Origin of the sequence: Mycobacterium alsense, assembly GCF_002086635.1 — a bacterium.
Classification (GTDB): Bacteria; Actinomycetota; Actinomycetes; order Mycobacteriales; family Mycobacteriaceae; genus Mycobacterium; species Mycobacterium alsense.
Genome location: NZ_MVHD01000040.1, coordinates 1 through 54037, shown reverse-complemented (window position 1 = coordinate 54037; position 54037 = coordinate 1). Strand labels below are relative to the sequence as shown.

General features: G+C 69.1%; 52 protein-coding genes, 1 pseudogene and 1 riboswitch. Of the genes and pseudogenes, 24 read left to right on the top strand and 29 right to left on the bottom strand.

What is annotated here, in order from left to right:
• Positions 1-206: 206 nt before the first annotated feature.
• From BST11_RS19675 to BST11_RS19665, 3 genes are all read right to left on the bottom strand, one after another.
• A complete protein-coding gene (locus BST11_RS19675; protein ID WP_082958167.1) occupies positions 207-494 on the bottom strand; it encodes a hypothetical protein in 288 nt (95 codons plus the stop codon).
• A gap of 95 nt (positions 495-589) precedes the next feature.
• Positions 590-2092, bottom strand: a complete 1503-nt coding sequence (locus BST11_RS19670) for a glycoside hydrolase family 183 protein (RefSeq protein WP_083139582.1) — start codon at positions 2090-2092, stop codon at positions 590-592.
• 184 nt (positions 2093-2276) lie between these two features.
• Complete coding sequence (locus BST11_RS19665; protein WP_244897714.1) at positions 2277-3119, bottom strand: class I SAM-dependent methyltransferase; 843 nt, start codon at positions 3117-3119, stop codon at positions 2277-2279.
• Between the two features lie 226 nt (positions 3120-3345).
• Here BST11_RS19665 and BST11_RS19660 point away from each other — a divergent pair, with 226 nt between their 5' ends.
• On the top strand, positions 3346-4659 hold the full coding sequence (locus tag BST11_RS19660) for a cytochrome P450 (protein WP_372509606.1): 1314 nt from the start codon (positions 3346-3348) through the stop codon (positions 4657-4659).
• The gene (locus BST11_RS19655; protein WP_083139572.1) at positions 4659-6815 is read left to right on the top strand and encodes an Rv1355c family protein; all 2157 of its coding nucleotides are present in this window, start codon (positions 4659-4661) and stop codon (positions 6813-6815) included. The genes BST11_RS19660 and BST11_RS19655 overlap by 1 nt, the downstream gene beginning before the upstream one ends.
• On the opposite strand, the gene BST11_RS19650 is transcribed toward BST11_RS19655, so the two are convergent.
• Positions 6781-7407, bottom strand: coding sequence for a TetR/AcrR family transcriptional regulator (locus BST11_RS19650; protein WP_142276449.1), 627 nt, complete (start codon positions 7405-7407; stop codon positions 6781-6783). The genes BST11_RS19655 and BST11_RS19650 overlap by 35 nt on opposite strands.
• 134 nt (positions 7408-7541) lie before the next feature.
• On the opposite strand from BST11_RS19650, the gene BST11_RS19645 reads away from it, so the two are divergent.
• From BST11_RS19645 to BST11_RS19630, 4 genes are all read left to right on the top strand, one after another.
• Positions 7542-8246, top strand: a complete 705-nt coding sequence (locus tag BST11_RS19645) for a dienelactone hydrolase family protein (RefSeq protein ID WP_244897713.1) — start codon at positions 7542-7544, stop codon at positions 8244-8246.
• Positions 8247-8568: 322 nt separating this feature from the next.
• Positions 8569-9819: an acetyl-CoA acetyltransferase gene (locus tag BST11_RS19640; protein ID WP_083139568.1), complete on the top strand. Its 1251-nt coding sequence runs from the start codon at positions 8569-8571 to the stop codon at positions 9817-9819.
• Positions 9809-11323, top strand: coding sequence for a carotenoid oxygenase family protein (locus BST11_RS19635; protein ID WP_083139567.1), 1515 nt, complete (start codon positions 9809-9811; stop codon positions 11321-11323). Before BST11_RS19640 ends, BST11_RS19635 begins: the two co-directional genes overlap by 11 nt.
• Positions 11324-11325: 2 nt before the next feature.
• A complete protein-coding gene (locus BST11_RS19630; RefSeq protein WP_083139565.1) occupies positions 11326-11808 on the top strand; it encodes a VOC family protein in 483 nt (160 codons plus the stop codon).
• Positions 11809-11812: 4 nt separating this feature from the next.
• On the opposite strand, the gene BST11_RS19625 is transcribed toward BST11_RS19630, so the two are convergent.
• The 8 genes from BST11_RS19625 to BST11_RS19590 form a co-directional block, all read right to left on the bottom strand.
• The gene (locus BST11_RS19625) at positions 11813-12247 is read right to left on the bottom strand and encodes a hypothetical protein (RefSeq protein ID WP_083139564.1); all 435 of its coding nucleotides are present in this window, start codon (positions 12245-12247) and stop codon (positions 11813-11815) included.
• Between the two features lie 47 nt (positions 12248-12294).
• Complete coding sequence (locus BST11_RS19620) at positions 12295-13065, bottom strand: VOC family protein (protein ID WP_083139562.1); 771 nt, start codon at positions 13063-13065, stop codon at positions 12295-12297.
• Positions 13066-13159: 94 nt separating this feature from the next.
• Entirely contained in the window at positions 13160-13633 is a 474-nt protein-coding gene (locus BST11_RS19615; RefSeq protein WP_083139561.1) for a type II toxin-antitoxin system Rv0910 family toxin, read from the bottom strand.
• Positions 13634-13637: 4 nt separating this feature from the next.
• Positions 13638-13844, bottom strand: coding sequence for an antitoxin (locus tag BST11_RS19610; protein ID WP_083139559.1), 207 nt, complete (start codon positions 13842-13844; stop codon positions 13638-13640).
• 33 nt (positions 13845-13877) lie between these two features.
• The gene (locus tag BST11_RS19605; RefSeq protein ID WP_083139558.1) at positions 13878-16268 is read right to left on the bottom strand and encodes a cation-translocating P-type ATPase; all 2391 of its coding nucleotides are present in this window, start codon (positions 16266-16268) and stop codon (positions 13878-13880) included.
• Entirely contained in the window at positions 16265-17845 is a 1581-nt protein-coding gene (locus BST11_RS19600; protein ID WP_083139556.1) for a serine hydrolase, read from the bottom strand. Before BST11_RS19600 ends, BST11_RS19605 begins: the two co-directional genes overlap by 4 nt.
• Before the next feature lie 39 nt (positions 17846-17884).
• On the bottom strand, positions 17885-19003 hold the full coding sequence (locus tag BST11_RS19595) for an MBL fold metallo-hydrolase (RefSeq protein WP_083139554.1): 1119 nt from the start codon (positions 19001-19003) through the stop codon (positions 17885-17887).
• A 5-nt stretch (positions 19004-19008) separates the two neighbouring features.
• Positions 19009-19740: an enoyl-CoA hydratase gene (locus BST11_RS19590; RefSeq protein ID WP_083139553.1), complete on the bottom strand. Its 732-nt coding sequence runs from the start codon at positions 19738-19740 to the stop codon at positions 19009-19011.
• Positions 19741-19777: 37 nt separating this feature from the next.
• On the opposite strand from BST11_RS19590, the gene BST11_RS19585 reads away from it, so the two are divergent.
• Positions 19778-21259 carry a carboxyl transferase domain-containing protein gene (locus BST11_RS19585; protein WP_083139579.1) on the top strand — a complete coding sequence of 494 codons (1482 nt, stop codon included), beginning with the start codon at positions 19778-19780 and terminating at the stop codon, positions 21257-21259.
• A gap of 8 nt (positions 21260-21267) precedes the next feature.
• Here BST11_RS19585 and BST11_RS19580 read toward each other — a convergent pair whose 3' ends face one another.
• Together BST11_RS19580 and BST11_RS19575 are read right to left on the bottom strand one after the other, a co-directional pair.
• Positions 21268-23394, bottom strand: a complete 2127-nt coding sequence (locus tag BST11_RS19580) for an amylo-alpha-1,6-glucosidase (RefSeq protein ID WP_083139551.1) — start codon at positions 23392-23394, stop codon at positions 21268-21270.
• The gene (locus tag BST11_RS19575; RefSeq protein WP_083139550.1) at positions 23391-24575 is read right to left on the bottom strand and encodes a glycosyltransferase family 4 protein; all 1185 of its coding nucleotides are present in this window, start codon (positions 24573-24575) and stop codon (positions 23391-23393) included. The genes BST11_RS19580 and BST11_RS19575 overlap by 4 nt, the downstream gene beginning before the upstream one ends.
• A 162-nt stretch (positions 24576-24737) precedes the next feature.
• On the opposite strand from BST11_RS19575, the gene BST11_RS19570 reads away from it, so the two are divergent.
• From BST11_RS19570 to BST11_RS19560, 3 genes are all read left to right on the top strand, one after another.
• Positions 24738-25994, top strand: coding sequence for an MFS transporter (locus BST11_RS19570; protein ID WP_083139548.1), 1257 nt, complete (start codon positions 24738-24740; stop codon positions 25992-25994).
• Positions 25995-26075: 81 nt separating this feature from the next.
• Complete coding sequence (gene prrA, locus BST11_RS19565; protein WP_142276448.1) at positions 26076-26786, top strand: two-component system response regulator PrrA; 711 nt, start codon at positions 26076-26078, stop codon at positions 26784-26786.
• 10 nt (positions 26787-26796) lie between these two features.
• A complete protein-coding gene (locus BST11_RS19560) occupies positions 26797-28137 on the top strand; it encodes a sensor histidine kinase (RefSeq protein ID WP_083139547.1) in 1341 nt (446 codons plus the stop codon).
• Positions 28138-28178: 41 nt separating this feature from the next.
• On the opposite strand, the gene arfC (BST11_RS29415) is transcribed toward BST11_RS19560, so the two are convergent.
• From arfC (BST11_RS29415) to arfA, 4 genes and pseudogenes are all read right to left on the bottom strand, one after another.
• Positions 28179-29123: a channel accessory protein ArfC, sunset domain variant gene (arfC, locus tag BST11_RS29415; protein WP_443677622.1), complete on the bottom strand. Its 945-nt coding sequence runs from the start codon at positions 29121-29123 to the stop codon at positions 28179-28181.
• 324 nt (positions 29124-29447) lie between these two features.
• Positions 29448-29537, bottom strand: a pseudogene (arfC, locus tag BST11_RS29410) (channel accessory protein ArfC); the annotation flags it as partial.
• Positions 29534-29686 carry a channel accessory protein ArfB gene (gene arfB / locus BST11_RS27980; RefSeq protein ID WP_169834935.1) on the bottom strand — a complete coding sequence of 51 codons (153 nt, stop codon included), beginning with the start codon at positions 29684-29686 and terminating at the stop codon, positions 29534-29536. The pseudogene arfC (BST11_RS29410) and the gene arfB, both read right to left, overlap by 4 nt.
• Before the next feature lie 11 nt (positions 29687-29697).
• Positions 29698-30702, bottom strand: coding sequence for a channel-forming protein ArfA/OmpATb (gene arfA / locus BST11_RS19550; protein ID WP_083139544.1), 1005 nt, complete (start codon positions 30700-30702; stop codon positions 29698-29700).
• A gap of 72 nt (positions 30703-30774) precedes the next feature.
• On the opposite strand from arfA, the gene BST11_RS19545 reads away from it, so the two are divergent.
• Complete coding sequence (locus BST11_RS19545) at positions 30775-31038, top strand: DUF2630 family protein (protein WP_083139542.1); 264 nt, start codon at positions 30775-30777, stop codon at positions 31036-31038.
• Complete coding sequence (locus BST11_RS19540; RefSeq protein ID WP_083139541.1) at positions 31035-32627, top strand: phytoene desaturase family protein; 1593 nt, start codon at positions 31035-31037, stop codon at positions 32625-32627. Before BST11_RS19545 ends, BST11_RS19540 begins: the two co-directional genes overlap by 4 nt.
• Here BST11_RS19540 and BST11_RS19535 read toward each other — a convergent pair.
• Positions 32614-33909 (bottom strand): citrate synthase, encoded by a 1296-nt coding sequence (locus BST11_RS19535; protein WP_083139539.1) that lies wholly within the window; start codon positions 33907-33909, stop codon positions 32614-32616. The genes BST11_RS19540 and BST11_RS19535 overlap by 14 nt on opposite strands.
• A 648-nt stretch (positions 33910-34557) precedes the next feature.
• Positions 34558-35184 (bottom strand): pyridoxamine 5'-phosphate oxidase, encoded by a 627-nt coding sequence (gene pdxH / locus BST11_RS19530; protein WP_083139577.1) that lies wholly within the window; start codon positions 35182-35184, stop codon positions 34558-34560.
• 115 nt (positions 35185-35299) lie between these two features.
• Between pdxH and BST11_RS19525 the strand changes: the two genes are divergently transcribed.
• Together BST11_RS19525 and BST11_RS19520 are read left to right on the top strand one after the other, a co-directional pair.
• Positions 35300-36421 carry a citrate synthase 2 gene (locus BST11_RS19525; RefSeq protein WP_068206314.1) on the top strand — a complete coding sequence of 374 codons (1122 nt, stop codon included), beginning with the start codon at positions 35300-35302 and terminating at the stop codon, positions 36419-36421.
• Positions 36422-36567: 146 nt separating this feature from the next.
• On the top strand, positions 36568-37026 hold the full coding sequence (locus tag BST11_RS19520; RefSeq protein ID WP_083139538.1) for a VOC family protein: 459 nt from the start codon (positions 36568-36570) through the stop codon (positions 37024-37026).
• On the opposite strand, the gene BST11_RS19515 is transcribed toward BST11_RS19520, so the two are convergent.
• Complete coding sequence (locus tag BST11_RS19515) at positions 37023-38711, bottom strand: FAD-dependent oxidoreductase (RefSeq protein WP_083139537.1); 1689 nt, start codon at positions 38709-38711, stop codon at positions 37023-37025. The two genes, BST11_RS19520 and BST11_RS19515, sit on opposite strands and share 4 nt — an antisense overlap.
• 18 nt (positions 38712-38729) lie before the next feature.
• Positions 38730-39755, bottom strand: a complete 1026-nt coding sequence (locus BST11_RS19510) for an AurF N-oxygenase family protein (RefSeq protein WP_083139535.1) — start codon at positions 39753-39755, stop codon at positions 38730-38732.
• Positions 39756-39944: 189 nt separating this feature from the next.
• Between BST11_RS19510 and serC the strand changes: the two genes are divergently transcribed.
• Entirely contained in the window at positions 39945-41063 is a 1119-nt protein-coding gene (serC, locus tag BST11_RS19505; RefSeq protein WP_083139534.1) for a phosphoserine transaminase, read from the top strand.
• Positions 41064-41174: 111 nt separating this feature from the next.
• On the top strand, positions 41175-41957 hold the full coding sequence (gene sepH / locus BST11_RS19500) for a septation protein SepH (protein ID WP_083139532.1): 783 nt from the start codon (positions 41175-41177) through the stop codon (positions 41955-41957).
• Here sepH and BST11_RS19495 read toward each other — a convergent pair.
• Genes BST11_RS19495 through BST11_RS19485 form a run of 3 tightly spaced genes read right to left on the bottom strand, consistent with a single transcriptional unit; the run spans position 41954 to position 43496 of the window.
• Positions 41954-42238, bottom strand: a complete 285-nt coding sequence (locus BST11_RS19495) for a DUF2537 domain-containing protein (protein WP_083139530.1) — start codon at positions 42236-42238, stop codon at positions 41954-41956. The genes sepH and BST11_RS19495 overlap by 4 nt on opposite strands.
• The gene (locus BST11_RS19490) at positions 42235-43068 is read right to left on the bottom strand and encodes a TrmH family RNA methyltransferase (protein WP_244897711.1); all 834 of its coding nucleotides are present in this window, start codon (positions 43066-43068) and stop codon (positions 42235-42237) included. The genes BST11_RS19495 and BST11_RS19490 overlap by 4 nt, the downstream gene beginning before the upstream one ends.
• Positions 43065-43496, bottom strand: a complete 432-nt coding sequence (locus BST11_RS19485; protein ID WP_067316877.1) for an Rv0880 family HTH-type transcriptional regulator — start codon at positions 43494-43496, stop codon at positions 43065-43067. The genes BST11_RS19490 and BST11_RS19485 overlap by 4 nt, the downstream gene beginning before the upstream one ends.
• 122 nt (positions 43497-43618) lie before the next feature.
• Between BST11_RS19485 and BST11_RS19480 the strand changes: the two genes are divergently transcribed.
• On the top strand, positions 43619-43906 hold the full coding sequence (locus BST11_RS19480; RefSeq protein WP_083139576.1) for a DUF2530 domain-containing protein: 288 nt from the start codon (positions 43619-43621) through the stop codon (positions 43904-43906).
• Between the two features lie 35 nt (positions 43907-43941).
• Positions 43942-44397 (top strand): SRPBCC family protein, encoded by a 456-nt coding sequence (locus BST11_RS19475; protein ID WP_083139527.1) that lies wholly within the window; start codon positions 43942-43944, stop codon positions 44395-44397.
• On the opposite strand, the gene BST11_RS19470 is transcribed toward BST11_RS19475, so the two are convergent.
• Positions 44394-45251: a DUF3027 domain-containing protein gene (locus tag BST11_RS19470; RefSeq protein WP_169834934.1), complete on the bottom strand. Its 858-nt coding sequence runs from the start codon at positions 45249-45251 to the stop codon at positions 44394-44396. The genes BST11_RS19475 and BST11_RS19470 overlap by 4 nt on opposite strands.
• 231 nt (positions 45252-45482) lie before the next feature.
• Between BST11_RS19470 and BST11_RS19465 the strand changes: the two genes are divergently transcribed.
• The gene (locus tag BST11_RS19465) at positions 45483-47171 is read left to right on the top strand and encodes an MFS transporter (RefSeq protein ID WP_142276450.1); all 1689 of its coding nucleotides are present in this window, start codon (positions 45483-45485) and stop codon (positions 47169-47171) included.
• Positions 47168-47671: a DUF2771 domain-containing protein gene (locus tag BST11_RS19460; protein ID WP_083139523.1), complete on the top strand. Its 504-nt coding sequence runs from the start codon at positions 47168-47170 to the stop codon at positions 47669-47671. The genes BST11_RS19465 and BST11_RS19460 overlap by 4 nt, the downstream gene beginning before the upstream one ends.
• Positions 47672-47687: 16 nt before the next feature.
• On the opposite strand, the gene BST11_RS19455 is transcribed toward BST11_RS19460, so the two are convergent.
• The 3 genes from BST11_RS19455 to BST11_RS19445 all read right to left on the bottom strand — a co-directional run bounded on the left by BST11_RS19455 (position 47688) and on the right by BST11_RS19445 (position 51188).
• Entirely contained in the window at positions 47688-48692 is a 1005-nt protein-coding gene (locus tag BST11_RS19455) for a glutathione S-transferase family protein (protein ID WP_083139522.1), read from the bottom strand.
• A 46-nt stretch (positions 48693-48738) separates the two neighbouring features.
• Positions 48739-50667: an acyl-CoA dehydrogenase family protein gene (locus tag BST11_RS19450; protein WP_083139520.1), complete on the bottom strand. Its 1929-nt coding sequence runs from the start codon at positions 50665-50667 to the stop codon at positions 48739-48741.
• A 113-nt stretch (positions 50668-50780) separates the two neighbouring features.
• Complete coding sequence (locus BST11_RS19445) at positions 50781-51188, bottom strand: cold-shock protein (protein ID WP_083139519.1); 408 nt, start codon at positions 51186-51188, stop codon at positions 50781-50783.
• 161 nt (positions 51189-51349) lie between these two features.
• On the opposite strand from BST11_RS19445, the gene BST11_RS19440 reads away from it, so the two are divergent.
• The 4 genes from BST11_RS19440 to BST11_RS19425 form a co-directional block, all read left to right on the top strand.
• Positions 51350-51751: a YccF domain-containing protein gene (locus BST11_RS19440; protein ID WP_083139517.1), complete on the top strand. Its 402-nt coding sequence runs from the start codon at positions 51350-51352 to the stop codon at positions 51749-51751.
• Positions 51748-52836 carry a GTP 3',8-cyclase MoaA gene (gene moaA / locus BST11_RS19435; RefSeq protein WP_083139516.1) on the top strand — a complete coding sequence of 363 codons (1089 nt, stop codon included), beginning with the start codon at positions 51748-51750 and terminating at the stop codon, positions 52834-52836. Before BST11_RS19440 ends, moaA begins: the two co-directional genes overlap by 4 nt.
• A gap of 4 nt (positions 52837-52840) precedes the next feature.
• Entirely contained in the window at positions 52841-53119 is a 279-nt protein-coding gene (locus BST11_RS19430; protein WP_083139515.1) for a MoaD/ThiS family protein, read from the top strand.
• A gap of 206 nt (positions 53120-53325) precedes the next feature.
• Positions 53326-53539: riboswitch (cyclic di-AMP (ydaO/yuaA leader) on the top strand.
• Positions 53540-53552: 13 nt separating this feature from the next.
• A partial coding sequence (locus BST11_RS19425; protein WP_142276446.1) for a transglycosylase family protein occupies positions 53553-54037 on the top strand: 485 nt, incomplete at its 3' end.

Genomic DNA, 54037 nt, shown 5'->3' with positions numbered 1-54037 from the left:
GCGGTGATGACCAGCTGCGCCTTCGACATGGCTGACCTCCCTGACTTGCAGAGGTGTCAACTATGTCGCGAGACAGCCGTCAACTATGTCGTGGAATCACACACTGCCGGGGGCACCATGCCGGGGGCACCATTTGAGGTGTATTACGTCGGCTGATGGTTGACAGTTACTTCGGCTGATCCTTGACCAACGCATTCACCGCCCAGTCACGCCTCGGCCGAGTCGGCCGCCGCCATGAGCGCCATCGCCAGCCTCCGCGCGTCGGCCGGCCGGATGATCGGGGTGTCGGGGCAGTCAATGATGATCTCGCGCAACGCGTGTCCGTCCGCGTATTGCAGGCCGATCACCGATATCACGATGTCGGCGCGCCGCCCGTGGCCGGTGGTGTGCTCGATCCTCCACTCCGGGCCATCGAACGCCCTCAAGCCACCTCCGATGTTGTCCCATTCGCCGACGCAGGTCGCCTGTGCGGGTGGCGCAAGGTTCAGGTTCATGGATTCATCGTTTCCGCGAACACGCGCGGGGGCACGCGTAGTCCACTACTTCACTTGTCACGCCCGTGGTACCCGCGCGACAGGACTGACGAGGTCTACGGCAGCACCGTGTGCATCAGCATCACGTCGTATGCCGACCACAGCGACAGGTTGAAGTACAGGTCCCTGCCCGACGACCACGGATGGATCATCGGCGCGTAGATGCCGCCGGGCATCTGGAACGACGAGACGAGCGGTTGCTCCCCGCTCCACGGGCCGGTCGGGGTCGGCGCGGTACGCGCCACCACGTCGTTGCTGCCGCCGTTGGTGTACAGCACCAGGTACTGCTTGAGGTAGCTGTTGTACTGGGCCGACATCTCGCCCACCGGGCCGGGCCAAAGCGGGGTCGCCGCACCGGGATTGGCCGCGACCCAGTGCCCGCCGTTGTCGCCGTTCCAGTACTGGTACTTGCTCAGATCGGGTAGGTAGTTCGGCGGAACCCGGGACAGGAATGCCGCACCGCCGCGGCCCGACGGGGTCCCGAACTGATACAGGTAACCGTCGTTGCCCTTCATGAACGCGCCCATTTGGAAGTTCTCGTTGCCCGGGGTGAACCGGACCCCCGGGATCGCATCCGGGGAGGCCGTGCGAATGGTGCTCGGGAAGATTCCCCAGTTCTGGCCGTTGTCAACGGATCTCGCGATCGCCGAGTAGTTCGTCTGCCACTCGCCGTCGCGGCCCCACTGCCTGATGGACATGTAGCTCATGTACTGGGTCCGTCCCAGCGAGATGCCCGCCGTCGGGATGATGCCCGTCTCGTGCGGCGCTTTGTGGATGGTGTTGACGACCTGCTTGGAAAGGCCGGTCGTCCAGACTGGTGAGCCGGAGTACCGGTCGTTGGGCACGCCTTCGGCGATGTGGATCCCGTGCGACAGATCCCGGTCCGAGCTGCGGAACAGCACGTTGTAGCGCCATTGCTGGCCCTTGACCTTGCAGTAGCCGAAGGTGTCACCGAAGGCCATCAGGACCTGGCGGTTGGCGGGATCGCCGTTGTCCCAAGCGATCCCGAGGTCGGTCCCGGAGATGCCGAAACGCTGGAGGGTCTTGTTCGGGCCGTCCGGCCCGGTCACCCAGTCGACGAGTGACGTCGGCGCGCCCGCGATCGTGGCGGGCGGTGGCGGCGCCGGCTGGGGGGCCGGCTGGGGCGCCGGCTGCGGGGGAACCGCGGCGTTCGGCTGCAACTGGGCCGCGTTCGGCGGTTGCTGGGGAACGCCCGGCGCCGGCGGAGTGGGCCCGGGCGGAACGACCCCCGCCTGAGGTTGTACCGGCGCCGCGTACCGCGGGCCGGCGGCCCCCGGCTTGAGGAATGACGAGATCAGCGGGCCCAGCTTCGGCAACGGTGCGTGGTCATTGGTATGCGAGGGCCTGCGCCCGGTCGGTGGCTGGACCACCGGCTGCGGGGCGGGCATCGCCGGGGGCGCCGCCGGAGGATCCACGTTTGCTTCGGGGGCGCTGCAAGGCGTGGCGTTCGCCGATGGCGCGGGGCCCATCGCAACGAGAAAACCGACGGCGGTCACCGACACCACCGGTAGCGACAGGACTCGAAAAATCGCCGTCAAGGTCACACCTTTCCAGGGACGGGCCGTCGCGTTGACGTCCGCAGTTGGCCAATGTGACGATAGTGATTCACGTGGCCTGTGTGACCACTGATCTGCGGATAGGTATGCATCCGTGACCGTGTCGCAACGCAATCGGTTTCCCGCCGATTTGGGGCATTCGCCCTGATCACGGGGCGGTCGGAAGTCAGAACGGCTTGGCCGTGAACCCCCAGCGCAGCAAAGCGGCCTCGCGCACGGCTCGGCCCCGCAGCGTCGCCGGACGCGGCCCGGTCCACGGGGTTGGCTTGCCCCGCGTGCCGAACATCCAATACGCCTGCAGATACGGGAGCGGCCTGGAATGTCCCGACCGCATCCCCTGCAGCCCGCTCGCCGCGAGTTCGCGACGAAGCTCCGCGATGGTGAATGCCGCCGCTTCGCTCGCGATCGCATCCTGGCGCAGGATCGGCGGCGAATCGGGGTCAACGCAGACCAACATGGTGGGGCACGCCGCCGGGTCCCGCAGGCGCTGGAAATCCGAGAGCCAGACCGCCGCACCACTGCGCCGCCGCACGGCGGCGATCTGGCCCAACGCGCGGCGCAGGACGTCGAAATCCGGGAGTTGATGCAGCGTCCACATGCACGAGATCGCGTCCCACGCTCCGTCGGCCAGTTGCTCGGGCAGCGCGGTGAGGTCGGCCTGCACCAGTTCGACCCGCTCGCCCAGTCCTTCGGCGTCGAACAACTCCCGCGCGGTGCGCAGCATGTTGGGCGCCAGATCGACGGCGGTTGCGCGAACGTCGGGACGCCGGCGCAGGATGGCGCTCAGCGCGCGGCCCGAACCCACGCCGAGGTCCAGCAGGCGCCCGTCGGCCGGCAGCAGCGCGTCGAGGCCGCGTGCGCACAGGTCGTACACGGCCTGCATGCCCGGGTTGGCCGCGCCGCCGGTGTGGAAGTGCGCAACCGACTCCGGATCGTCCATCACCATGGGTTCCGGGGTTCGCTGGCGCCCCGCCCGGTGCAACCGCTCCCGCACAACGATTCCGGGCACTCGCCACATCGGCCGAATTCTCACCCCGCACCTCTCTTGAAGCGTCAGCGTTTCGTCCATGATCATGTCAGCGCGAGAACTTTTGCCGCGCACGACGGTCGGTAAGCTTCCACCCGCGCGCCCTTGCTCGGTGGCGACGCGCCGCGCAAATCCGGAGGAGGCAGACGTGGTTCAGGCGCCAGTCGGGGGTGGGCTCAGTTCACTGCCCCCGCCGCCGCTGAACCCCATGCCCTTTCGCCAGCGGGTGCGGGCGGTGAGGGAATTCAGCTCGGGAATGGAGCGACTGCGTGACGCCGGTGGCCCGGTCACCTACTTCACCCTGGGGCCGCGCTGGCTGATGCCGCCGATGGTGTTGGCCACGTCGCCGCGCGCCATCCGCGACATCTTGAGCACCAAAGACGCATCGGTGGACAAGACGACGCCCGTGTTCGATCAGATGCGCCGCATCATCGGCGCCAACCTGGCCGTCCTCCCCTACGAGCCCTGGAAGTCACGGCGACGCACCCTGCAGCCGGTGTTCACCAAGCAGCGCGTCAGCGAGTTCGGCGGCCACATGGCGCAGGCGGCACAGGCGGTGCGCGAGGGATGGTCCGACGACGCCGAGATCGACCTGGACGCCGAATGCCGCACCCTTACGCTGCGTGCGCTCGGCCGCTCGGTGCTCGGGCTCGATTTGGAGCAACGCGCCGACGACGTCGCCGAACCGCTGCGGATCGCGCTGACCTACGCGATCCGGCGCGCCACACGCCCGTTGCGCGCCCCGCGCTGGCTGCCGACGCCCGCGCGGCACCGCGCCCGCGCGGCGAGCGCCCGGCTGCACCGCCTGACCCAGGACATCCTGCGCGAGTGCCGCGCGGATCCGAAAAGGGTCGCACCGCTGGTCCACGCGCTCATCGCCGCGAAGGATCCCGAAACCGGAAAAGGGTTGACCGACGAGGAGATTTGCGACGAACTGATCATCTTCCTGTTCGCCGGCCACGACACCACCGCCACGACGTTGACCTACGCATTGTGGTCGCTGGGGCGCCATCCCGAATACCAGGACCGCGTCGCCGCCGAAGTCGCGGCCCTGCCCGATCGGCCACTGACGCCCGACGACATCCCACAACTGGGCTACACCGTCCAGGTGATACGGGAGGCGCTTCGCCTGTGCCCCCCGGCGCCGACGGGGACGCGAATGGCCTGCCAAGACGTCGAAGTCGGCGGCCACCTGGTGCCGAAGGGCACCATGCTGGTCGTCGGAAGGATGGCCGTGCAACTCGATCCGCGGCTGTGGGACGACCCGCTGAAGTTCGATCCCGAACGCTTCAGCCCGGAAAGCTTCAAAGCCCTCGACCGCTGGCAGTACCTCCCGTTCGGCGGCGGCCCGCGCTCGTGTATCGGCGACCATTTCGCCATGCTCGAGGTCACCCTTGCCCTGGCGACAATCATTCGCGGAGCCGAAATCCGCTCTCTCGACGACGAATTCCCGCTCGCGCTGCACTTCACCATGATTGCGGGCGGGCCGATCCGCGCCCTCGCCCGGAGGCGTCGCCAGTAATGGACGACCAACTTGTTGCCGGCTATCGGGCACGGATCCTGGACCTCGACCGGGCCGCCGATCGTGCCGAGTTGGAGCGGCTGCGTGCGGACCCCCGGGTGCAATTCCTCGACCAGCGCGACGCACAACTTTCGGGCCTGCGCGGCCTTCGCCCCCCGCCCGGCCCCGACCTCCTGGAGGAGCGTCCGAAGTGGGCCTACTACCCGTGGCGCCGCGCGGTCGTTGGAGTGTTGGGCCCCCGCGGTTTTCGCGCGCTGCGCCTTGACCGCAACAGAAACAACATCACCACGCGGGAACAGACCCGGCTGGGCGAACTCAGCATCGGGGTTGCCGGTCTCAGCGTCGGCCACGTCATCGCGCACACCCTGGCCGCCCAGGGACTCGCCGGCCGCCTGTGGCTGGCCGACTTCGACCACCTCGAGCTGTCGAACCTCAATCGCGTGCCCGCCACCGTCTTCGACCTCGGGGTCAACAAAGCCCACGTCGCGGCGCGGCGGATCGCCGAGCTCGACCCCTACCTCCCGGTCGACGTGTTCGACGCCGGGCTCACCGCCGACACCGTCGACGCGTTCCTCGATGGACTGGACATCGTTGTCGAAGAGTGCGACTCGCTCGACATGAAGGCACTGCTGCGCATCGGGGCGCGCGCCCGGCGCATCCCCGTGCTGATGGCCACCAGCGACCGCGGCATCGTCGACGTCGAACGCTTCGACCAAGAACCCGCGCGCCCAATCCTGCACGGACTGCTCGGCGACCTGGACATCGCGCTCCTGCCGGGCATGAGCAGCCGCGACAAAATCCCCCACATGCTCCGCCACCTCGAAGCCGAACAATTGTCCCCCCGCGCGGCGGCGTCTCTCATCGAGATCGATCGGTCGCTGTCGACATGGCCCCAGTTGGCGTCCGATGTCGTGCTGGGCGCCTCGGCACTGGCCGAAGCGGTGCGCCGGGTCGGCCTGGGCGAAGAACTGAAATCCGGTCGTTGCCGCATCGACGTCGGCGGCGCCCTCGACCAACTCGACGAGCCCGACATGGCCAAGCCTGGCTCCGCAGCCGCGGAATACCCGCCGCCCCCAACCGCTACCGACCCCATCGTCACCGCCGCGATGCGCGCACCTTCCGGCGGGAATTCCCAACCCTGGCACATTGTCGCGGAACCCACCCAGATCACGATTAGCATTGCGCCCCAACATACTTCCACGATGGATTCCGGTTTCCGGGGCAGCGCCGTCGCGCTGGGTGCGGCGCTGTTCAACGTCAGGATCGCCGCCGCGGCCCATCGGATGCTCGGCCCGGTGAGCCTCTCCGAGGACGCGAACGGGTCACCGCTGCGCGCCACGATGCGCTTCGACGGCGGCGAGGATTCCGCACTCGCCGAGCTCTACGAGCCGATGCTCGCGCGCGCGACCAACCGCCATCACGGCACGTCCCGGCCGCTGCGCGGCGAGACGATCGAGTCGCTGACCGCCGCCGCCGATCGCGAGGGGGCGCGGATGCACCTGATCACCGACAAAGACCAGCTGACGTCGGCCGCCGCCATTCTCGCTGCGGCCGACCGGATTCGGTACCTGACGCCGCAGCTACACCGCGAGATGATCTCGGAACTGCGCTGGCCCGGGGATCCCGACCCCGACACCGGTATCGACGTGCACACCCTCGAACTCGACGCCGGAGATCTGGCCCTGCTCGGGGTGCTGCGCCGCCCGGAGGTCATGGCCCGGCTTGCCGAATGGGACGCGGGCGACGCGCTGGGCGACGACATGCGAGACCGCGTGCTCACCAGCTCCGCGCTGGCGGTCGTCACCGTTACCGGGCGCGGCCTTCGCGACTACGCCAGGGGCGGATCGGCCGTCGAGGCGGTATGGATTAAGGCCCAGCGGGAAGGCCTGAGCGTCCAGCCGCTGTCGCCGGTGTTTCTGCACGCGCAAACGACGTCCGATCTCCGAGCGATGTCGCCCGCCTTCGCCGGCGAATTGCGCCAGCAGCAAAGCGATTTCGTGCGGTTGGCCGCGACGCGTCCCGATGAATCCATCGTGCTGATATTGCGGTTCACCGCGGCGCCGCCGGCGTCGGTCGCGAGCCGACGTAGCGCGAGCCGGGTCGAGTCTCCGCGAAACCGACTCAGCGGAACTGGCCCTCCTGGATCAGACCGGTGACCGCGCGGTCCCAGCGTTGCAATTGAGCGTCGTCGAAAAGCGGCTCGCCCAGGTACCGCTCGATGTGCGGACGCAGGATCAGCGCGCCGACGCGCAGGATCAAGGGGTTGAGCACCGCCCATTCGGGATCGAGGTCGGGCCGGGTCAGTCCGTGCTCCGCGAAATGGTCGCGCTGCGCCACGCTGATCCCGATGAGGCCGTCGAAGATCACCGATCCGACCTCGGCGCGTTCGCACAGTGCGTGCGCAAGGTAGTCCATGACGAGCGGATTTTCGGCGATGAGACCCGTGAGTTGGCGCCCCGCCTCGGCGAGCGCACCGGCCGGCTGCTTGGGCAGGTCCGCCGATTCCAACCCGTCGCTGAGGATGCGCAGCACGTGCTGATCGACGGCAGCGACCAGCGCGGCCTTGGTTCCGTAGTAGTGCTGGACCAACCCGATCGACACGCCGGCGGCCTCGGCCACCTTGGCCAATGAGGTGGCGGCAACCCCGTGGGTGGCGAAACGCTCCAGAGCCGCATCGCGTATCCGCTCTTCGCTGGACGGCTCCGCTGGCGGTGGCGGCTCGTACGCAAACAACCGCGGTCGCTCCACCCGTCGAGAATATAACCGCACCGCCGCGCACTACATCCGTACGCCGCTACACTATGCCCGTATGGCTTCACAATACGATCGCATTGTCGCGGTGGGCGCCCGCCCCTCCCTTACTCAAACGATGGTCAGTCGCCGTGCCGGATATCACCTACCTGGCTCCTGACGGTTACATCCCCGGCTACCTCGCCATCCCCGACGGCGACGGCCCGTGGCCGGGCGTCATCGTCGTGCAAGACGTGCTCGGCGTCACCGCGGACCTGAGACGCATCACCGACCGCGTCGCCCGCGAGGGCTACCTGGCATTGGCCCCGGACCTCTACTGGCGCAGACCCAAGGTCAAGTGCCTGATCAGCACCATCCGCTCGCACTTTTCCGGCAGCGGCGCCGCCTACGACGACCTGATCGCCTCCCGCAACCACCTCGCCACCAATGACCGGTGCACCGGCAAAGTCGGGCTGATCGGTTTCTGCATGGGCGCCGGATTCTGCCTGCAGCTGGCCCCCCTCGGGCTGTTCGACGCGGCCGCACCGAACTATGGGCTGATGCCCAGCAACATCGACGTCCTGCAGCGATCGTGCCCGGTCGTGGCCAGCTTCGGGGCCAACGACCGCATCGTGGCGCGCGGCACCGCCGCCAGACTCGAAGCCGTGCTCGCGGACGGCGACGTGCCACGCGACGTCAAGGAGTACCCGAACGTCGGCCACAGCTTCATGAACGAACACGACAAGCCCGCGGTGATCCGCACCATCGCCAACATCGCGCGCATGGCCTACTCGGAATCCGAGGCCGAAGACGCGTGGGATCGGATCCTCACGTTCTTCCAGAAGCACCTCGCTTAAAAGCGTTGACCGGCAACCTCATTGGGCGACCGAAAATCCGCCGAGGGCGTGGACCCCGCCTCCCTCGGTGGGCACGGCGTGCGGCCCGGGCTACCCCGCGAGTTTTGCCCGAAGATCGGGCAACATGTTTGTCGGCCGCCGCCGGGGGCAATGATGCAACAGAGGCGAGCGCGTCGGCCGGCCTTCGCGCTCGCCGAGGTCCCGTCGGTTCAGCCCGAGAGCCGACGGGGCCGCCCCTCGCTTCGAGGGCCCGCGGCGCGATCCTGGCGCCTCGCGGATACGGGCGAATCGGCAGCTCACCCCGGAGTAGTACCGTGCCCGTATGGGCGGCTCGACAGGCGTGTGGATCCTCGGCGGCTACCAGAGCGATTTCGCCCGCAACCTCACCAAAGAGGGCGGTGACTTCGCTTCGTTGACCGCCGAGGTCGTCGAGGGCACGCTCGCCGCGGCGAAGATGGGCCCCGCCGAGATCGGCGTCGTGCATGTCGCCAATGCGTTCGGCGAGATGTTCGCGAGCCAAGGCCACCTCGGCGCCATGCCGGCCACCGTCTGCGATGGGCTCTGGGACACCCCGGCTTCCCGGCACGAGGCCGCGTGCGCGTCGGGCAGCGTGGCGGCGTTGTCGGCGATGGCCGACTTGCGATCGGGCGCCTACGACACCGCGCTGGTGGTCGGTGTCGAGCTGGAGAAGACCGTCCCCGGCGACACCGCCGCCCGGCATCTCGGCGCCGCCGCGTGGACCGGCCACGAGGGGGCCGCCGCGCGCTACCTGTGGCCGTCGATGTTCGCCGAGATCGCCGACGAGTACGACCGGCGTTACGGCTTGGACGACACGCATCTGCGCGCCATCGCCCAGCTCAATTTCGCCAACGCGCGGCGAAACCCCCACGCCCAGACGCGCGGGTGGTCGGTCCCCGATCCCATCACCGACGACGACGCGACCAACCCGATCACGGAGGGCCGGTTGCGCCGGTTCGACTGCAGCCAGATGACCGACGGAGGGGCGGGCCTGGTCCTGGTCAACGACGCCTACCTGCGCGACCATCCCGACGCGCGCCCCATCGGGCGCATCGACGGCTGGGGGCACCGCACCGTTGGGCTGGGCCTCCGGCAGAAGCTGGACCGCGTACGCGACGACTCCCGGGAAAGTTATGTGCTGCCGCACGTGCGCGCGGCGGTGCTCGACGCGCTGGGCCGCGCGCGGGCGACCCTCGACGATCTCGACGGATACGAGGTGCACGACTGCTTCACGCCCAGCGAATACCTGGCCATCGACCACATCGGGCTGACCGGCCCGGGTGAGTCGTGGAAGGCTATCGAAAACGGCGAGATCGAGATCGGCGGCCGGCTGCCCATCAATCCCAGCGGCGGGCTGATCGGCGGCGGCCACCCCGTCGGGGCTTCGGGTGTGCGCATGCTGCTCGACGCGGCCAAGCAGGTCAGCGACGCGGCCGGCGACTACCAGGTCGAGGGCGCGACGACCTTCGGCACCCTGAACTTCGGTGGCAGCACCGCCACCACCGTCAGCTTCGTCGTGAGCGCGACCGGGGACCAGGTGACCAATGGACGTTGAGATCGTCGGCAAGTTCCTGTCGACCCTGCCCGAGGACGACGACCACCCCTACCGCACGGGCCCCTGGCGGCCGCAGACGACGGAGTGGGACGCCGACGACCTGACCGCGGTGGCAGGCGAAATCCCCCGCGACCTCGCCGGCGTCTACCTGCGCAACACCGAGAACCCGCTGCATCCCGCGTTTCAGACCTATCACCCGTTCGACGGCGACGGCATGCTGCACGTGGTCGGCTTCCGCGATGGAAAAGCCTTCTACCGCAACCGCTTTGTCCGCACGGACGGGTTCCTGGCGGAGAATGAGGCCGGCGGGCCGCTGTGGCCCGGTTTGGCCGAGCCCGTGCAACTGGCCAAACGGGAGCAGGGCTGGGGTGCGCGCACCCGGATGAAAGACGCGTCGAGCACCGACGTCATCGTCCACCGGGGCATCGCGCTGACCAGCTTCTACCAGTGCGGCGACCTGTACCGGGTCGACCCGTACTCGGCCGCCACGATCGGCAAGGCCACGTTCAACGGTCGCTTCCCCGTGGATTGGGGCGTGTCGGCCCATCCGAAGGTCGACAACAAAACCGGCGAGCTCCTGTTCTTCAACTACAGCAAGCAAGCACCGTTCATGCGCTACGGCGTGGTCGACGAGAACGATGACCTGGCCCACTACGTCGACATCCCGCTGCCCGGCCCGCGCCTGCCGCATGACATGGCGTTCACCGAAAACTACGTGATTCTCAACGATTTCCCGCTGTTCTGGGATCCGCGGCTGCTCGAGCACGACGTGCACCTCCCACGCTTCTACCCCGACATCCCGTCCCGCTTCGCGGTGCTGCCACGCCGGGGCGGCACCGACGACATTCGCTGGTTCGAGGCGGACCCGACCTTCGTGCTGCACTTCGTCAACGCCTACGAGGACGGTGACGAGATCGTGCTCGACGGCTTCTTCGAGGGCGATCCCCAACCCCTCGACGCCGGGGGGACGAAGTGGGACAAGCTCTTTCGGTTCCTGGCACTGGATCGCCTGCAGGCCCGGCTGCACCGGTGGCGCTTCAACGTGGTCACCGGGGCGGTGAAGGAGGAGCGACTCTCGGAATCGATCACCGAGTTCGGGACCATCAACCCCGACTACGCCACGAGGGGCTACCGCTACACCTACGCCGCCACCGGGAAGCCTGGGTGGTTCCTGTTCGACGGGTTGGTCAAACACGACGTGCTCACCGGGGGGCAGGCGGCCATCTCGTTCGGCGACGGCGTCTATGGAAGCGAGACCGCGATGGCGCCGCGGGACGGCGCGACCCGTGAAGACGACGGGTACCTGATCACCCTGACCACCGACATGAACGCCGACGCCTCCTACTGCGTGGTCTTCGACGCCGCCCGGATCGAGGACGGGCCGGTATGCAAACTCCGACTGCCGGAACGCATTTCCAGTGGCACGCACGCGACGTGGGCGCCCGGCGGCCAGCTGCGGCGCTGGCACGCCACGGAGTCGGCGGCGAGCGCGATCGGGCTGTGACGATGGGGCACGGCTCAGCCCGTCGGACCACGCACTGGCCCATGCAACTGGCGTCGATCGGTGCCATGCGTTTCGCCCGGCGGACCTCCAACTTCGAAGAGACCGTGCGGTTCTACCGGGAGCTGGTGGGGCTGCCGCTGTTCGAGACGTTCGAGGCCAGCTACGGCAGCAACGGCGCCATCTTCGGCCTGCCCAGCTGGAACCTGACGCTGGAGATCGTGGAGTCGGTCGATCCCGTCGCCGTCGACCCGCACGAGCAGCTGTGCCTGTACTTCCCGGACGCGCGGGCGCAGCGGGCGGCGACCGCACACCTACGGGCGGCGGGGTTGGAACCGGTGCCGCAGCACCCGTATTGGGAAGCGACGGGCGCGGTCACCTATCGCGACCCGGACGGCCGCGAGATCGTATTCGCGCCCTTCGTGTTCGGCGTCAACGAACCCGAGGTCAGCGGCACGTCGGGCAAGCACGAGTTCCCCTCGGCCTGATGCCTCACCGCCCCGTTCGGCCGTCGGCCAACGCCGCAACCACCGCCGCGACCGAACACCCCACCGCGCAGCCCGCGGCCACGGCACCCAGGTAGAGACCGTAGTCGGCGGCCACCGGCGGGTTGACGTTGAGTTTATAGTACCACCACGTGAGCCCCCCGATCAGCAGCGAAACCACCAGCGCGGCAACCGAAGCGAGCCGCACCGACAGGCCTCGGCCCACCATCGCCCCGGTCACCAGCAACATCGAGGACAGCAACACGATGAGCTGCCCCGCACCGAATCCCTTCGGTAGCTCCAGGTTGCCGTGCGTGCCCCCGATGGCGTTGGCCCAACCCCCGCCGTTGACGGCCGTCGTCAGCCACGGCAGCCAGGCGCTGGCCGAGATGAGCAGGGCGAAAAACGCCACCAGCCACCCAGGGTGCAGCCGCCGCATCATGGTTGCGAGAGTAGCCGACTTCGACCCTCGCCCGTGCGTCCTTCGCGCTAGTCCTGCAGGGAGGACAGGTTGAAGGCGGCACCGGTCGGGTCGGTCGCCGCGGCCAACCGACCGTAGGGGGTGTCCTCGGCCGGGCGCACCACGGCGCCACCGTTGGCGGCGATCACCCGTAGCGTCTCGTCGACATCTTCGGCCCCGAAGAAGGTGGTCCAACTCGACGGCACACCATCGGGCAGCAGGCCGGCGCCGTCCATCACGCCGAGCAATGGTTGCTCGTCGAACCACGCCGTGGTGTAACGGAATTCGTCGGTGTCGGATACCGGCTCGGTTCGCCACCCGAACACCTCGCGGTAGAAGTCGACCGCGCGGCGGTGGTCGCGGGTGGTCAACTGGTGCCACACCGGGGCGCCGGGCTCGCCGATTACCTCGAACCCCCGGTGCTCCAAGGGTTGCCACAAACCGAAGGACGCGCCCGACGGGTCGGTCCCAAAGGCCATGTGCCCCTTGGCAGGAACTTCCATCGTCAGGTACACCGAGCCGCCGGCCGCGGTCACCGCGGACAGGGCCGCGTCGATGTCGGCGGTGTGGAAGTACGTGGCCCAACGATCGGGCGACTCCTGCTCGGGGCGGCTGGCCATCATGCCGGCGACGGGGTGTCCGTCCTTGGCGGCGTTGACGTATCCGCCGTACTCGGGTCCAGAGGATCCGAATGTCCACCCGAATACCGCCGCGTAGAAGTCGCGGGCGCGGTCGAGATCAGAGGTGGTCAGATCGATCCAGCAGGGAGCGCCCAGCGGTGCGCTGTCACGGATGGGCATGGTGGCCCCTCCTCATGTGTCGTAGTGTCGTGGCCCCGGTTCGGGGTTCACACGTATCGACTGGTGCCGCGGAGAAAACTCATCGGCCCTGGGATCAGCGGCGGAGGCCGCCGTCTCCGTTCATGCCCGGATCGGGGGCGGTGAACACCCTGACGAAGTTCTGTAGCGATTCGTTGATGTCGCCGCGCAGCGCGGCGGCGACGATCATGCCAATCGGCCCGAACAGGGCCGGGCCACCGAGGTGCACGTCGAAACTGACCACGGAGGCGTCTGCCTTGGGTTGCACCTTGGCGATCAGCTTGACCTTGACGCCGCCGACGCCGTCACCGTTGAGCGTCATGCCTTCCGGGGGCTTGTAGCGCACGACCGTCCACTTGATCCGGTTGTACATGCCCTTGACTTCGACGATCGACTCGACGACCGTGCCCTTGTCGATGTCGTCGGGCAGCGTGCTGCGCCAGACCCGGTGGATGGTCAACCATTCCTTGTACCGGGACAGGTCGGAGGCGTGCTTCCACGCCACCTCCGGGGGCAGCGGTACGTCGATCGATCCGGAGAGCTTTGCCATGCGATTAGTTCTGCTGCGCGTCCGGGTCGTCAGCCGCGCCCGGCGCCGCGGTTTGCGTGGCCTCCTTGGCCTTTTCCTGCACCTTGTGGATGGTGTCGGAGTACTTGCCCTGCGTCTTGCCGTCGACGAATTCGCCGGCCTTGTCGATCGCCGTTCCGACCTTGTCGGCGTTTTGCGCCAACAGGCCCTTCGCTTTGTCCAGGAATCCCATGTTGCTGTCCTTCCCCGAGGATTCCCCGAAATCCTACTTGGCGCCCGGCGCGGCCTCGCGCCACAGTCGCGGCCGAACGCCCAGCATCCTGGCCCGGATCCACCACGTCGCCTCGATCGCGGCGGCGCCCACCACGCCGATGCCCAGCGCGCCCGCGGTGACCACCAGATTCGACGGGTCGAGCAGGAACTTCTGCTGCGCCAACGGGATGCTGAAGATCACCACGTACGCCAGGCCGGAGGCGGCGACCAGGGCCACCCGCCACCACTGGTAGGGGCGCGCCGCCACCGCGAGCACCCATACCGCGGTGACCAACAACGTGATCAGCGCCGCGGTCGACGCCTGGTCCTGTTCGGTGAACGTGGCGTGGCGGCCGTGGTAGGCGATCAGGTAGGAGACAAACGTCGCGGCGCCGACCACCAGCCCGGACGGCAGCGCCGACGTCAACACCCGGCGCACGAATCCCGGATAGGCGCGCTCGTTGTTGGGGGCCAGCGACAGAATGAACGACGGGATCCCGATGGTGAACCACGCCGCGATGGTGACGTGGATCGGCTGGAACGGATACAGCAGGGGGTCAACCCCCATCGGCTTCGAGAACAGGCACTCCATGCCCACGAACAGCGCCAGCAGCACCGAGTACACGGTCTTGGTCAGGAACAGGGTGGCGACGCGTTCGATGTTGCCGATCACCCTCCTTCCTTCGCCGACGACGTATGGCAGCGTGGCAAACCTGTTGTCCAGCAATACGATCTGCGCCACCGCGCGTGATGCCGGGCTGCCGGCGCCCATCGCGACGCCGATGTCGGCGTCCTTGAGCGCCAGCACGTCGTTCACGCCGTCGCCGGTCATCGCCACGCTGTGACCGCGCGATTGCAGGGCCCGCACGATGGCCCGCTTCTGGTCCGGCCGCACCCGGCCGAAGGTCGTGGCGCGTTCCAGCGCGTCGGCGAGTTCCGCCGGGTCCGCCGGTAGTCGTCGTGCGTCCATGGCGTCGCCGTGCAGGCCCAGCTTTCCGGCGACGGCGCCGACCGACACCGCGTTGTCGCCGGAGATCACCTTCACCGAAACATCCTGGGCCGCAAAGTAGTCCAGCGTCGCGCGGGCGTCGGGCCGCACCTTCTGCTCCAGCAATACCAGCGCAACCGGGGTCACCCGCCCCGGTGCGTCGGGGTGGTCGACCGCGGTCTCGGCGCGGCCCAACAGCAGCACCCGCAAGCCCTGGCCCCCGATGCGCTCCGCCCGCTCGGCGGCCTCCGACGCCGGGTCCAGCAGCACGTCGGGCGCGCCGATCACCCAGTCGCCGTGATCGCGAAACGACACGCCGCTCCACTTGGTGGCGGATTTGAAAGGTGCGGTGGCGGTGGGGATCCAGCCGGGCGGCCGGTCGAAGGTCTCGGCGATCGCCCGCATGCTCGCATTGGGCCGTGCGTCGGCCGCGGCCAGTGCCGCCAGCGCGTCGGCGACGGCCTCGCGCTGCGCGGTCATTTCTTCGATGCCGGACACCCGCATCCCGCTTTCGGTCAGGGTGCCGGTCTTGTCGGCGCACACCACGTCCACCCGCGCCAATCCCTCGATGGCGGGCAGTTCCTGCACCAGGCATTGCCGTTGGCCGAGCCGGACGACCCCGACCGCGAACGCCACCGAGGTCAGCAGGACCAGGCCTTCGGGCACCATGGGCACCAGCGCGCCGACCGTGCGCAGCACCGACTCCCGCCACCCCGCGTGCGTGGTGAAGAACTGCGAGTAGATCGTCAGCAGGCCCGCCGGCACCAACAGGTAGCTGACGAACTGCAAAATCCGGTTGATCCCGTTGCGCAGTTCCGATTTCACCAGCGTGAACTTGCTCGCCTCCTCGGCGAGCTTGGCGGCGTAGGCCTCGGGGCCTACCTTGGTGGCGCGGTACGCGCCGGTGCCGGTGACCACGAAGCTGCCCGACATCACCGCGTCGCCGGGGGCCTTGGTGATCGGGTCGGCCTCGCCGGTCAGCAGCGACTCGTCGACCTCGAGGTTGTCCTCCTCGACGACCTCGCCGTCGACGACGACCTGGTCGCCGGGCCCGAGCTCGATGATGTCGTCGAGCACGACCTCGCCCGGTGCCAGCGTCCGGGTCCCGGATCGCCTGCGCACCAACGGCTTCGCCTGCCCGATGATCGCCAGCCTGTCCAGCGTCTGCTTGGCCCTGATCTCCTGAACCATGCCGATGACGCTGTTGGCGATGATCAGCAGGCCGAACAGGCCGTTGATCGCCGAGCCGGTCGCCAGCACGATCAGTAACAAGACGCCCAGGATCGCGTTGATCCGGGTGAAGACGTTGGCGCGAACGATCGCCGTGATGCTGCGGGTGGCCCGTGGCGGAACGGCGTTGCTCTGGCCCGCGGCGACCCGCTGGGCCACCTCGGCATCGCTCAGGCCCGCGGTCATCGGGTGAAGGTCCCCAGCTTGTCCGAGTCGAAGTACTCGAGGTTGAGCGCATGCGCCGGCGAACCGGAGAATACGGCCTTGGAAATGGTTCCGGGCGGAGCGTTTTCGTCCGTGAGCGTGAAGGTGAAGGTGTCGCCGTCCCAGTGCGTCAACCCGAACGTCTGGTTCTTCGGCCCCAGCGACAGCTGCAGCGCGCCGTCGCGTTCCGTCACGACGGCCGGGCCCCAGTAGTCGCTGGCGTAGACGCCGGCGTAGTCGCCCAGCGGCCGGGCCGGCGCGGGGTTCGCGGGGGGTGCCTTGCCGACCAGCGATCCCAGCGGGTTGTTCATCCAGCCGATCGCCTGCTGGTACAGGTCGGCCCAGTTTTCGCGAATCTCGCCGTACTGCACCAGATCCATGAATTCCGCGGCCAGCGTCTCCGGCACGCCGATGGGCGCGGCGTTGGTAAGCGCGATGATGCCGACGTTTTCGGAGGGCATCACCACGAAGTTCGTCGCGGCCCCCAGGGAAAAGGCGCCCGAATGGCTGTACTGGGTGCGCCCCGATGAGGTCACCGACACGTTGAAGCCGTGGCCGTAGAAGCCGGATCGCGCCTTGGGCGTCGTGGCGGGGACCGAAACCACCTGGGCGGTGGTGGCGGGCAGCAGCGCTTCCGGCGACGCGACCCGTTGACCGTTGTAGGTTCCGTTGCCCAACAGCATGTTCAGCCAGCGCGTCATGTCGTTGACCGACGAACTCACCCCGCCCGCCGGTGACTGGGGGTCGGGATTGCGCTGGAAGCGCGGCTCCCATTTGTCGCCGACCTTGACGTGGTTGACGGCGTGGTCGGCACTGGCGATGAAGTCGGCGAAGCGCGAGCTCGTGGCGGCCATCCCCAGCGGCCGGTAAAGCGCCTCGTCGGACAGTTGGTCCCAGGGCTTGCCCGCCGCGGCCGCCACCGCCTCGGCAGCGGCGGTCACCCCGAAGTTCGTGTAGGCGTAGCTGTCGCGAAACGCGTTGAGCGGCAGGTACTTCAGTCGTTCGAGCACCTGCCGGCGGTCGTAGCCCAGGTCCTCCAGCTTGTCACCGGCGTGGTCGGGCAGCCCCGAACGATGCGAATACAGGTCCGCGACGGTCAGGTGGCCGGTCACGTATGGGTCACCCAGCGCGAACCACGGCAGCTTGGATACCACGGGCGCGTCCCAGCCGACGTGCTGGTCGGCGACCTCGTGCGCGACCACCGTCGCGCCGACGGATTTGGACACCGACGCCAACTGGAAGACGGTGTCGGCGCCGACCTTGTTGTCCGGTGTGTCACCCTTGGTCGCATCCTTGACGCCGAAACCTTTGGCGTACACCGCCTTTCCGCCATGGACGACGGCCACTGCCATCCCGGGAATGCCGGTACGTTTCATCAGGTCGCCGATGAGGCCGTCGAGCTTTCCCACGGCGTCGTCGACGCGTTCGGGCGGAATGGTCAGGCCCGAGACCTCGTTGGGCGGTGCACCGGGCGCCGGTTCGGATACGGGTTGCGCAGCCCTACATCCCGTCAACGCCAGCAAGGCCGCCATCATCGCCGCCACCGCGCGTTTCGTCATGGCGGAACTGTAGCTTGGCGGCCCACCGGACCACGGGAATCAGAGCCGCCACCACGGGTTGAACCTCCGGGGGGCGGCGGGATCGATACGTTGTCCGGGCGCCGGCACCGCCACCTCCACCCGGGACGGGGCCGCCGCGGCCAGCAGGCGCTCGACGGGCTCGGCCCACGGGTGGGGGGCCAGCCGGAAGGTCCCCCAGTGGATGGGTACCAGCAGCCCCGATCCCGAGTCGGTGACGTCAAGATGGGCGCGCACCGCCTCCTCCGGGTTCATGTGGATGTCCGGCCACGCCGTGTTGTAGGCCCCGATGGGCAGCAGGGTCAGGTCGAAGGGGCCGTGATCGGCCCCGATGTGGCTGAAGCTCTTGGTGTAGCCGGTGTCGCCGCCGAAATACGCGCGGTGGCTGGGACCGCGGAAGACCCAGGACGCCCACAGCGTGTTGTTGCGGTCGAAGAAGCGACCCGAAAAGTGCCGTGCCGGCATGCAAGTCACGGTCAGCTCGTCCAGCTTGGCCGCCTGATGCCAGTCGAGCTCGACGATGCGACTCTCGGGAATTCCCCACGCGCGCAGGTGGGCGCCGACGCCGAGCGGCACGTAGAACGGGGCCCGCTGGGTGTGAGCGAGCGCCATGACGGTGTCGATATCGAGGTGGTCGTAGTGGTCGTGGCTGATGACCACCGCGTCGACGGCGGGCAGCCCCTCCAATTGCACCGGCGGCGGGTGCAGGCGCCGCGGTCCGACGACGTCCGACGGCGAGCATCGGTCGCTCCATACCGGATCGGTGAGCACCCGATAGCCGTCGATCTCCAGCAGCGCCGTCGAGTGACCGAACCAGCTCACGGCGAGCCCGGCGGGCTCGCCGTCGAAGATCTCCGGCGCCGCCAGCGGGATCGGCGCTTTCGGCCGGCTGCCGCCACGCCCGCCCACCAACTCGAACAGGATGATCTGCAGTTGCTCGCGAGTCATCTTGTAGATCGAGGCCGGGTCCAGGTTGGCGAACGCGCCGTAGGAGTAGTGGGGCGACGCTTCCGTCACGGCCCGGATCGAAGCGGAGGTCGCACCGAGGGCGGCCGGCGTGCCGTGCAGCGCGCGCACCAACCACCCCCCGGCGGCCAGCGATGCCGTGCCGGTGGCCAGTCGCAGCGCCCCCCGCGGCATGACCCTCAGGCCCCCTGGAACTTCGGGGGCCGCTTTTCCACGCGCGCGATCTGCGCCTCGATGACGTCCTGGCTGGCCCAGGCTTTGTCGAAGAGCTCCTTGTGCTCGGGCCAGGCCTCCTCGATGGAGCCGTCGTCGTTGAGCACCCGCTTGGCGTGCTGTATCGCCAGCGGGGCCAGGGCGGCGATCTCGGCGGCCCAGGCCTGGGCGTCGGCCAGCGTGCCGATCCGGTTAGCCATTCCGGTTTGCAGCGCCGTCTCCGCCGTCAGCTTCTCCGCGGCCAGCAGCATGGCTCGGGCGCGTCCGTGGCCGACCAGTGATGAGAGCCGGCGAATACTCCAGTTATCAAGGGCCAGACCGTACTTCGATGTCGGAAACTGGAAGAACGCTTCCGGTGCGACGACCCGCAGATCGCACTGCATGGCCAGTTGCAGGCCGGCGCCGATGGCGGGGCCGTTGATAAAGCCGACCACCGGGACCGGCGCGGCATCCATCACCTTGTGCAGTTCGATGAGCCGGTCCGGATAGTCGGCGGCGAAAGCGTCTCCGGACAGGTCCGCACCGGCGCAGAACACGGTGCCCTGGCCGGTCAGCACGATGGCTCGGACGTTCTCTGCGGAGGCTTTCTGCACGGCCTCGCGTAGCTCGTCAACAAGCTCGGAATTGAGGGCGTTGCGTCGTTCGGGGCGCTGCAGCTCAATCGTCATAACGGCTTCGGCCCGGGTGATACCGATCATGAGGGCCAGCCTATATAGCCTTTAATAACCTCTAATGGTGAGCCGTATCACGACGGATCAGCTGCGGGACGCGGTGCTGGACGAGGGCTCCTTCGTCAGCTGGGACGGCGCCCCGCCCGCGGTGCCGGTGAGCGAGTCCTACGCCCGCGAACTGGCCGACGCCCGGGCTGCCACCGGCCGGGACGAATCGGTGCTGACCGGTGAGGGGTTCATCTTCGGGCGCCGGGTGGCGGTGGTGGTGTGCGAGTTCGACTTCCTGGGCGGCTCGATCGGGGTCGCCGCGGCCGAACGGATCACCGCCGCCGTGGAACGCGCGACCGCCGAGCGGCTGCCGCTACTGGCCTCCCCCTGCTCGGGCGGCACCCGCATGCAGGAGGGCACGGTCGCCTTCCTGCAGATGGTGAAGATCGCCGCGGCCGTCAGGCTGCACAAACGGGCCCACCTGCCCTACCTGGTCTACCTGCGTCACCCGACCACCGGCGGGGTGTTCGCCTCGTGGGGTTCGCTGGGCCACATCACCCTCGCCCAGCCGGGCGCGCTGATCGGTTTTCTCGGGCCCCGCGTATACGAGCTGCTCTACGGCGAACGCTTCCCGGAGGGCATCCAAACCGCGGAGAACCTGCAGCGACACGCGGTCATCGACGCAGTCGTCGCGCTCGACGCGCTGCGCAAGACGCTGGATCGCGCGCTGCGGGTTATCGCCGACCCACCCGACCCGCTGCCGCACTCGCCGCCACCCGAACCGGCACCCGACGTGCCGGCATGGGACTCGGTCGTGGCATCACGGCGCCCGGACCGCCCTGGCGTGGGCCATCTGCTGCGGCACGGCGCCACCGACTGCGTGCTGTTGTCCGGCGCGGGCGGCGGTGACTCGGCGACCACACTGCTGGCGCTGGCCCGCTTGACCGGTCAACCCGCCGTGGTTCTCGGCCAGCAGCGAGTCGCGGGAGGGCTCGTGGGGCCCGCGGCGCTGCGCGAGGCCCGGCGCGGCATGGCGCTGGCCGCCGAGCTGCGCCTGCCCCTGGTGCTGCTCATCGACGCCGCCGGACCTGCGCTGTCGGCCGAGGCCGAACAGGGCGGGCTGGCCGGCCAGATCGCGCAGTGCCTGGCCGAACTCGTCACGCTGGAGACCCCGACGGTGTCGGTTCTGCTGGGCCAGGGCAGCGGCGGGCCGGCGCTCGCGATGGTTCCCGCCGACCGGGTGCTGGCCGCGCTGCACGGCTGGCTGGCGCCGCTCCCGCCGGAGGGCGCCAGCGCCATCGTCTTCCGCGACACCGCCCACGCCGCCGAACTCGCCGGTACCCAAGGCATTCGGTCGGCCGACCTGCTGGCATCGGGGATCGTCGACGCCGTCGTGCCCGAGCATCCCGACGCCGCCGACGAGCCGGTCGAGTTCTCCCGTCGCCTGGCGGGCGCCATCGCCGCCGAGTTGCACGCGCTGCGCGAGGTGCCTGCCGCCGGCCGTCTCACCGCGCGCTTGCGGCGCTACCGCCACGTCGGATTGCCCGGCGACACCTGAACACGGCGTTAGCCCGACGGCGTCACCAGCTGCCAGTCATCGCCCACGCCATGAATGTCAGCCTTCTCGCCCTCTGCATCGATCTGGACGGTCGCATCGCCCAGCCGCAGATTGGTCAGCACCACCCTGCCCCACTCCGCGGGCAACTGCGGCGACACCGACAGTGTGCGATTCGGTACGTGCGGGTCGAGGGCCAAGAATGACCGCAGCAGCAGCAGGGGTGCGGCGCTGGCCCATGCCTGCGGTGAGCACGAAGTGGGGTAGGGCACCGGCGACGCGAACCGTGAACGGGGGAACCCGCAGAACAGCTCGGGGAGGCGCCCACCGAATGCCGTTGCCGCATCAAGCAGGCCGGCCGTCAACCGTTCGGCCAGTGCCACTGCGCCGGGCACATGACGATAGCGCAGCAAGCCGGCCACCGCGATCGCGGTGTCATGCGGCCACACCGAGCCGTTGTGGTAGCTCATGGGGTTATAGGCACCCATGGTGGTGGCCAGTGTGCGCAATCCGAATCCGGAGTCCATCTCGGCGCCGGACAGCCGCTCCACCAGGGCCGCGGCATGCTCGTCAGTCGCGATGCCGGTCCATAGGCAGTGGCCGACATTGCTGGTCAACGCGTCCACCGGTCGCTTGTGTCCGTCCAGCGCCACCGCGTAGCAACGTTTTTCCGGCAGCCAGAACGCCTCGGCGAACCGGGTTTGCAACCGGCGCGCACGCTCGCGCAGCCGCGCCGCGTGGGCGGCATCGCCCAGCGCGTCGGCGAGTTCGGCCCGTGACAACAGCGCCGCATACAAATAGCCCTGCACTTCGCACAGCGCGATCGGCGGTTCGGCGACGTGACCGGCGGCGTCGTTGATGCCGTTGAAGCTGTCCTTCCAGCCCTGGTTGATCAGGCCCCGGTCGGTGGCGCGCTGGTATTCGATGAAGATGTCGCCGTCGCGGTCGCCGTACTGCTCAGCCCAGGTCAGCGCGGCGTCGGCCGCGGACAGCAACGATCGAACAACCGCTTCGTCGGCGCCCCACCGCCAGGATTCGGCAAGCAGCATCACGAACAGCGGGGTGGCGTCGGCCGTGCCGTAGTAGACGCTGCCGCCCAACACGTCGGCGCTGGCCGGCCCCCGCCTTATTTCATGCATGATGCGGCCAGGCTCTTCTTCGGTGAACGCGTCGACGCGTCGCCCCTGCGAAGCCGCAAGCCGCTGCAGGGTGCCGACGGAGAGCCCCACGTCCAGCGGAAGCGCCATCCAGGCGGTGAGCAAGCTGTCCCGGCCGAACAGGGTCATGAACCAGGGCGCACCGGCCGCGACGTACGGCCGGCTACGACCGTCCTCGTCCTGGATGAGCAGGGCTCCCAGGTCGCTTTCGGTCTGGCGCAGTACCCGGGCCAAAACGGCGTGGTCGGTCTCGACCGTGGTCGAGGTGTAGCGCCACGTCTCGATCTTGCGGGCCGGCGCGCTGGACTGCACATTCTCGCCACGCGGGAAGCGGCTTCGGATCTTGCGGTTGGCCCAGGTCGGCTGGACCATGACCTCGGTTTGCCACTGCCCTCCGGCCGGCACCACCACCCGCCAACCCAGCGACCCGGGCAGCACCACCGGATCACCGGTTGCCGCCACCGTCAGGCCGCGCACGTTGTCGGCCCGCCCGCGCAGCACCAGCTCCCCCCCAACCACCGTCTTCTCCGCGCCCGCCGCCGGCGCGCGTCCCTCCTTGACCGCGAACAGGTCGGCGAAGTCGGCGTCGACGTGCAGTTCGAGAAACACCACGGTGCTCTCTTTGTCCAGGTTGTGCAGCTGAATCGTTTCCCGTAGGCCGTCGCCGACCAGACGCTCCCGGACCACCAGCAGCGTGCTGTCCGCGCGGCCCGGGGCCGGGGCCCTGCGCAGGATGAACTGGGCCGCGAACCCCTCGGTCGACTCGACGGTCAAGGACTCGGCGACATGGCCGTCCACCCTCAGTTCCCACCGAGACAGCACCCGCGCATCGCGGAAGAACAATCCGTGGGAGGTACCGACGGACACGTCTCCGTGCCGGTCGGACAAACAGAACGTCCCACCCTCGATAAGGGTCACCGTCTCGCTGCCCAGGCCGATCGAGACGGGAGCGCCGCTGTTGAGTGCCGTTGGCACGGTCACGCGGTGGCCTTCCTGAAGTCGTGGACGGCGTTGCCGCGCCGACGGGATTCGACGAGGCTTGCAGACCTCATGCGACGAGCGCCGGACGCCTGATGCAGGACGTCGCGGTAGATCTGCTCGTACGCCGCGCCGAACTGAGCGACACCGAAATTGGCGGCGACGTGCCGTCGGCAGGCCTGCGGATCAAGGGATTGGGCCCGGTCGATCGCGGCGGGCAGTTCCTCGGGGCGGTCACAGACCACGCCCGTCACGCCGTCGAGCACCACTTCAGGTACGGCACCACCGCGCAACGCGACGACGGGCGTACCGCAGACCATCGCCTCGATCATGACGATGCCGAACGGCTCTTCCCACAGGATCGGGAACAGCAGGCAACGCGCCCGCGCCAACAGCTTCCGCTTGCTGACCGCATCGGCCTCACCGAACACGTGGTCGTTGTCGGTCAGCAACGGCCGGACGCAGTCCTCGAAGTACTCCCTCTCGTCGGGCTCGCTGCATTTACCCGCGAGCACCAGCGGAAGGCCGGCTTCGTGGGCCGCCTCTAGCGCCAGGTGGGCGCCCTTGTACGGGGCGAACCGTCCCAGAAACAGCCCGTAGTCGTCCTTTTCGGCTTGGAACGGCCACTCCTCGACCCGCAGGGCGTTGTGCACCCGGCCGATCCAATTGAAGTCGGGGGCCAGTTCCCGCTGACGGTCGCTGATGGCCACCAGGCCCACGTCGGTGCTGAGTTCCCGGTAGTAGGGGTAGAGGTCGTCGTCGATGGGGCCGTGCACGGTGACTACCGTGGGCACTCCCAGCGCATGGTAGGCCGGCGCATTCATCGGGCCGGCGAAGGTGTGGTCGTGCACGATATCGACGCCGTCGATTGCGGCGATCCGGGCGATTGCGCTGCGTACCTTCAACGCGTGCATGACTTCCGGGTAGGGCTGTCCCAGCCGGTCGGGCATGATGCGCTCCCACAGCGGGACGAACTGGGCGGCCGTGCCGTCTGCGCCGGCACCGAGCAGTGTGACCCGGTGTCCCCGGGCGACGAGCGTGTCGGCGAGGTCGGCGACGACGGCCTCCACTCCGCCGTATCCGGTCGGCGGGATATCGAAATAGGGCGGTGCGACGAGCACGATCCGGATGGGACGACCGGAATCGGAGATGTCGATCGGCAGGGCGAAATCGGCGCCGCGCATTGACGTTTCCCTCCTTCAACTACTCATCACACGCGTTAGCAATCTCAGCCTACGAGTGCTAATTATGCTCATGCGGCGGCCGTTCGCCAAGTGAGGCGGGTCCCCCCGACGCTGCCGCCGAAGACTTGCACCGAGCCGTCGGTGCTCCGTGAAAATCAGGGCATGCCGAACCGGGATGCGCCGACGCCTCAGGCACGTGCTCGCGATCGGGCCGCACTGCAGGCGGTGAATTTCTTCATGGCCGACATGGAGGCCGGCATGGGCCCCTTTCTGGGTGTCTTGCTGTCCGCCCGCGGCTGGACCACCGGCGCCATCGGCGCGGTGATCACGCTGGGCGCGATCGTCGGCATGCTCGCGGTGGCACCGGCGGGGGCGCTGGTCGATGCCACAACACGCAAGCGAGCCTGTGTCATCGTGGTAGGCCTGGCCGCCGTCGCGGCTTCGGCGGTGATCCTGACGTCTCGGCATTTCTGGGTTATCGCCGCCGCGCAGGCCGTCATGTGCATTTCCGGGGCGATGATCGCCCCCGCCGTGATCGGCATCACGCTAGGCCTGGTGGGCCAGGCCGGCTTCACGAGCCAAAACGGCCGGAACCAGGCATACAACCACGCCGGCAACATGGTCGGCGCCGCCGCCTCCGGCCTGCTTGGCCGGCTGTTCGGATACGCCGGCGTGTTCTGGCTGGCCGCCGGGTTCGCGGTGGTGACCATCATGTCAGTGCTGGCCATCCCGGCCGGTCGCATCGACCACCATGTCGCGCGCGGCGAGGCCCGGGCCGCGGACCAGGCTCCGGTCAAAAAGATGCGCGTGCTGCTCGAGTCTCGGCCGCTGCTGGCGCTGGCCGCTGCCCTGGTGCTGTTTTACCTGGGAAACGCGGCGATGCTGCCGCTCTACGGGCTGGCGGTGGTGGCCACCCACGCCGATCCGTTTATCACGGTGGCCAGCACCGTGGTCGTCGCGCAGGCGGTGATGATCGTCACCTCGCTGGCCGCGATGCGGCTGGCCCAGGCACGCGGCTATTGGCTGGTGATCCTGATCGCGTTCACCGCCCTCCCGGTACGCGCAGTGCTAGCCGCCTGCATCGTCACCACCTGGGGCGTGATCCCGGTGCAGGTGCTCGACGGGATCGGCACGGGCATGCTGTCGGTGGCGGTCCCGGGCCTGGTGGCCCGCATCCTCGACGGCACCGGCCACGTCAACGTCGGCCAGGGCGCCATCATGGCCGCACAAGGGCTCGGCGGGGCACTCAGTCCCGTGCTGGGCGGCGTTGTCGCCCAGCACTTCGGATTCCCCGCTGCGTTCGCGGCGCTGGGCGCGCTGTCGCTGGGATCGCTGATCATCTGGCTCGGGTTCAGGTCCGTGCTGCGCCGCGTCGACGACACCGCGGCCCCGGTTCCCGCCCCCGTCGGCGCGGCCTGAGCAGCCGGGATCCGGAGCACTCGACAATCCCGCGGCGAGCCGCCGTCGGCCTCCCGCAGCCAACGTCGACAATCCGGCAAAATGGGCGGCATGGACACTGGTCCCACCTCGCCCCGGGTTTTGGTCGTCGACGACGACTCCGACGTGCTCGCGTCGCTGGAACGTGGATTGCGCCTCTCCGGATTCGAGGTGTCGACGGCGGTCGACGGGGCCGAGGCCTTGCGCAGCGCCACCGAGACGCGCCCGGACGCCATCGTGCTCGACATCAACATGCCCGTTCTCGATGGCGTCAGCGTCGTCACGGCGCTGCGGGCCATGGACAACGACGTGCCGGTCTGTGTGCTGTCGGCGCGCAGCTCGGTCGACGACCGGGTGGCCGGGCTGGAGGCCGGCGCCGACGATTACCTGGTCAAGCCGTTCGTGCTGGCCGAGCTGGTCGCCAGGGTGAAGGCGCTGCTGCGCCGCCGCGGCTCGACGGCGACGTCTTCCTCGGAGACCATCACGGTGGGTCCGTTGGAGGTCGACATCCCCGGCCGGCGCGCCCGGGTCAACGGCGTCGACGTCGACCTGACCAAGAGGGAGTTCGACCTGCTGGCGGTGCTGGCCGAGCACAAGACCGCGGTGCTGTCCCGCGCGCAGCTGCTGGAACTGGTGTGGGGCTATGACTTCGCCGCCGACACCAACGTCGTCGACGTGTTCATCGGGTATCTGCGCCGCAAGCTGGAGGCCAACGGCGGCCCAAGGCTGCTGCACACCGTGCGCGGCGTAGGGTTTGTGCTGCGCATGCAGTGACCAGATCGCCATGAATCTTCTGTCGCGGATCTTTGCCCGCACGCCTTCGCTGCGAACCCGGGTGGTGGTCGCGACGGCCATTGGCGCCGCGATCCCGGTGCTCATTGTGGGCACCGTCGTCTGGGTAGGCATCACCAATGACCGCAAGGAACGGCTGGACCGCCGCCTGGACGAGGCCGCGGGTTTCGCGATCCCATTTCTGCCGCGCGGCCTGGACGAGATCCCGCGTTCGCCCAACAACCGCGACGCCATCATGACCGTCCGCCGCGGCGACCAGGTCAAGTCCAATTCCGACGTCACGCTGCCCAAGCTGGACGTCGACTACGCCGACACCTACGTCAAAGGCGTGCGCTATCGGGTGCGCACCGTGGAGATTCCCGGACCCGAGACGACCTCGCTCGCCGTGGGCGCGACGTATGACGCCACCATCGCCGAGACCAACAACCTGCATCGCAGGGTGCTGCTGATCTGCGGCTTCGCCATCGGCGCGGCAGCCGTATTCGCCTGGCTGCTGGCCGCATTCGCGGTGCGCCCGTTCAAACAGCTCGCCCAGCAGACGCGATCGATCGACGCCGGGGACGAGGCACCGCGGGTCGAAGTGCACGGCGCCACCGAGGCAGTCGAAATCGCCGAGGCGATGCGCGGCATGCTGCAGCGCATCTGGAACGAGCAGAACCGCACCAAGGACGCCCTCGCCTCGGCCCGCGACTTCTCGGCGGTGACGGCCCACGAGCTGCGCAGTCCGCTGACCGCGATGCGGACCAACCTCGAGGTGCTGTCCACGCTGGACATGTCCGACGACCAGCGCAAGGAAGTGCTCAACGACGTGATACGCACCCAGTCGCGGATCGAGGCCACCCTGAGCGCCCTGGAGCGGTTGGCCCAGGGCGAATTGTCCACGTCCGACGACCACGTGCCGGTCGACATCACCGAACTGCTCGACCGCGCCGCCCACGACGCCATGCGCGTCTATCCCGACCTCGACGTCTCGTTGACCCCGTCGCCGACCTGCATCATCGTCGGGCTGCCGGCCGGGCTGCGCCTTGCCGTCGACAACGCGATCGCCAACGCCGTCAAACACGGCGGCGCCACCAAGGTTCAGCTCTCGGCGGTCAGCTCGCGGGCCGGGGTAGAGATCGCCGTCGACGACAACGGCAGCGGGATTCCGGAGGGCGAGCGCGAGTTGGTGTTCGAGCGGTTCTCCCGCGGGTCGACGGCCTCGCAATCGGGTTCGGGCCTGGGCCTGGCGCTGGTGGCCCAGCAGGCCCAGCTGCACGGCGGAACGGCCTCGCTCGAGGACAGCCCACTGGGCGGAGCGCGGCTGCTGCTGCGCCTCCCGGCGCCTACCTAAAGCTCGCGGCCCCGGCTTGGCGCGCGGGCCTGAGCCGGGTGTTACCTCCGCGAACTCTTGCGCCACGGCGTGAAACACGCCCGCAGCGCGGATTCCTCATCCTTGAACCAGACCTGGGCGACGGTCGGATCGTAGGTCGGATCGTCGGGGGTGTAGTAGAGCCGCGTGTCCGAACGGCCCTTCACAAACCATCCCGCCGGTCCGCCGCCGTCGGGGGTGGCGCGCGCGGAACCCGGGCCGTAGGGTTCGTACGGCAACACGGGCATCCGCTGGGTGGGCGACTCCTTGGCGCGCGGCGCCCTCTTCATCGGCGGCTGCTTGGCGCCCGGCGCCCGCTTCACGGGACGACCCTTGGCCGGCGGCGCCTTTCGCGGCGGCAGCTTCTTGCCCGGCGGAAGTCTCTTCGGCGGCACCTTCCTCGCACCCGGCACCTTCCTTGCGGGTGCGGCGGGCCGGCGAGCCCCCTTCGGCGGCGCCTTCTTCGGCGCCGGGCGCTTGGCCGCCGGCGGCTCTTGGTCGGCGGGCGTCCTCTTCGACAGGAACCGCCGGATGAACGAAAACCTTTTCCGCGGAGCCTGTTTCGCGACGGGGCCGGTCGCCTCCTCTTCCGTGACCGGGATCCTGGCCGTGTCGAAATCGTGCTCGACGGGGATCACGGTCGTCGGCGGCTCGTGATCGATGGGGATCTCCATCGTGGGCGGCTCGTGCTCGACGGGAATTTCCGCCGTCTCGAACTCGTGCTCGACGGGGATCTCCGCCTGCCCGGCATGGGTTTCCGTCGCCGACGGCTCCTCCTCGACGCGGACCCCCGCCGGGGCCTCCTCCCCGGCAGGCGCCTCCGCCGCCTCGAACTCGTGCTCGTCGGGGATCTCCGCCTGCTCGGCAGGGGTTTCCGTCGCCGACGGCTCCTCCTCGACGCGGACCTCCGCCGAGGCCTCCTCCTCGGCAGGCGCCTCCGCCGCCTCGAACCCCTGCTCGACGGGCATCACGGTCGTGGGGTGCTCGTGTTCGACGGGAATCGTGGCCAACAGGTCCAGCTCGAAGCGGGCCTCCGCCGAGGCCTCCTCGACCGGCGCCTCCGCCGCCTCGAACTCCTCCTCGACCGGTATCGCCGTCGTCGGCTCCTCGACCGGAATCGCCGTCGTCGGTGACTCCTGCTCGACGGGGACGACGTTCGTCGGGGCCTCGTCTCCAGCCGGCTCGTCGGCCGCGGAGAACTCGTACGGGGGCGGAGTCTTCGTCGGCGGCGGCTCGCGCCTCTTAATCGCATCGGCGGCGGACCCATTCGCCCGCGCCTCCACCGGCACTCGGCGTTTGACCCGCCGCAGCGTCAGGGCAAGCGTCAGCCCAAGCCCCGCCGCAAAAGACAGGACGAAGAGCCACCAGTGCACGTGGATCATCGCCCGCCGCCAATATCAGGCCGGGCCGAAACGGCGGGGAACTCCTCCACACTGACCCGTTTGTTCAAGATGTTGGCGATCACCCGGGCAACGGCTGAGCCCGCCACGAACGCGAGCACGTACCACAACCACTGGATGACGAAATCCATACCGGATCTCCTTAACTCACAACGATTTCGACGCGGCGGTTCTTGGCGCGCCCGTCGGGCGTGTCGTTGGGGGCCACGGGGTTGACCGAACCGAGACCCTTGACCACCAACTGAGAAGCCGCGACGCCGTGGGAAACAAGAAAATCGGCGACCCGTTGGCCCCGCTGGGCGCTCAGCGGAACGTTGACGGCCTCGGTGCCGGAATTGTCGGTGTAGCCGTTGATCGTCACATGCGCGGTGGGGCATGCCCTGAGCCTGTCGGACACCTGCGTCAGGATCCGCGCGCCGTCCGGGGTGACGCTCAGGCCGTCGTTACCGAACGTTATCGGACCGCCCGTCACGGCGTTGATCGCCGATTGTAAATCGGTGCAGGGCCCGGCGGACGGCGACGGTGCCGGCGCGCTCACAGCAAGCCTGTCAACGACCGTGAGATTGGACCAGGTGCGCACCGCGTCCTGGGTGACGGCACCCTTCTGGTCTTGCGACGCGGCGGTTCCGGCCAGGGTGATCGTGTTTCCGCCGACCGTGAGGCTGAAGTCGGGGATCGAGGAACCGTCCCTGAAAAGCGGTGCGGCCTTGGCGAAATCGAGTGCGTCGACCTGGGCGTTGATGTGGATTTCGTCGACGACGTTGACCCCCGGCGGCAGCGCGCCATTGAGCGCGTTGAACAGGGCCGCCTTCGCGGATTCGTCGGGTAATTCACCGCTGACGGTAAAGTCGTTGCCGCTGCGGGCAATCGAGAGCGGCGCCAACGACAACTCGGGAGCCGCCGCCTTGCTGGTCGGCGCCAACGTCGGCACCGCGCCGGCGGGTCCGGTGGCGGAGCGCTGTCCGTCCACCCCTGCGGAGCCGATTATCGCCATAAACAACGGAATAACCACCAAGGCGATCAGCCATGGGAGGCCAACCTGCCTGCGGGCCGGCTCCGCCACCCCCGGCGAATCGGTGCTTGCGGCCTCCTGCCGCAAAACGACGCCCACCCCCACTTTGCCCTCCGCTCGCTTTCTCTCCAGCATCCGCCTGTTCAGGCGATATGCAGCCTACCGAGTCGGCGTAGCGACACCTGTCAAGTCGGGCACACTGGAGCGATGGGCAACGGCAACAAACCGACCGACAGCGAAACCCTGGCATACATCCGGGGGCTGGTCGCCGAGGAAAAATCGCTGCGCGAGCGCCTGCAGCACGGCGGCGTCGACACCTCCGAGGAGCACGATCGCCTGCATCGAGTGGAGGTCGAGCTCGACCAATGCTGGGACCTGCTGCGTCAGCGCCGGGCGCTGCGGGAAAGCGGCGGTGACCCGCGCGAGGCCGAGGTGCGGCCGCCCGACCAGGTCGAGGGCTACCTGAACTGAGCGGGCGCACGGCGGACGCCCTCGATGTCGTCATCGTCGGCGGGGGCCACAACGGGCTGGTTGCGGCGGGCTACCTGGCGCAGGCGGGGCTCCGGGTGCGGTTGCTCGAGCGGCTCGGGCACGTGGGCGGGGCCGCGGTGTCGGCACAGGCCTTCGACGGCGTCGGCGTGCGGCTGTCGCGCTACTCGTACTTGGTCAGCCTGCTGCCGCGGCGCATCGTCGAGGATCTGGGCGCCGGCGTACGGTTGGCCCGCCGGCCGTTTTCCTCCTACACTCCCGACCCCGCCACCGGCGGCCGCCGCGGGCTGCTCGTCGGGCGCCCCGACACGTTCGCGGCCATCGGCGCCGCCCAGGACGAGCGCGCCTTCGCCGCCTTCTACCGACGCTGCGGCGCGGTGACCAAGCGGCTGTGGCCCACGCTGCTCGAGCCGCTGCGCACCCGCGAACAGGCCCGCCAACACGTCATCGACGGGGGCGACCCCGGCGCGGCGACCGCGTGGCGTGCCATGGTCGACGCGCCGATCGGCCACGCCATCGCCGAAGCGGTCGGCAGCGACCTGGTGCGGGGCGTCATCGCCCCCGACGCGCTGATCGGCCCCTTCGCCCGCCTCGACGACCCGGACCTGACGCAAAATGTTTGCTTTCTGTATCACGTGCTGGGCGGGGGGACCGGTGACTGGAACGTGCCCGTCGGCGGGATGGGCGCGGTGAGCGGTGCGCTGGCGGCGGCGGCCACCGGCCACGGTGCCGAAATCGTCACCGCCGCAGACGTTTTCGCCGTCAATCCCGACGGCCAGGTGCGGTACCGCAGCGGCGACGACGAGCACGTCGTGCGCGGCCGCTTCGTACTGGCCGGCGTCAGCCCGGCGGTCCTGGCCGGCCTGCTGGGCGAAAAACCGGCGCCGCAGGCCCAGGGCGCGCAGCTCAAGGTCAACATGGTGCTGCGGCGGCTCCCCCGGTTGCGTGACGCCGGTGTCACGCCCGAACAGGCATTCGCCGGAACGTTCCACGCCAACGAGGCATGGAGCCAACTGGATGCGGGCTACTCACACGCGGCGTCCGGCCGAATTCCCGATCCGCTTCCCTGCGAGGCCTATTGCCACTCGCTGACCGACCCGACCATCCTGTCGGCCGAATTGCGCGACGCGGGCGCCCAAACGATGACGGTGTTCGGCCTGCACACCCCCCACTCGCTCTTCGACGGCGCCGACCCCGAATCCCTGACCCGGCGACTCACCGAGGCGGTGCTGACCTCGCTGAATTCCGTTCTGGCCGAACCTATTCAGGATGTCCTGATGGCCGACGCGCACGGCCGGCCGTGCCTGGAGACGACGACCACCCTGGACCTGCACCGCACGCTGGGGATGACCGCGGGCAACATCTTCCACGGCGGGCTGTCGTGGCCCTTCGCCGCCGACGACGACGCGCTGGACACCCCGGCGCGGCGATGGGGCGTCGCCACGGCGCACGAGCGAATCATGTTGTGCGGCTCGGGAGCCCGCCGCGGCGGGGCGGTGTCGGGCATCGGCGGCCACAACGCCGCGATGGCCGTGCTCGATTCCCTCGCGGGAGATATCAGCGCTCGTTGATGATGGTGTAGTCGCGCTCGGTGTACCCCGTGTAGATCTGGCGCGGGCGACCGATCTTGCTGTCGCCCTCGTCGTGCATCTCACGCCAATGCGCGATCCAGCCAGGCAACCGGCCCAGCGCGAACAACACGGTGAACATCCGGGTCGGGAACCCGAGGGCCCGGTAGATCAGGCCGGTGTAGAAGTCGACGTTGGGGTAGAGCTTGCGTTCGATGAAGTAGTCATCGGTCAGCGCCGCCTCCTCGAGCTCCTTGGCGATGCCGAGCAGGTCGTCGTCGCCACCCAGCTTGGCCAGGATCTTGTCGGCCTGCTCCTTGACGATCCGTGCCCGCGGGTCGTAGTTCTTGTAGACGCGGTGCCCGAAGCCCATCAGCTTGACGCCGGCCTCGCGGTTCTTGACCTTCCGCACGAATTCGCCGACGTCGTCGTCGCTCTCGCGGATCTGCTCGAGCATCTCCAGCACCGCCTGGTTGGCGCCGCCGTGCAGCGGGCCCCACAGCGCGTTGATGCCGCCGGAGATCGAGGTGAACAGGTTGGCCCGCGACGAGCCCACCAACCGGACCGTCGACGTCGAACAGTTCTGCTCGTGGTCGGCGTGCAGGATGAACAGCATGTCCAGCGCCCGCACGATTTCCGGATCGGGCTGGTACGGCTCGGCGGGCAGCCCGAACGTCATCCGCAGGAAGTTCTCCACCAGGCTCTGTGAGTTGTCCGGGTAAAGGAAGGGCTGCCCGATCGATTTCTTGTAGGCGTATGCGGCGATGGTGGGCAGCTTCGCCAGCAGCCGGGTGGTCGACAGTTCGACCTGGCCGTTGTCCATCGGGTCCAGCGCGTCCGGGTAGTAGGCGCTCAGGGCGTTCACCACGCTGGACAGCACCGGCATCGGGTGGGCGTTGGGCGGGAAGCCGTCGAAGAAGCGCTTCAGGTCCTCGTGCAGCATGGTGTGCCGCTGGATCCGGTGGGTGAATTCGTCGAGTTGCTGCTTGTTCGGCAACTCGCCGTAGATGAGCAGGTAGCTGACCTCGATGAAGGTCGACTTCTCGGCGAGCTGCTCGATCGGGTAACCGCGGTAGCGCAGAATGCCGGCGTCGCCGTCGATGTAGGTGATGGAGCTCTTGCACGAGGCGGTGTTGACGAAGCCGTTGTCGAACGTCGTGTACCCGGTCTTGGACAACAGGGAGCCGAGCGCAATCCCGTCGGCCCCTTCGGTGGCCTGGGTGATCTCCAGGTCGATCTCGCCCCCTGGGTACTTCAGGGTGGCGGTGTCGTCGGTATCGGCCACGAGAACCCCTTTGCGCTCCGGTTTGTATGGCTGCCCTGACTCGGTGCTTATAGCTGAAGGTAGTCGTTATCGGGACGAGGCGCCTGCCCGGGGTCGGGTCCGCTGCCGCGCGGCCGGCCGCCGGCAACACCGGCCCGGCAATCGTGGGTGCCCGGGTCATCGGTGGCGGTTTCCCTTCCCCGTGGGAGCGACCGACCGCGTCGCCGGTCAGAAGTTGGGATCGGTAGCGACGTGCGCGGTGTGCACTTGCAGCGGCGACAAATGCGGCACGTAGCCCGTCGCCCAAACCGGCCCGGCTCTGGTCGGCCGTGTCCCGCCGAGGAGACGCACATGAGACGACTAATCGCAGGCATGGCAATTGCGGTGGCGTTGCCCGGCGGCGTGGGAGGGTTGCTCGCGCTGGGTGCGGGCGTCGCCCACGCCGACCCGCCCGGCACTCATACCTGGTGCCCCGGACAACCCATGCCCCGACAAGACTTTGGGCCCCCGCTGACTTGGGACATGAATGTCTGCCACCAGTGGCACTACTGGGGAGCCCATTTCTTTCCGGTCGAGGGACCCTACCCCGTGCAAATCGGTCTCCTGCCCTGACGGCACGGCCAACCCCGTCCGTCCCCCGCAAGTGGGTGGCGCCGCCGGCCGAGGACGCTAGGGCTGCAGACGCTCGACCCGCCCACCGACGACCCGAATCCGGTTGTGCACCCGGTTCTCTCGCCCCTGCCAGAATTCGACCACCTCGGGCGCGATGAGGTATCCACCCCAGTTGGGCGGCACCGGGACGGACTCGGCGTCGGCGAAGCGCGCGGTGACCTCGTCGAGCTGGCCCAGCAGCGCCGCGCGCGACGCGATCGGCCGCGACTGGTGCGACGCCCACGCACCGAGTTGCGAGCCGCGCGGCCGCTTGGACCAGTAGTCCTGCGTGACCCGGGCGTCGACCTTGCTCACCGGCCCGCGGATGTGCACCTGCCGCCCCAGCTGGTACCAGGGGAAGGTCGCCGACGCGTAGGGTGTGGCCGCCAGCTCGGCGCCCTTGGCCGAGTCGTAGTTGGTGAAAAACGTGATCCCGCTCTCGTCGGCGCCCTTGCACAACACCGATCGGCTGACCGGCCGACCGTCGGCGACGGTGGCCAGGACCATGGCGTTGGGCTCGGCGACACCGGCTCGTTCGGCGTCGTCCAGCCAGCTCCGGAACAACGCCAGCCAACCATCGGCCAACCAGTCCGCGTCCAGGTCGGGGCTGCCGTCCTTCTCCGCCGATCCGTAATCCACGCGCATCTCCCGCAGGTGTTCGTTGCCCATTCCCGGGCCTGCGCCTGCCATGTGCCCACGCTACCGGCGGTTCTTACCGGCCGGTAGCGTCGGCCCGGAGGCGGGGTGCGAGAATTTTCCTATGACTGTTGTCCCCGAAAACTTTGTCCCCGGCCTGGAGGGCGTGGTGGCCTTCACCACCGAAATTGCCGAACCGGATAAAGACGGCGGCGCGCTGCGCTACCGCGGCGTCGACATCGAAGACCTGGTGGCCCAGCAGGTCACCTTCGGCGACGTGTGGGCGCTGCTGGTCGACGGCAAGTTCGGTCGCGGGCTACCACCCGCGGAGCCGTTCCCGCTGCCGATCCACACCGGCGACGTGCGGGTCGACGTGCAGGCGGGGCTGGCGATGCTGGCGCCCATCTGGGGCTACAAGCCGCTGCTGGACACCGACGACACCACCGCCCGCGACCAGCTGGCCCGGGCCTCGGTGATGGCCCTGTCCTACGTCGCACAGTCGGCGCGGGGCATCTACCAGCCGGCCGTTCCGCAGCGGGTCATCGACGAATGCCAAACCGTCACAGCGCGTTTCATGACGCGCTGGCAAGGCGAGCCGGATCCGCGCCACGTCGAGGCCATCGACGCCTACTGGGTGTCGGCCGCCGAGCACGGCATGAACGCCTCGACGTTCACCGCGCGCGTGATCGCCTCGACGGGCGCGGACGTGGCGGCGTCGCTGTCGGGGGCGATCGGTGCGATGAGCGGCCCGCTGCACGGCGGGGCGCCGGCCCGGGTGCTGCCGATGATCGAGGAGGTCGAGCGCACCGGCGACGCCCGCGGCCTGGTCAAGAAGATCCTGGACAGCGGTGACAAGCTGATGGGCTTCGGCCACCGCGTGTACCGCGCCGAGGACCCGCGGGCGCGCGTGCTGCGCGCCGCCGCCGAACGGCTCGGCGCCCCGCGCCACGAGGTCGCGGTGGCGCTGGAGCAGGCCGCACTGGCCGAGCTGCGTGAGCGGCGTCCGGACCGCGCCATCGAGACCAACGTCGAGTTCTGGGCCGCGGTCATCCTCGACTTCGCCCGCGTGCCGGCCAACATGATGCCGGCCATGTTCACCTGTGGCCGCACCGCCGGCTGGTGCGCCCACATCCTCGAGCAGAAGCGGCTCGGCAAGCTGGTCCGCCCGTCGGCCATCTACGTGGGCCCCGGCCCGCGCAGCCCCGAGTCCGTCGAGGGTTGGGATCGGGTCCTCACCAGCGCCTGAGTCGATCGACCGAGCCCGAACACCCCTTCGTTGTCGGTGGCCCGCGATTGAATGGCGCCGCGCGATGACTTTTCGTCGCGCCCGGGGTCAATACCCGTGAGCCCGGGCCAACGCCGGCCCGGGGCGCCAACAGCAAGGAGACCATCATGGCAATCAACGTCGAACCCGCACTGTCGCCACACCTCGTCGTCGACGACGCCGCCGCGGCGATCGACTTCTACGTCAAGGCTTTTGGGGCGGTCGAGCTGGGCCGGGTGCCCAGGCCCGACGGCAAGCTGGTGCACGCCGCGCTGCGCATCAACGGCTCCACGGTGATGCTCAACGACGACTTCCCGGAAATGTGCGGCGGCAAGTCGATGACGCCGACGTCGCTGGGCGGGACCCCGGTCACCATCCACCTGACGGTCACCGACGTCGACGCCAAGTTCCAGCAGGCACTGGACGCGGGCGCCACCGTCGTGGCCGAGCTCGCCGACCAGTTCTGGGGAGACCGCTACGGCGTGGTCGCCGACCCCTTCGGCCACCACTGGTCGCTGGGCCAACCGGTGCGCGAGGTCAGCATGGACGAGATCACCGCGGCGATGGCGGGGCAGGGGACCGGCTAGCCACGCAGCCGGGCCAGCAACCGGCGTCGCGACCGCGGCGCCGGTTGCGCGGTCGCCGCGACGGCGAGCATGTCGGCGACGGCGGTGAATTTGTTGCGTGGTCGTCCGCCGCGGTCGCCGCACTCGATTTCCGCGGCGTCGATCGCGCGCCACCCCTCGGAGTCGACGGCGGCGGGCTGGCGCGCGTGCACCAGCTGGGCCAGTGCCTCCGGCTTGGCCACCGGGTCGGGCAAGCGGCCGGCGTTGAAGTCGGCCACCAGGGCCTGGACCGTTTCGAACGAGCACGATTTGTTGGTGCCGATGAATCCCGTCGGGCCGCGCTTGATCCAGCCCGCGACGTATGCGCCGGGCACCGGTCGTCGCGTTTCGGGGTCGACGACGCGGCCGCCCTCATTGGGGACGACGGCCGCCGACTCGTCGAACGGAAGGTCACGAATCCCCTTGCCCCGGTAGCCGATCGACGTCAGCACCAGGCCCGCGTCGAGCCGGCGGACCTCCCCGGTGCCCGTCACCGAGAACTCCACGCCGGTGGCGCGCCGCTCACCCAGCACGCGGCTGGGCGTCAGTTGGTAGGCGAGCCGGACGCGCGGGCGCGACGCGGGCGCCGACCCGTCGCCCAGTTTGCTCAAGATCTCCAGCTTGGACTTCGTCAGCGGATCGGAGACTTCGGCCAGATCGCCTACCACCCGCTGGTGGTCATCGGCGTCCAGCACGACCTCGGACGCTCCGGTGAGTCCGACCAATTCGGGCAGGGTAAACGCCGAATGGGCCGGGCCGCGGCGGGCGGCGATCACCACTTCGCGCAGCCGCGAGCGACGGAACGCGGCGAGGGCGTGATCGGAGATGTCGGTGGCGGCCAGGTCGTCGGGGTTCGCGGTGAGCACCCGGGCCACGTCGAGCGCGACATTGCCGTTGCCGATGATGACCGCGCGTTCCTGGCCGAGATCGACTGGCAGATCGGTGAAGTCGGGATGCCCGTTGATCCATCCGACCAATTCGGTGGCCGTACCCGTGCCCGCCAGGCCCATGCCGTCGATGTCCAGCCGGCGATCGTCGGACGCGCCCACCGCGTACAGGACGGCGTGATGGTGGGCCAACAGGTCGGCAAGGCTGAGGTGCTTGCCGATCTCGACGTTGAGGTAGAAGCGGAAGTGGCGATGACGGGAAACCCTGTCGAACAGCCGGGTGACCCTCTTGGTGTTCTGGTGATCGGGCGCCACCCCGGCGCGCACCAATCCGTAAGGCGTGGGCAGCTTCTCGAAGACGTTGACCCGCACCCCATGTTGGGTCAACAGTTCGTCGGCCGCGTACATGGCCGCCGGGCCGGACCCGACAATCGCCACGGTCAACGGGCGACGGCGGCGGCGCACCTCGGCGGCGGGGATCACCGGCGCCAGCTTCGAGGTCGGGGGCAGCTTCACGCCGGCGGGCCGCTCCGGATAAAAGGAGGCGTTGATCTCGACGAACGGAAGCTGCTCCGGCTCGAGCCGGGTGTCGGGTGCGATCGCGCCCACCGGGCACGCGCTCACACACGCGCCGCAGTCCACGCACGCGACCGGATCGATGTAGAGCATCTCCGACGTCGCAAAGCCCGGCTCGTCCGGTGTCGGGTGAATGCAGTTCACCGGACAGGCGAAAACACAGGACCCGTCGTTGCAGCACGACTGGGTAATAACGTGCGGCATAAAAGAACCCGTGCCGCCCTATGCCGCCGGCACCGGAGCCAGATGCTGGCGCTGCGGCTCGCTGCGGTAGCGCGACGGCTTGCCGTTGATCTTGCAGATGCGCCACATCAGCCGCGCGGAGCGCGTCTCCATCATGCCGGTGTCGTGAGCGAGCATCCGCACGTCGGCGAACATGTCGCTCAACCACTTTCGCGAATCGGGCGACCGGAAGAAAAGCTCCTTTTTGACCTCGCGCGGGATGTCGAACTCCTGCCAGAAGGATTTCGGCGGCACCGTGATCGCCTGGCACAGCGCCCGCATCGTCACCGGCAGGTACAGCGCCGTCCAGAACCGCTGCCGCTTGGTCAACTCCGGCAACCGCCGGCGCAAGAACTCATGCGCGAACGAGATGTGGCGAGCCTCCTCGGCCACGTGAATCGCCATGACCCGCTCCATGATCGGATGCAGCGACTTGCCTTCGCGCAGCACGTTTTTCTGCGTGTGGTCGATGGGCTCCTCGCCGGCGAGCACCCCGATGAAGAACGCCACCGGCAGCGGGCCGGCGACCAACGGGACCAGCGGCGAGATCCAGCGCAGCATTCGCGGCATGCCCGGGACGTCGGCGCCGACGCGGTTGACCATCTCCTGGAACATCATGGTGTGATTGCACTCTTCGACCGACTCGTGCAGGCAGTACCGGTATTCCGGCGACCCGTTGGGCACCCAGAACGTGTAGTTCATCAGGCCCCGGATCAGGATCGACTCGAAGTGCAGCCCGACCTTGGCCACGTTGGCCTGGCGCCACATACCGATCTTGATCTTGCGTTCCTCGGACTGGGCCTGATACCAGGGGTGCCGGCCCAGGGGGTCGGTCTGCGGCAGAATCCACCGGGGATCGTTCTCCGTGACGGCGAATTCGGGTGAGTCCCAGTCGATATCGGTATAGGGATTGAAATTGCGCCGCACCGACCCCTCGGACAGTGTGGCAAGCATGTTGACGTACTCGGCGTCGTCGCGCACCTCCATGTTGCGGCGCCAGCGCCGAACCATTCGCGTCCTGGCCATGGAAAAGCCTCCCCCAACGAGGTTTACATTTGGACGTGCTATGTCTAGACAGTACCGCAGGTACCGGATATTTTCTAGACTCGCCGGAGCGGGTGTGGGCTGACCGGTGGTCACAGGATCGGTGTGGTCCGGCTCACAGCCCCGGCCCACGCCGTCGTCGCCCCCGGACCGCTCACTAGGCTGGTCGACATGGCTGACCAGCTCGAGATTCCCGCCGACCTCAAACCCCGCGACGGCCGCTTCGGGTCCGGCCCCTCCAAGGTCCGGCCCGAGCAATTGAAGGCGCTGACGACCACCGCGGCACCGCTGTTCGGCACCTCGCACCGCCAGGCGCCGGTCAAGGACCTGGTGGGCCGGGTGCGGTCGGGCGTGGCCGAGCTGTTTTCCGTGCCCGACGGCTACGAGGTCATCCTGGGCAACGGCGGCGCGACGGCCTTCTGGGATGCCGCAGCGTTCGGGCTGATCGACAAGCGGTCGCTGCACCTTTCCTATGGCGAGTTCAGCTCCAAGTTCGCCTCCGCGGTCGCCAAGAACCCGTTCGTCGGCGAGCCCATCATCGTCAAATCGGATGCCGGCACCGCCCCCGAGCCGCAGGCCGACCCGTCGGTGGACGCGATCGCGTGGGCGCACAACGAGACGTCGACCGGCGTCGCGGTACCGATCCGCCGCCCCGCCGATTCGGGCGACGCGCTGGTCCTCATCGACGCGACCTCGGGGGCCGGCGGCCTGCCCGTCGACATCACCCAGACCGACGTCTATTACTTCTCGCCCCAGAAGAATTTCGCCGGCGACGGGGGGCTGTGGCTGGCGATCATGAGCCCCGCCGCGCTGGCCCGCGTCGAGTCGATCGCCGCGTCCGGCCGCTGGGTTCCCGACTTTCTCTCGCTACCGATCGCGGTGGAAAACAGCCTGAAAGACCAGACCTATAACACCCCGGCGATCGGCACCCTGGCGCTCATGGCCGAACAGCTGGACTGGCTACTGGGCAACGGCGGGCTCGACTGGGCGGTCAAGCGCACGAAGGACTCGTCGCAGCGGTTGTACTCCTGGGCTCAGGAGCGCGCCTACACCACACCGTTCGTCGCCGATCCGGCGTTGCGGTCCCAGGTCGTGGGCACGATCGACTTCGCCGACGACGTCGACGCCGCGGCGGTCGCCAAGACCTTGAGGGCCAACGGCATCGTCGACACCGAGCCGTACCGCAAGCTGGGCCGCAACCAACTGCGGGTCGCGATGTTCCCCGCGGTCGACCCCGACGACGTCAGCGCCCTCACCCGGTGCGTCGACTGGGTGGTGGAGCGGCTGTAACGCCACGGCAAATCCGCCAGCGTGTCAGAGCGGGTTACCGACGTTAGCTGCACTAGAGTGCGCACCTGACGGGTCCGTCGCTGAACGGCACGGAGCCTGCGAGGAGAAGCCATGCGGGAACTCAAAGTGGTCGGTCTCGACGACACCGGCGGATACCTCATCTGTGAGGGTGACGATCCCGCAGAACGGTTCAGACTGCCGGCCGACGAGCGGCTCCGCGCCGCGGTGCGCGGCGAGTTGCCCCCGCCGGAGCAGCCGCAGCTCGACATCGAAGTCGTCAACCTGTTGAGCCCCAAGGAAATTCAGGCGCGGATCCGTGCCGGCGCGTCCGTCGAGCAGGTGGCCGCGGCCTCGGGCTCCGACGTCGCCCGGATCCGCCGGTTCGCCAACCCGGTGTTGCTGGAACGCTTCCGCGCGGCGGAGCTGGCAACGGCCGCGCACCCGATGCTCGCCGACGGCCCGTCGGTGCTGACCCTGCTGGAGACCGTCAGCGGCGCCCTTGTCGCCCGGGGCCTGGACCACGAGCGGCTCAGCTGGGACGCCTGGCGCAACGAGGACAACCGCTGGACGGTGCAGCTGGCGTGGAAGGCGGGGCGTTCCGACAACATCGCCCATTTCTGCTTCACCCCCGGCGCCCACGGCGGAACGGTCACCGCGCTCGACGACCCGGCCAGCGAGCTGATCGACCCGGACTTCGAGCGGCCGTTGCGGCCCCTCCCACGCGTGGCGCACCTCGAGTTCGAGGCGGAGACGCAGGCGCCGGGCGGCGACGCTGCCCAGGCGCCGACGCCGCCGCCGGCCGCCGAACAGCCCGCGCACACCCGACGCGGCAAGCCGGTCATCCCGGCGTGGGAGGATGTGCTGCTCGGCGTGCGTTCGAGCGGCCAGCGCTAGTAGCTTCCGGACACCGTCAGCGCCAGCAACGCCAACCAGGCGCCGGCCACCCCCGCGGCCGCCCCCAGCACGAACCAGCGCAGCACGGGGGTCCGCCGCCAGCCCCACAGCGTGGGCGCCAGGCCGCCCGCCGCGACGATGTTGAGTCCGACCGCCAGCAGCGGATGCACCCGGACCAGCCCGAGACTGAGCACGACGACGGCCACCCCGATCACCGAGGCGACGAACGCGGAGACCGTCAAACCCGTTGCCCAGGGCCGGGAATCGCGTCCGTCGGTCACTGCGAAAGCCTAGCCCTCTCGTAGAAGGCCAGCGCCGCCGCCGTCGCGACGTTGAGCGAGTCGGTGCCGCGCGACATCGGGATGCGCACCCGCACATCGGCGAGCCGCAGGGTGGCTGCCGTCAGCCCCGGGCCCTCGGCGCCCACCACCACCGCGATACGTTCGTCGGCCGCCTCGGCCATCGCCTCGGCCAGCGTGCGCGCGTCGCGCCGCGGCGTCATCGCCAGCAGCCGAAACCCGCTGTCCTTCAACAGCGCAAGGTCCTTGGGCCAGTTGGTTGCTCGCGCGTATGGCACCAGCAACGCGTGGCCCATCGAGACCCGCACGGCGCGGCGGTACAGCGGGTCGGCGCAGCCGCTGCCGAACACCACCGCATCCACACCCAGCCCCGCCGCGTTCCTAAAGATCGAGCCCAGGTTCTCGTGGTCGTTGACGCCTTCGAGCACCGCTACGGTGCGGGCGCCCTCGAGCACCTGCGCCACGCTGGGTTCCGGCACCCGCCGAGCGGCCGCCAGGACGCCGCGGTTGAGGTGGAAGCCGACCACGCTGGCCATCACCTCGGCCGACGCCCGGTAGAACGGCGCCGCGGCACCGGCCAGGTCGTCCTTGAGTTCGGAAAGCCTGCGATCGGTGCCCAGCAGGGCGTGCGGGGTGAAGCGGGACGCGAGCATGCGTTGCACGACCAGCACGCCTTCGGCGATCACCAGCCCCTTGCCGGTGGGCAGGTCGGGGCGGCGATCGATACTGTTGAGGTCGCGGAAATCGTCGAGGCGAGGATCGTCGGGGTCGGTGACGTCCTGAACGTCCTGAATATCTGGGGCGCCGCTCACGGGCTTTCGTCGACGAGGGCCAGCATCAGATCGGCGGCCTCGCGCAGGGTGTCGCGTTGTTCGTCGCCCAGCGTCGCCAGCCGCTTGGCCAGCCATTCCTGGCGGGCGCGGCGGTTCGCCCTGACCAGCTCGGCGCCGGACTCGGACACCGAGACCAGCACCTGTCGGCCGTCGACGGGGTGCGGGGCGCGGTCGACGAGACCCAGCTCGGCCAGCGAGGCGATCACCCGGGTCATCGACGGGGGCCGGACCCGCTCGCGAATCGCCAGCGCGCCCGGTGTCATCGCGCCTTCGTTGACGAGGGTCGCCAGCGCCGACAGCTGGGACAGCGACACCGGCGAGGACGGGTTACGAAACCGCAGTTGGCGGGCCAGCCGCATGACGGCCAGCGATAAGTCGCTGGCCAGCCGGGCGTCGCTGTCAGGCATGGCGCGAGGTTACACGGAACCCGAGAAACTCGGGACACGAAATGGCCAACGACACACGTCGGCGCGTCACCCGCGCGCGGGCGGATGCCGCCGCCCGTCGGCACCGCGTTATGTTGAGCGCGATGTCTGTCGAACCCGGCCCCAGCCGCGAGGCGCCGCCACTGCCGCCGGCCCTGCTCGAGGTGTGGCCCGTCGTCGTGGTCGGCTTCGTGGGCTGGCTGATCGCCGCGGCCGTCGCGTTCCTCGTGCCCGCCCTGCAGAGTTGGCGGCCGGTGACGCTGGGCGGCCTGGGCGTCGGGGTGATCGGCACGAGCATCTTCGTGTTGCAGCTCGCCGCCGCCCGCCGCGGCGCCCGTGGGGCGCAGACCGGGCTGGAAACGTACCTCGACCACGACGAAGACCACAGCTGAAGTCCGCAACCGAAATCGCCGACCCGGGAGGAACAATGGCCGCCCCGCTGCTGCAGACGCAAGTCGACATCGACGCGCCGGCGTCGAAGGTCTGGGAACTGATATCGGATTTCCGGCGGATGCCGGAGTGGAGCCCGCAGTGCCGCTGGATGCGGCCGCTCGGCCCGCTACGCCCCGGGACCCGCACCCTGAACCTCAACCGGCGTAACCGGATGTTCTGGCCCACCACCTGCACGGTGGTCGAGGTCGTCCCCGAGCGGCGGCTGGCGTTCCGGGTCGACGCCAACGGCACCGTTTGGAGCTACGAGCTCGAGGCCAACGGCCAGGGCACACGGGTGATCGAGAGCCGCCACGCCGAGAACGGCGTGAGCGCGGTTTCGAACCTGACGGTGAACGCTTTCTTCGGCGGCACCGACAACTTCGAACGCGAATTGCTCGAGGGCATGAACGCCTCGCTGGCGAGGATCAAAGCCGCCGCCGAGAGCGGCTAGTCGGGCGCTTCCGTGGGGTCGGGCTCGGGCGCATCCGCCGGGGCATCGGACGCCGGGGCCTCGGGGGGCGGGTTGTCTGCCACGTCGAGCCCCCCGTCGTCGTAGGGCTCGTACATGGGCGAGCCGGTACCCGCCGGCGCCGGGGTGTCCGAATGGGCGCCGCACCCGTATTGCTCGTCGACGACGTGCCCGTCGGCGGACAGTTCGTTAGCGCATACCCCGAACATCGCGCCCAGCGATCCGGTCAGCGGCAAAAAGAATCCGCAGTCGCGGCACACACGCTTGGTGGACCGGGCCATCGGCGATTCGGGACCGTATTCCCCGGTGTGCCATCGCTGGGCGGCCTCGGAGCGGCCCCAGGGGCTCATCACCCAGCGCCTGCCGAGCCCGATCTCGGCGGCGGCCTCGTCGACCTCGGGGTCTCCGCTGGCGGCGTGGCCGGGCACCAATCGCGGGTCGTCCGCCGCGGGCGCCAGCAGGTCCCCGGGGCTCAAGTCTCCCGGCCGTACCCGTTGGTCCCAGGGCACCCACTCCGGCGCCAGCAACGCCGTCGGCCCCGGGATCAGAACGACTTCGCTGATCGTGGCGTGGTCGGCGCCCGGGTGGGCGGCGACGACGGCGGCCCACTGCCACCCCTGATAGCCGGGCAGGTGCGCGAGGAACCGGTGGGTCGCGGCGTTCGGGTCCTCGTAGCCGACACCCAGGTAGTCCCCGACGGCGTCCGCGCCGGCGAATTCCTCGACCGACGCCCGGGCCAGGTCGGCCGCACCCGTGAGCACCGACGCCAACTCGTCGGGCCACTCGGCCACGGTCGTCGCGGTGGGTTCGGTCGACCCTTGGGTGGGTCCGGTCACGCTGACCCCTCTCTTCATGGCGATCGCAAGCGCGGCGCTGCCGCGCGCTGCGGGTCGCCACCATCGGACCATGGTGGCGATCGCAAGCGCGGCGCTGGGGGCTTGGGCGCCAGGCCGCCACCATCGAACTAAGTGCGTCTCCATAGTAGGTTGGCGAGCCACGCCCTGTTGCCTGCCGGTATAGGACAGAATTGATTGGTGTCTGCACGGCGGCGTGACGATCGGGGTCGGGTGGCCTCCAACCCGGGCCGCCGGGCGCGTCCGGGCTCCAATGGCGCGCCCCGCCAGCATCCGGGCATGGCCAACTACCCGGCCGACGGCTCCGACCGTCGCGAGACGCGCCGCCGGCCACCTCCCCGGTCGCCGATGCCGAGCGCCAACCGCTATCTGCCGCCGTTGGGTGAACAGCCGGAGCCGGAACACAACCGCGCCGAGCCCCCGCGCGCCACCGCCCCGGGGGAACGCATCACGGTCACCCGCGCCGCGGCGATGCGCAGCCGCGAAATGGGTTCCCGCATGTACTGGATGGTGCAGCGGGCCGCCACCGCCGATGGCGCCGACAAGTCCGGCCTGACGGCGCTGACGTGGCCGACGGTCGCCAACTTCGCGGTCGACTCCGCGATGGCCGTCGCGCTGGCCAACACGCTGTTCTTCGCCGCGGCCAATGGCGAAAGCAAATCCAAAGTGGCGCTGTATTTGTTGATCACGATCGCACCGTTCGCGGTGATCGCGCCACTGATCGGTCCGGCGCTCGACCGGTTGCAGCACGGCCGGCGCGTCGCGCTCGCGCTGTCATTCGCGTTGCGGACCGCGTTGGCCGTGCTGCTGATCATGAACTACGACGGCGCCACGGGCAGCTTCCCCTCGATGGTGCTGTATCCGTGCGCGCTGGCGATGATGGTGCTCTCCAAGTCGTTCAGCGTGCTGCGCAGCGCGGTGACCCCCCGCGTGATGCCGCCGAGCATCGATTTGGTGCGGGTCAATTCCCGGCTCACGGTGTTCGGCCTACTCGGCGGCACCATCACCGGCGGGGCAATCGCCGGCGGGGTCGAGTTCGTCTGCACCCACCTGTTCGAGCTGCCCGGTGCCTTGTTCGTCGTCGTCGCCGTCACGATCGCCGGCGCCCTGCTGTCCATGCGGATCCCGCGCTGGGTGGAGGTGACCGCGGGTGAAGTGCCGGCCACCTTGAGCTACCGCCGGGCGGGCGGCCACGCGCCGCACTGGGGGCACGGCCCGCACCGGTCCGCCGAGGTCAAAAAGGCCGGCGGAATCGTGCGACAACCGTTGGGCCGCAACATCATCACCTCGCTGTGGGGCAATTGCACCATCAAGGTGATGGTCGGGTTTTTGTTCCTCTACCCGGCCTTCGTCGCCAAGGCGCATGACGCCAGCGGTTGGGTCCAGCTGGGCATGCTGGGGATGATCGGCGCCGCGGCCGCGATCGGCAACTTCGTCGGCAACTTCACCAGCGCACGGCTGCGGCTGGGCCGGCCGGCCGTGCTGGTGGTGCGCTGCACGGTGGCCGTGTGCGCGGTCGCGGTGGCTGCGGCGGTGGCGGGCAACCTGCTGGTGGCGGCGATCGCCACGTTGATCACCTCGGGGTCCAGCGCCATCGCGAAGGCCTCGCTCGACGCCTCCCTGCAACACGACCTGCCCGAGGAGTCGCGAGCGTCGGGATTCGGGCGATCGGAATCGACGCTGCAGCTGGCGTGGGTGCTGGGTGGCGCGCTCGGCGTGTTGGTGTACACCGAACTGTCGGTCGGCTTCACCGCGGTCAGCGCGCTGCTCATCCTGGGGCTCGCCCAGACCCTCGTCAGCTTCCGCGGCGACTCGCTGATCCCCGGCCTCGGGGGGAACCGGCCCGTCATGGTCGAGCAGGAGGGCCGCGGCGCCGGCAGGCCGGCGGCGGTGCCGGAGTGAAACGTGGCGTGGTCGCGCTCGTCGCGGCCGTGGTGGCGTTGGCGTCCGTCGCGGCCGGGGTCGGAACGTGGCTGCTGGTGCGGTCGCCCGGTCCGCAGCGGCCCGAGATCAGTGCCTATTCACACGGGCACCTGATCCGGGTGGGCCCCTACCAGTACTGCGATGTGCTCAACCTCAACGACTGCCAGACCCCCGAGACCCAGGGCGAGCTGCCCTTCAACGCGCGCTACCCGGTGCAACTCTCGGTTCCCGAGGCCATCTCGCGGGCGCCCTGGCGGCTGCTGCAGCTGTATGAGGATCCCGCCAACACCGCCGAAACCATCTTCCGGCCGGGGACCCGGCTCGCCGTCACGATCCCTTCGGTCGACGCGCAGCGCGGCCGGTTGACCGGCATCGTCGTGCAGTTGCTGACGTTGGTGGTCGACACCAGCCGGCCCAGCGACCCCCCGACCGTCCGGCCCTACCCGCACGCCGAGTGGTCGGTGCGCCTGACCTCCTGACCGTTCGGCGCAGAAATCAGGCTCCGTGACCGGCGGGAACCCGCTCGCCGTCGACCGGGGGCCCGGGCGGTGTCCCATCCCCGAACGGCCGGCCGCCCAATGCTTCCCGTCCGTGCGGCGTCAGCCACCCGGACAGGTCCGGGCCCTTGGGCACGATGCCGGTGGGGTTGATGTCGGCATGCACGATGTAGTAGTGCTGCTTGATCTGGACGAAGTCGACGGTGTCGCCGAAACCCGGTGTCTGGAACAGGTCTCGCGCGTAGGCCCACAGCACGGGCATCTCGGACAGTTTGCTTCGGTTGCATTTGAAGTGTCCGTGGTACACCGGGTCGAAGCGGGCCAAGGTGGTGAACAGCCGCACGTCGGCCTCGGTGATGGTGTCGCCCACCAGGTATCGCCGGCCGGCCAGGCGGTCGCTCACCCAATCCAGTGCGGTGAACAAGCGGTCGTAGGCCGCTTCGTAGGCCTGCTGCGTGCCGGCGAATCCGCAGCGGTAGACGCCGTTGTTGATCTCGGTGTAGATCCGCTTGCTCACCTCGTCGATCTCGGCGCGCAGCGGCTCGGGGTACAGCTGAGGGGCGCCCTCACGGTGGTAGGCGGTCCACTCGGTGGAGAGGTCCAGGGTCATCTGCGCGAAATCGTTGGTGACCACCGCACCGGTCGGCACGTCGACGATCGCGGGGACCGTGATGCCCTTGGGGTAGTCGGGGAAGCGTCTGAAGTAGGCGTCCTGCAGCCGAGGAATCTTCAGCACCGGGTCGACGCCGCCGGGGTCGAGGTCGAACGTCCAGCTGCGCTCGTCGTGGGTGGGGCCGCAAAACCCAATGGAGAGAACGTCTTCCAGGCCCAGCAACCGCCGGACGATGATCGCGCGGTTGGCCCACGGGCACGCGCGGGCCACGATGAGCCGATACCGGCCCGGCTCGACGGGATAGCCGTCGCGTCCGTCGGCGGTGATCCGGGTGGCGATGTAGTTGGTGTCGCGGGTGAACTCCCCCGCTCCGGCGACATAGGTGGCCATGTTTTGAATTCACCCCACAATTCGGCGGCCAGGAATCGATCTGCAACTAGGAACTCAGGAACCGCCGAGCCAGGTTGGGCTCCGTCGACTCCCCCGGCTCCCAAGGCACGATCCAGGGTCCCGTGCCCTCCGATTGGTCGAGGATGCCGTCCTCCAGCCAGGTGTAGCGGCCGTCCAGCACGTCACGGGTCAACCGAACGTCGCCGCTATCGGTGTTGCTCCACAGGGCCTGGAACAGGGCCTCGACGCGCAGGGTGGCTTGCTCGCAAAACGCTTCGGCCAGTTCGTACGCCTGTTGACCGACGGCCGGGTCCGCAGCGCGTAGGCCCTCGGCGCGCACGCACGCCGCCGACATCGCGAACAGCTCGGCGCCGATGTCGACGATGCGCCCGAGGAACCCCTGCCGTTGCTCGAGCTTGGCCTGCCAGCGCGCCATCCCGTAGAAGGTGTTGCGGGCCAGCTTGCGGGTGGAGCGTTCCACGAACCGCAGGTGCGATGCCAGGGGGCCGAACTCGCCGTAGGCCCGGGGCCGCTGCCCTTCGCCGAATACCAGTTGGGGCAGCCACTTTGCGTAGAACCCGCTCGCGCCCACGGCGGCCGCCGCCTTCTGCCGCAAACCCGCGTCGGGCTTGGCGAGGTCACCCGCGGCGGCCAGGTGGGCGTCCACCGCCTCCCGCGCGATGAGCAGCCTCATGATCTCGCTCGACCCCTCGAAGATGCGGTTGATCCGCAGGTCGCGCGCCACCTGCTCGGTGGGCACCGCCCGCTCCCCACGCGCCTGCAACGACTCCGCGGTCTCGTAACCCCGTCCGCCGCGAATCTGCAAGAGCTCGTCGGCGACAACGCAGGCCATTTCGCTGGACCACAGTTTGGCCAGCGCCGCCTCGATCCTGATGTCGTTACGGCCTTCGTCGGCCATCTGACCCGACAGCTCGAGCACCGAGTCAAGCGCATACGTAGTCGCGGTGATGAACGAGATCTTGTGCGCCACCGCTTCGTGTTGGGCGAGCGGCTTGCCCCACTGCACCCGCTCGCCGGACCATTCGCGGGCGATCTTCAGCGCCCACTTCGCCGATCCGGTCGCGCTCGCGGGGATGGACAGCCGCCCGGCGTTGAGGGTGGTCAGCGCGATCTTCAGGCCGTCGCCCTCGCGGCCGATGAGGTTCTCGGCGGGCACCCGCACCCGGTGCAGCCTGGTCACGCCGTTCTCGATGCCGCGCAGCCCCATGAACTTGTTGCGCCGCTCCACGGTGATCCCCGGCGAATCGGCCTCGACGACGAACGCGCTGATGCCACCGCGATGCCCGTCGCCCTTGGGGACGCGGGCCATGACGACCAGCAGTTCGGCCACCACACCGTTGGTGGTCCACAGCTTCACGCCCTCGAGCTCGTAGGCCTTGTCACCCTCGACCGGCGTCGCCGTCGAGGCCAGCCGCGCCGGGTCGGAGCCCACGTCCGGCTCGGTGAGCAAAAACGCCGAGATCGCGCCGGCGGCGCAGCGCGGCAAGAACTTCCGCTTCTGTTCGTCGCTGCCGGCGAGCTTGAGCGGCTCGGGTACCCCGATCGACTGATGAGCCGACAGCAGCGCGCCGAGGCTGGGATGAACCGACGCGACCATCACCAGCGCCCGGTTGTAGACGACTTGCGACATGCCCAGCCCGCCGTACTCGGTGGGAATCTTCATGCCGAAGCAGCCCAGTTCGGCCAGGCCCTTCACGTATTCGTCGGGAATCATCGCCTCGCGCTCGATGGCGCTGCCGTCGACCGTCTCGAGGAAATCCCGCAGCCTGCCGAGGAAGGCCCCCGCGCGCGCCTCGTCGGACTCCGGCGGTTTGGGGAACGGGTGGATGAGGTCCAGCGGGAAATGACCGAGGAACAATTCCTTCGCAAATGACGGTTTGTCCCAACCGGTTTCGCGCGATTCCTCGGCGAGAGCCCTCGCTTGCTCCTCAGTGACCTGCGCTTGCTGCGCCATCGCCGCCTCCTCGCTAACGATTCCGATCGAGGCCTTTGAATACCCGGTCCCTAGCCGCATAGTACGGCGGAATCGCAGCGAAATGACCGGTGGTCGGTGATGCCACCGCTCGGTTAGGAGTCGAGCTCCCGCGCCACCGCCTTGACCACCTCGGATACCCGGCGCGCCGTCTTGCGGTCCGGGTAGCGGCCCTTGCGCAACTCGGGCTGCACGGCGCTCTCCAGCAGCGTGATCATGTCCTCGACCATCCCGTGCAGCTCGTCCGGGCTGTGCTTGTGCTCAACGGCCGCCTCGCGGCGCGCCTTGGCGAGGCTGGGCGGCGGGTCGATCAGCTTGAGACTCAACGCCTGCGGGCCACGCCGGCCAGACGCCACGCCGAATTCGACGCGCTGCCCCGATTTGAGCCCGTCGACCCCGGCCGGCAACGCCGACGAGCGGACGTAGACGTCCTCGCCGTCCTCCTGCGACAGGAAGCCGAACCCCTTTTCGGCGTCGTACCACTTAACCTTGCCGGTCGGCACTGGTCTCACCTGCTTGTCTGATGGGTCACACTACGATAGGACGCAAGAAGCGTCCCGCCTGCGCAGGACGCATGTTGGATCCTGATCCTACTCGGATGCGCGCCCGACGAGCACCCCCGTAACTCGTTACTCGGTAGTCTGGCAATACCGCTGGAGGAGATATGCGCCTGATCCTGAACGTCATCTGGCTCGTGTTCGGCGGCCTGTGGATGGCCGCCGGGTACCTGCTGGCGGCGCTCCTCAGTTTCCTGCTCATCATCACCATCCCGTTCGGCTTTGCATCGCTGCGCATCGCCTCCTACGCGTTGTGGCCGTTCGGCCGGACGATCGTCGACAAGCGGACTTCCGGCACCCCCGCCCTGATCGGAAACGTCATCTGGGTCCTGCTGTTTGGGGTGTGGTTGGCGATCGGTCACGTGGTGAGCGCGGCGACGATGGCGATCACGATCATCGGCATCCCGCTGGCGCTGGCGAACCTGAAAATGATCCCGGTTTCGCTGATGCCGCTGGGCAAGGAGATTGTCCCCGTCGGCTCGCCCCGATCCGCCCCGGTGCCCGCATGACGCTGACCGCGTTGGGTTTGCCGACGATGCCCGCCCGCTCCGACGGCGCCGCCGCGTCCGAGACATCGACCGCGCCGGTTTCCGGGCCCCTGCTGGACACCTACGGGCGGGTCGCCACCGATCTGCGGGTATCGCTGACCGACCGCTGCAACCTGCGGTGCACCTATTGCATGCCGGCCGAAGGCCTGGACTGGCTGCCGGGCGAACAACTGCTGGGCCCCGACGAGTTGGCCAGGCTGATGCGCATCGCGGTCACCCGCCTCGGCATCACCAGCGTGCGGTTCACCGGGGGCGAGCCCTTGTTGTCGCGCCACCTCGAAGAGGTGGTCGCGGCCGCGGCCGCGCTGGTGCCCCGGCCCGAGATCTCGCTGACCACCAACGGTGTCGGGCTGGCTCGCCGGGCCGCCGCGCTCGCCGCGGCGGGCCTGGACCGGGTCAACGTGTCGATGGACACCGTCGACCGCGAACACTTCGCGGCGATCACGCGCCGCGACCGGCTCGCCGATGTGCTGGACGGCCTGGTGGCCGCGAAAGAGGCAGGTTTGACGCCGGTCAAGGTGAACGCCGTGCTCGACCCCACGACCGGACGCGACGACGTCATCGGCCTGCTGCGGTTCTGCCTCGAGCACGGCTACCAGTTGCGGGTCATCGAGCAGATGCCGCTGGACGCCGGGCACGCGTGGCGCCGCGGCGCCGCGCTCACGGCCGACGACGTGCTGGCCGCGCTGCGCCCCCACTTCCGGCTGCGGCCCGACCCGGCGCCGCGCGGTTCTGCTCCCGCGGAGCTGTGGCTGGTCGACTCGGGCCCGGGCACGCCGAGCGGAAAGGTCGGTGTCATCGCGTCGGTCTCGCACGCCTTCTGCTCGTCCTGCGATCGCACTCGCCTCACCGCCGACGGCCAAATTCGCAGCTGCCTGTTCTCGACCGAGGAGACGGACCTGCGCGGCCTCCTGCGCGGGGGCGCGGGCGACGACGCCATCGAGGCGGCGTGGCGCGTCGCAATGTGGGGCAAGCCCGCCGGGCACGGCATCAACGACCCCAACTTCATCCAGCCCACCCGCCCGATGAGCGCGATCGGTGGCTGAGCCGATGGGTCACGCTCCCGTCGAAGCGGAGGGAATCCAGGTGACCATCCGCTACTTCGCCGCCGCGCGGGCGGCCGCGGGAACCGAATCGGAGACGCTGGTGGTGCGTCCCGGCACCACGGTGGCCCAGCTGGTGGAGCGGCTCGGGGTTCGCGGTTCCCGGCTCGCGACCGTGTTGACCCGCTGCTCCTATCTGTGCGACGGGATCGCCGTTCGCGACGAGGCGAAAGCGTTGCGAACCGGTGACACGATCGATGTTCTGCCGCCCTTCGCCGGCGGCTGAAACTGTGAAATAGCTCACGTAACGAAACGATAACGGTGCAGTCACGCTCGGATATCGGGCGCTGCGACCTGCGCAAATCCCGTGCGTTCCTGGGCGTTTCGAAGACGGCCGGCGGCGAAACGCCGGGTAGCGCAGGACGTGACGCGACCAACAGAACCCGCTAGCGTCACCGGAGGCTCGCCAAGCTCCCGAATGGCGTTCCTCCCCCACCTATCGCGCCGAGCTCCATCCAATAGGTGGGGGATACCGCAACTGGATGGAGACGGGGGACCCACCGGTCCACCGTGATCGGACCGGGGCCGCTCGCGGCCCCTTGGGGTGAAGCCGGCGCCGGCTCCCGCGCGGAGTGCGACGTCGGCCGGGTGGCCTCTCCAACCCGAACCCGACAGCTGACCTCGCAGGCGCGTTACGAGAGAGGAATATTTCGGCGCGTATGAGTGGACGGCATCGCAAGCCCACGACTTCCAACATCAGCGTCGCCAAGATCGCCTTTACCGGGGCGATCCTTGGTGGCGGCAGCATCGCCATGGCCGGCCAGGCGGCGGCGGCCACCGACGGCGAATGGGACCAGGTAGCCCGCTGCGAGTCCGGCGGCAACTGGGGCATCAACACCGGCAACGGCTACCACGGCGGCGTGCAATTCAGCGCGAGCACCTGGGCCTCCCACGGCGGTGGCCAATACGCCCCGTCGGCCGAACTCGCGACCAGGGAACAACAGATCGCCGTCGCCGAGCGGGTACTGGCGACCCAGGGCCGCGGCGCCTGGCCGGTGTGTGGCGGTCCGCTGTCGGGCCCGTCTCCGCGCGATGTGCCCGCGCCCACGCCCGCGGGAATGGACGCGCCGCTGGATGCACCCTGGCTGAACGGTGGGCCGCTGGCGCCGCCGCCCCCCGCCGACGCGCCTCCGCCCGACGCTCC

What these genes read in the sequence shown, in the direction of transcription:
- BST11_RS19675 (WP_082958167.1), bottom strand. Translation starts at nt 494, where the DNA reads ATGAACCTGAACCTTGCGCCACCCGCACAGGCGACCTGCGTCGGCGAA.
- BST11_RS19660 (WP_372509606.1), top strand. Translation starts at nt 3,346, where the DNA reads ATGCCCTTTCGCCAGCGGGTGCGGGCGGTGAGGGAATTCAGCTCGGGA.
- BST11_RS19655 (WP_083139572.1), top strand. Translation starts at nt 4,659, where the DNA reads ATGGACGACCAACTTGTTGCCGGCTATCGGGCACGGATCCTGGACCTC.
- BST11_RS19640 (WP_083139568.1), top strand. Translation starts at nt 8,569, where the DNA reads ATGGGCGGCTCGACAGGCGTGTGGATCCTCGGCGGCTACCAGAGCGAT.
- BST11_RS19635 (WP_083139567.1), top strand. Translation starts at nt 9,809, where the DNA reads ATGGACGTTGAGATCGTCGGCAAGTTCCTGTCGACCCTGCCCGAGGAC.
- BST11_RS19630 (WP_083139565.1), top strand. Translation starts at nt 11,326, where the DNA reads ATGGGGCACGGCTCAGCCCGTCGGACCACGCACTGGCCCATGCAACTG.
- BST11_RS19625 (WP_083139564.1), bottom strand. Translation starts at nt 12,247, where the DNA reads ATGATGCGGCGGCTGCACCCTGGGTGGCTGGTGGCGTTTTTCGCCCTG.
- BST11_RS19620 (WP_083139562.1), bottom strand. Translation starts at nt 13,065, where the DNA reads ATGCCCATCCGTGACAGCGCACCGCTGGGCGCTCCCTGCTGGATCGAT.
- BST11_RS19615 (WP_083139561.1), bottom strand. Translation starts at nt 13,633, where the DNA reads ATGGCAAAGCTCTCCGGATCGATCGACGTACCGCTGCCCCCGGAGGTG.
- BST11_RS19610 (WP_083139559.1), bottom strand. Translation starts at nt 13,844, where the DNA reads ATGGGATTCCTGGACAAAGCGAAGGGCCTGTTGGCGCAAAACGCCGAC.
- BST11_RS19605 (WP_083139558.1), bottom strand. Translation starts at nt 16,268, where the DNA reads ATGACCGCGGGCCTGAGCGATGCCGAGGTGGCCCAGCGGGTCGCCGCG.
- BST11_RS19600 (WP_083139556.1), bottom strand. Translation starts at nt 17,845, where the DNA reads ATGACGAAACGCGCGGTGGCGGCGATGATGGCGGCCTTGCTGGCGTTG.
- BST11_RS19595 (WP_083139554.1), bottom strand. Translation starts at nt 19,003, where the DNA reads ATGCCGCGGGGGGCGCTGCGACTGGCCACCGGCACGGCATCGCTGGCC.
- BST11_RS19590 (WP_083139553.1), bottom strand. Translation starts at nt 19,740, where the DNA reads ATGATCGGTATCACCCGGGCCGAAGCCGTTATGACGATTGAGCTGCAG.
- BST11_RS19575 (WP_083139550.1), bottom strand. Translation starts at nt 24,575, where the DNA reads ATGCGCGGCGCCGATTTCGCCCTGCCGATCGACATCTCCGATTCCGGT.
- BST11_RS19570 (WP_083139548.1), top strand. Translation starts at nt 24,738, where the DNA reads ATGCCGAACCGGGATGCGCCGACGCCTCAGGCACGTGCTCGCGATCGG.
- prrA (WP_142276448.1), top strand. Translation starts at nt 26,076, where the DNA reads ATGGGCGGCATGGACACTGGTCCCACCTCGCCCCGGGTTTTGGTCGTC.
- BST11_RS19560 (WP_083139547.1), top strand. Translation starts at nt 26,797, where the DNA reads ATGAATCTTCTGTCGCGGATCTTTGCCCGCACGCCTTCGCTGCGAACC.
- arfC (WP_443677622.1), bottom strand. Translation starts at nt 29,123, where the DNA reads ATGCCCGTCGAGCAGGGGTTCGAGGCGGCGGAGGCGCCTGCCGAGGAG.
- arfB (WP_169834935.1), bottom strand. Translation starts at nt 29,686, where the DNA reads ATGGATTTCGTCATCCAGTGGTTGTGGTACGTGCTCGCGTTCGTGGCG.
- arfA (WP_083139544.1), bottom strand. Translation starts at nt 30,702, where the DNA reads ATGCTGGAGAGAAAGCGAGCGGAGGGCAAAGTGGGGGTGGGCGTCGTT.
- BST11_RS19545 (WP_083139542.1), top strand. Translation starts at nt 30,775, where the DNA reads ATGGGCAACGGCAACAAACCGACCGACAGCGAAACCCTGGCATACATC.
- pdxH (WP_083139577.1), bottom strand. Translation starts at nt 35,184, where the DNA reads ATGCGCGTGGATTACGGATCGGCGGAGAAGGACGGCAGCCCCGACCTG.
- BST11_RS19525 (WP_068206314.1), top strand. Translation starts at nt 35,300, where the DNA reads ATGACTGTTGTCCCCGAAAACTTTGTCCCCGGCCTGGAGGGCGTGGTG.
- BST11_RS19520 (WP_083139538.1), top strand. Translation starts at nt 36,568, where the DNA reads ATGGCAATCAACGTCGAACCCGCACTGTCGCCACACCTCGTCGTCGAC.
- BST11_RS19515 (WP_083139537.1), bottom strand. Translation starts at nt 38,711, where the DNA reads ATGCCGCACGTTATTACCCAGTCGTGCTGCAACGACGGGTCCTGTGTT.
- BST11_RS19510 (WP_083139535.1), bottom strand. Translation starts at nt 39,755, where the DNA reads ATGGCCAGGACGCGAATGGTTCGGCGCTGGCGCCGCAACATGGAGGTG.
- serC (WP_083139534.1), top strand. Translation starts at nt 39,945, where the DNA reads ATGGCTGACCAGCTCGAGATTCCCGCCGACCTCAAACCCCGCGACGGC.
- sepH (WP_083139532.1), top strand. Translation starts at nt 41,175, where the DNA reads ATGCGGGAACTCAAAGTGGTCGGTCTCGACGACACCGGCGGATACCTC.
- BST11_RS19485 (WP_067316877.1), bottom strand. Translation starts at nt 43,496, where the DNA reads ATGCCTGACAGCGACGCCCGGCTGGCCAGCGACTTATCGCTGGCCGTC.
- BST11_RS19480 (WP_083139576.1), top strand. Translation starts at nt 43,619, where the DNA reads ATGTCTGTCGAACCCGGCCCCAGCCGCGAGGCGCCGCCACTGCCGCCG.
- BST11_RS19475 (WP_083139527.1), top strand. Translation starts at nt 43,942, where the DNA reads ATGGCCGCCCCGCTGCTGCAGACGCAAGTCGACATCGACGCGCCGGCG.
- BST11_RS19455 (WP_083139522.1), bottom strand. Translation starts at nt 48,692, where the DNA reads ATGGCCACCTATGTCGCCGGAGCGGGGGAGTTCACCCGCGACACCAAC.
- BST11_RS19450 (WP_083139520.1), bottom strand. Translation starts at nt 50,667, where the DNA reads ATGGCGCAGCAAGCGCAGGTCACTGAGGAGCAAGCGAGGGCTCTCGCC.
- BST11_RS19440 (WP_083139517.1), top strand. Translation starts at nt 51,350, where the DNA reads ATGCGCCTGATCCTGAACGTCATCTGGCTCGTGTTCGGCGGCCTGTGG.
- moaA (WP_083139516.1), top strand. Translation starts at nt 51,748, where the DNA reads ATGACGCTGACCGCGTTGGGTTTGCCGACGATGCCCGCCCGCTCCGAC.
- BST11_RS19430 (WP_083139515.1), top strand. Translation starts at nt 52,841, where the DNA reads ATGGGTCACGCTCCCGTCGAAGCGGAGGGAATCCAGGTGACCATCCGC.